Source organism: Ancylobacter sp., from assembly GCF_965229075.1.
In the GTDB taxonomy this organism is placed as follows: domain Bacteria; phylum Pseudomonadota; class Alphaproteobacteria; order Rhizobiales; family Xanthobacteraceae; genus Ancylobacter.
In genome coordinates, this window is record NZ_CBDDIO010000002.1 from 2,809,482 (window position 1) to 2,865,636 (window position 56,155).

Sequence of the window (56,155 nt, forward strand, 5' to 3'; positions counted from 1 at the left end):
CGGCGGCGGGTCGTTATTGGGGTAGCCGCGATAGAAGGCGCCGCGCCACTCGACCTCGGACTTCTTGCCGTCATCGGCGGGGGTGACGACGAGCCAGGAGGAATAATTGGTGACCGGCAGCACCGCCACGTCGACCTTGTCGATGCGGTACATGAGGGTCATCTTCTCCGGCTCGAGCTTGGCGACCTCTTCCTCGACGGTGGCGCCGTTCTTCAGGGTGAGGGTGCGCTTGGCGCCGGGGGCGTTGCCGCCCGTGCCCTCGGTCTTGGCGACCACCGGAATCCAGCCGCCATCCTGGAAGTTGGAGACCACGGCCCACACCTTCTCCGGCGGGGCGTTGATCTCGATCTTCTCGGAGATCTTCTGGCGGGTCGGGCCGTGCGCGGCGGCGGGCGGCAGGGTCGCGAGCAGAGAGGTGGCGGCCAGCGCCGCGGCAAAAAGGTGAAGCTTCATCGTTTCCATCCCGGAGCCAGAGCACGTTCCGCTCGGATTGCCGCGCAATCCGCTCGGTAAAACGTTCTCTATCAATAGTTTAGAGACTGATTCCCCGATCGGGTTGATTCAACCTGATCGGACCAGACCCTACGTGCATTCCGGACTTTTGCGTCCGTTGGCCACCAGTCTAGGGAGGGATTCGCCGTTCGTGAACTCTCTTGCGCGTGGAAAATTTCCCGGGTCGAATTCTTCGGATTTCTTAAGAGAATTCTTTGAGAATCTTAAGAAACGCCGCCCCGAACGCCTCCAGCTTGGCGGCGCCGACGCCCTTGACCCCGGCGAGCTCGCTGCGCGTGCGCGGGTGTTCCACCGCCATCTCCTCCAGCGTCTTGTCGGCGAAGACGACATAGGCCGGCACGTTGCGCTCGGCCGCGAGATCGCGGCGCAGCGCCTTGAGTTTGCCGAGCAGCGCCGCCTCGGCCGGGGCCAGCTCCGCCCCGCTGTCGGACCGGGCGAAGCGCTCGCGCGAGCGCTTGGCCGGGGCGCGCAGGGTGAAGGCGCGCGTGCCCTTCAGCACGGCGAGGCCGGTCTCGGTGAGGGTAAGCGCGCCGAAGCGGGTAGGGTCAGCGTGTAGCGCCCCGGTGGCCACCAGCTGGCGCAGCAGCGCCCGCCATTCCGTCGCCGGCTTGTCGCCGCCGGCGCCGAAATCGGCGAGCTTGTCATGGCCGCGCCCGCAGATCGCATCCGTGCGCTGGCCGGTGACGACGCTGGCGAGATAGGCGGCGCCGAAGCGCTCGCCGGTGGCACGCACGAGGCGCAGCACCAGCTGGGCCTCGGTGCTGGCGTCGATCACCTTGGGCGGATCGCGGCAGACATCGCAGGCGCCGCAGGCCTTGGCGCGCTCGCCGAAATAGCCCAGCAGCACGGCGCGCCGGCAGGTCACTGCCTCGCAGAAGCCGACCATGGCGTCGAGCCGGCGGGCTTCCACCATCTTGCGCTCGGGCGGGGAGGGTTCCTCGTCGAGGAAGCGGCGGCGGGTGGCGATGTCACCGGCGGAATAGAGCAGCAGCGCTTCGGAGGGTTGGCCGTCGCGGCCGGCGCGGCCGATCTCCTGATAATAGGATTCCAGCGTGCCCGGCGCGTCGGCATGCAGCACATAGCGCACATCCGACTTGTCGATGCCCATGCCGAATGCGACGGTGGCGACCATCACCACCCCGTCCTCGGCGAGGAAGATTTCCTGATTGGCGGCGCGCGCCTCCGCGCTCATGCCGGCATGGTAGGGCAAAGCGCGTATGCCGGTGGCGGCGAGCCGCTCGGCGGTCTCGTCCACCTTCTTGCGCGAAATGCGGTAGATGATGCCGGAAAGCCCCGGCCGGGCGCGCACATAGCTCTCGATCTGCCGCGCCGGGTCCTTCTTGTCCTCGACGCCGATGAAGATGTTCGGCCGGTCGAAGCCGGAGACGAAGACCCGCGCCTGCCCGCCGAACAGTCGCTCGACAATGTCGTCGCGCGTCGCCTTGTCGGCGGTGGCGGTCATCGCCACCAGCGGCAGCCCGGGGAAGATCTCGCGCAGCCGGCCGAGGCCGAGATACTCATTGCGGAAGGAATGGCCCCATTGCGAGATGCAGTGCGCCTCGTCCACCGCCACCAGCCCGAGCTTGAAGCGCGACAGCGCCGCCAGCATGCGCTCGGTGAGCAGGCGTTCGGGGGCGAGATAGAGCAGGCGCACTTCGCCCGCCGCCACACGGCGCCAGATCGCGACATTCTCCTCGCGGGATTTTCCCGAGTGGATGGCCTCGGCGGCGACGCCCTGTAGCTTGAGCGCATTCACCTGATCGTCCATCAGCGCGATCAGCGGCGAGACGACGATGGAGAGCCCGCCCTTCACCAGCGCCGGCAATTGGTAGCACAGGGATTTTCCCGCGCCGGTCGGCATCACCGCCAGCGTCGGCACGCCGGCGAGGATGGAATCGACCACCTCCTGCTGGCCGGGGCGGAAACGGTCGAAGCCGAACACCTCGGCGAGCCGCGCCCGCTTCGCCTCCTCGATATGAGGCGGCAGGATGCCGTGCGATGAGGTGACGGGGATATTCATTCCGTGCGTCGTCGTCCGTTTCGGATGCCCTTGGGCGTCATGGGTCTTGATGGCGACCGCGCGGGCGGAAATGGTGGCCGCGCGGCCCCGGGGGATTCGTCGGTCGCGGCGGCGGCCCGCTGAGACCGACAGCCACCCCTTCCGGGAGAATCAGTTGCCAGAGAATCACTCGCGATGAGCCTCGACCTTACTCTTGGTTTAACCCTGGCGGCGCTGCTGTTCGAGGTCGCCTTCGGCTATCCCTCGTTTTTGCTCTCCCGCATCGGCCATCCCGTGATGTGGATCGGCCGGCTGATCGGCGCTCTCGACCGCCATGTCAACCGCGACGCCGCCCCGCCGCGCGAGCGGCGCCTCGCCGGGGTGGGGGCGCTGGTGCTGATCGTGGCGGTGAGCGGCGGCGCCGGGCTGCTGGTGCAGGGGCTGGCGCTGCGTGTGCCGGTGGTCGGCCTGCTGCTGGCCGGGCTCGCCGGCTCCAGCCTGCTGGCGCAGCGCAGCCTCTACCAGTTCGTCGCGGCGGTGGCGGATGGGCTGGAAGTGAGCCTGGAAGAGGGACGGCGCGCGGTGTCGCACATTGTCGGCCGCGACCCGGACAAGCTCGACGAGGCCGGGGTGGCGCGGGCGGCGATCGAGAGCCTGGCGGAGAACTATTCCGACGGGGTGGTGGCGCCGGCCTTGTGGATGGCGGTGGGCGGGCTGCCGGGCGCGGCGATCTACAAGGGCGTGAACACCGCCGACAGCATGATCGGCCATCGCGACGCGCGGCACCTCCATTTCGGCTGGGCCTCGGCGCGGTTCGACGATTTGATCAACCTGCCGGCCGCGCGGCTGGCGGGGTTGCTGATCGTCGCCGGGGCGCTGTTCGTGCCGGGCGCCTCGCCCGTGCGGGCGTGGCGGGCGATGATGCGCGACGCCCGCCGCCACCGCTCGCCCAATGCCGGCTGGCCGGAGGCGGCGATGGCCGGTGCACTCGGCATCGCCATCGCCGGCCCGCGCCATTATGGCGGCAGGCTTTCCGTTGACGGGCTGATGGGCGAGGGTGGGCGTTATGACTGCACCGCCGCCGATATCCGCCGCGCGCTCGCCCTCTACCGCGCGGCGGATGCGGTGATGCTGGCGCTGGTGGCCGGGCTGGCGCTGGTCATGTGGGGGTGGTGAGGACGGGCTTTCCTTCCGCGCCCTCATCCGCGGGCGTGACCCGCGGACCCAGAGGGTGCCGGCGCTCCCGGTCACTGGGTGCCCGGTCAGGCCCGGGCATGAGGGACGTTGGCCGCGATCGCCAGCAGCCGGTCGAGATCGACATGGCGTTCCAGATGCGCGGCCAGGGCGTCGAGGGTGGCTTCGACGCCGGCCTCATAGTCGAGCCCGCTCGGCGGCGCGCCGAGGGTGCTGAGCCAGTGCGCGCGCTGGCGGTCATCCGTGAACAGGCCATGGGCGTAGGTGCCCATCACCCGCCCGTCCGGGGAGACCGCGCCTTCCGGCCCGGCGCCGTCGATCTGCGCGAAGGGGCGGGCGCGGCCGGGGCCCTCGGTCACGCCCATATGCATCTCATAGCCCGAGAAGGGTGCGCCGCCGGCTGACCCGGTGACGGCCACCAGCCGTTTTTCGCCTGACAGCACCGTCTCGACATCGAGCAGGCCCAGGCCGGGCAGCGTGCCGGGCGGGCCTTCGACGCCGTCGGGGTCCGCCAGCGAACGCCCCAGCATCTGGTAGCCGCCGCACAGGCCGAGCACCCGCCCGCCGCGCCTGATATGCGCGAGAAGGTCGATGTCCCAGCCCTCGCGGCGGAAATCGGTGAGGTCGGCAATGGTGGATTTCGAGCCCGGCAGCAGGATGAGCGCGGCATCGGCGGGCAGCGGCGTGCCGAGGCGCACGCGCACGACGTCGACGCCCGGTTCGGCCTCCAACGGGTCGAGGTCGTCGAAATTGGCGATGCGCGGCAGGATCGGCACGGCGATTTTCACCCGCGCGCCCGGCTTCGCCAGCGTCGGAGCGTCGAGCGCCAGCGCGTCCTCCGCCGGCAGGCGGCGGGCCTCGGGGAAGAAGGGGATAAGGCCAAGCGCTTCCCAGCCGGTGCGGGCGGCGATCGCCTCCATGCCGGCGGCGAAGAGAGTGGGGTCGCCGCGAAAGCGGTTGACGAGAAAGCCGCGGATCATCGCCGCGTCGTCCTCCGGCAGCACGGCGCGCGTGCCGACGAGGCTGGCGATGACGCCGCCGCGGTCGATGTCGCCGATCAGCACCACGGGCACATTCGCGGCACGGGCGAAGCCCATATTGGCGATGTCGTTGGTGCGCAGATTGATTTCGGAGGCCGAGCCGGCGCCTTCCACCAGCACGAGGTCGGCCTCGGCCCGCAGCCGCTCATAGCTGTCCAGCACGGCTGCCATGAGGGTGGGCTTGAGCTTTTGATAGTCCGCCGCCTTCGCCGTGCCCTGCGCCCGGCCCTGCACCACCACCTGCGCGCCGATCTCGCTCTGGGGTTTGAGCAGCACCGGGTTCATGTGGACGGAAGGGGCGACCCCGGCGGCGCGGGCCTGCAGCGCCTGCGCGCGGCCGATCTCGCCGCCATCGGGCGTGACGGCGGCGTTGTTCGACATGTTCTGCGGCTTGAACGGGCGCACGATGAGCCCGCACCGGGTGAAGGCGCGGGCGAGGCCGGCGACGATCAGCGACTTGCCGACATCCGAGCCGGTGCCCTGGAACATGAGGGCGAGGGGAGAACGGGGGGCGGTCATGCGCCCTCTCCCCGACGGGGAGAGGGATGGGGTGAGGGGGCTGCCGGGCGATAGGCCGGGAGGCCCCTCACCGACCCGCTGTGCGGGCGACCTCTCCCCGACGGGGAGAGGAAAGAAAGGCCCGCAACAGCAAGGCCCGCATAAGTCGTGGATCCCCGGGTCAAGCCCGAGGATGAGGGGGCGGCCGGCCTCAGCCGCGCCGTGCTTCGAGATAGTCGACGCGGCGTTCCAGATTGGCCTCGCGCACCATGCCGGGGATGAGGAACAGATCGATGATCTGCCCGATGCCGAGCAGGCCGACGGTGAGCAGCCACAGGGCGCCGGTCCAGTAGCGGCCGGTGTAGAAGCGCTGGATGCCGCACACGCCGATCAGGCCGAAGCACCAGAACAGATAGGCGATGGGGGTGGAACGCATCGAAGCGTTTCTCCATGAAAGAACCACGCCGCAACAGCCGGCGTCGTGTCTCACATAGGAATGACGCTGCGCAATTGCGAGATCGCCGCCACGGCCCGCGTGCCGATTTCGACCGGCCGCGCATCAGAACTCGATGCCCTTCTGCGCCTTCACCCCGGCTTTGAAATGGTGCTTCACGAGCCCCATCTCGGTGACGAGATCGGCCGCCTCGATCAGCTCCGGCTTGGCGTTGCGGCCGGTGACGACGATGTGCAGCCCCTCCCGCCGGGCGCTGAGCGCTGCCACCACCTCCGGCAGCGGGAGATAGTCATAGCGCAGGGCGATGTTCAGCTCGTCCAGAATGACCAGCCCGAAGGCGGGGTCGTCCATCATCTCGCGCGCCTTGTCCCAGGCGCGTCGGGCGGACGCGATGTCGCGGGCGAGGTCCTGCGTCTCCCAGGTGAAGCCCTCGCCCATGGAATGCCATTCCACCCGCGTGCCGAAGCTTTCCAGCGCCCGGCGCTCGCCGGAATCCCACGCGCCCTTGATGAACTGGACGACGCCGACCCTGGCCCCGTCCGGCTGGCCGAGCGTGCGCAGCGCGAGGCCGAAGGCGGCGGTCGACTTGCCCTTGCCGGGGCCGGTATGGACGAGCAGCAGGCCCTTTTCGACGGTCTTTTCCGCCACTTCGGCGTCCTGCACCGCCTTGCGCTTTTCCATCTTGGCGCGGTGGCGGGCGGCCTCCTCGGGGGAGATGTCGCTCATGGGGCGCTTCCTTTCACATAGAGCGGCAGGCCGGCGACGGTGAAGACCACGCGCTCCGCGCGGGCGGCGACCATCTGGTTGAGCCGTCCCTGCGCATCGCGGAACCGGCGGGCCAGCGCATTGTCCGGCACGATGGAGAGGCCGACCTCGTTGGAGACGGCCACAATCGGCCCGTCATGGGCGGCGAGCGCCGCGACCAGCGCGGCGGATTCCGTGGCAAGCTCAGCCTCCGCCAGCAGGCGGTTGGACAGCCACAGGGTGAGGCAATCCACCAGCACGGGCCGGCCGGGCGGCAGCGCGGCAAGCGTGGCGGCGAGGTCGTGCGGGGCGTCGAGCGTCTGCCAGCCCTCCGCGCGGCGGGCACGGTGCTCGCCGATGCGCTCTTTCATCTCGTCGTCCCAGGCCTGCGCGGTGGCGATGTAGCACCAGGGCGGGGGCAGGGCGGTGACGAGCGCCTCGGCGTACGCGCTCTTGCCCGAACGCGCGCCGCCGAGGACGAGGGTGAGCGCCCGGCTCACGCGGTCGCGAAGCGCGGGCGAAGCCAGCCGGCCAGGCTGCCCAGCAGCACCCAGAACACGAAGCTGGTGGCGATGCTGGCCACCACGAAGCTGTGGTGCAGCGCCTCCGGTATCGGGCTCTCATGGCTTTCCGGCTGCGGTGCGCCGATGGCGTGCGGCGCGAGGATCAGCGCCACGCCGAGCACGGCGAGAAGCGGCGTGCGGCCGAAGGCCAGCAGAGCAAGGCCGCCCGCCGTGGCGCCCGCGGTGGCGATCCACCACATCTGCCGCGCGGCGAGATCGGCCGCCGGCATGGCCGGCAGTTCCGGCGGCAGACCGAGGCCCGGGGCGAGGGTGAACGCCGCGAAGCCGCCGAGACCCCAGAGCAGGCCCTGGTGCCAGCCCGCGAGCCCCCCGCTCACCTCGCTGGCGGCCACCAGCAGCAGCGCAAAGCCGAAGCCGGTGAGCAGCGAGAAGACGAGGGTGAGGCCGTTGCGTTCCAGCCCGTCCGCCGGTTCCCATGCCTCACCGTCATGCGCATGGGCGGCGGTACCGGGCGCGTGTTCATGCGCCGGCGCCGCTGCAGCGGGGTCGGCCTCGCCCGCGCCCTCAAAGGTTTCAGCCTTGAGGATCAGCGGTACGGTGGTGAAGAGGTGGATGGCGGCGCCGACCAGCCCCGCGCCGATGCCGGCGAGGGCGGCGACGAACAGAATCGTCCTGAAAAGCGACATCAGAGAACCTCCCCCGGTCAGTGGCAGGGGAAGGCGTTGGCGTGACGCACGTCATGCGTCGCATTGTGCATGGCGTCGATGTGGGAGAAGCCCACGCCGCCCAGCACGAACACGCCCAGCAGGGCGGCGAAGGTGATGGCAAGGGCGCGCGAGGCGGGCGAATCCTGAGAGGCGGCGGTGGCGCCGTTGTGGTTCTGCATAGCGGTCTCCATGACCCTCCACCCGAGGGCCGTTACGGGTTGCGTCGCCGGCCGGTCTCCTGGCTCGCGGGTCACGGCCCCATCTCCGCCTTCCCGGCGTTGCCGCCAGTGGCCAATGGAGGAGGGCTCGCCGCTTACAGTTGCGGGGGCAGCCGCGGATTCGGCGTCCACCTTCGAGAAGGTTTTCGCCCCACCGCGTTCCCGTCTTGCGTCCCGTGCGTGTCACGGGAACCGACGACGGCCCGACTATAGCGCGCAATCCGCACGGGGCAATCACGGGGTGCGTGGCATTTGACTTTCCCCCGTCACGCTCCTTTAGTGGCCGCGACCGACGGTTTCCTCCCGCCAGGGAGGGACGAAGAGGGAATGCGGTGCGGGGCTCTCGGGCTCCAATTCCGCGGCTGCCCCCGCAACTGTAAGCGGCGAGCCTCAGCCGGAAGCCACTGGAGACCTCTCCGGGAAGGCGGCGACGAGGCGGCGACCCGCGAGCCAGGAGACCTGCCGGCGGTCCGGTCGTGCGTGCCGGCGGGGTGCCCGGCAGACAGGCAGAGACGCGCCACGGCGCGGCTTCGCGCGGGGATTCCTCCCCGCGACCGACGCATCCCGCGAATCCGTTGCCCGTGGAGATGCCGCATGACCACCGATTTCCGCACCGCCCTCGATCGTGTCCCCTGCACCATCGTCACTGGCTTTCTCGGCTCGGGGAAAACGACGCTGATCCGCCATGTGCTGGAGCATGCCCGCGGCAAGAGGCTGGCGGTGATCGTCAACGAGTTCGGCGATGTCGGCATCGACGGCGACATCCTCAAGGGCTGCGGCATCGACACCTGCCCGGAGGAGAACATCGTCGAACTCGCCAATGGCTGCATCTGCTGCACCGTGGCGGATGATTTCGTGCCGGCGCTCGACGCCATTCTCGCCCGGGAGCCGAAGGTCGACCACATCCTGATCGAGACCTCCGGCCTCGCGCTGCCGAAGCCTTTGGTGCAGGCCTTCCACTGGCCGGCGATCAAGAGCCGGGTGACGGTCGACGGCGTGGTGGCGGTGGTGGATGGCGAGGCGCTGGCCTCCGGCCGCGTGGCGCACGACCACGACGCGCTCGCCGCCCAGCGCGCCGCCGATGACAGCCTCGACCATGACGACCCGATCGAGGAAGTGTTCGACGACCAGATCGCCTGCGCCGATCTCGTCATCCTTACCAAGGCCGACCTGATCGATGTCGCCGGGCAGGCCAAGGCCCGCGCCGCGCTCGACGCCGAACTGCCCAAGGGCGTGCGGGTGGTGAGCGTGACCGAGGGGCGGATCGACCCGGCGATCCTTATGGGGCTTGGCGTCGGCACCGAGAACGACATCGAGAACCGCAAGACGCATCACGATGACGAACTCGACCACGACCATGACGATTTCGACAGCTTCGTCGTCGCGGTGCCCGAAATCGCCGATCCGGCGGAATTTGCGGCCCGGGTGGCGCGGGCGGCGGAGGAGGCGGACGTGCTGCGGGTGAAGGGCTTCCTGCCCGTCGCCGGCAAGAAGATGCGGCTGCTGGTGCAGGCGGTGGGCCCGCGCGTGGCGCATCATTTCGACCGCCCCTGGGGCGACGCCGAGCGCACCGGGCGCCTCGTCGCCATCGGGCTGAAGGGGCTCGACCGCGCCAAGGTGGAGGCGATCCTGGCCGGCGAGAGCGTGGCGGCGTGAACGCGTGGCTGGCATCCGGCGCAACGTCATCCTGAGGTGCCCGGACATCGTCCGGGCCTCGAAGGATGCTGGTTCGGGCACGCGGCGTTACCATCCTTCGAGGCTCGCTTCGCCCGCACCTCAGGATGACGGCGCACGAAAGGTGGAGTTCTGACGTCCCATGCACATTCTCGCCACCAGCTCGTCCAGCCTCGACGATCTCGTCGAGCCGGTCGATCTCGGCCAGACGCCGGGCGAACTGGTGGTGGTGTCCTTCGCCGACAGCGATCTCGGTGCGCTCGCCGCGGCCATGGCGCGGGCGCAGGAGCGGGGCGAGGATCTGCCGAGCCTGCGCCTCGCCAATCTGCGCGACCTCCGGCACCCGATGTCGGTCGATCTCTGGATCGACAGGGTGGCCATCCATGCCCGCATCGTGGTGGTGCGGCTGCTCGGCGGGCTCGACTGGTGGCGCTACGGCGTCGACCGGCTGGCCGCCGAGGCGCGGGCACGGGGCTTCGCGCTTGCGGTGCTGCCCGGCGAGGACCGCGACGACCCGCGCCTCGCCGACGCCTCCACGCTGAACGCGGCGGAGCTGGGCACGCTGCTCGGCTATTTCCGCGCCGGCGGGCCGGGAAATATGGCCGCGCTGCTGCGGGTGCTCGCTGCCCATGCGGGGCGGGCGGTGGCGTCCCCGCCGCCGGCGCCGGAGAACCTGCCGCTGGCGGGGTTTTATGCGTGGAGCGGGGTTTCCCCCTCACCCAACCCTCTCCCCGTCGGGGAGAGGGCTTCTCCAGCCTCGGCTCGACGCTCGTCTTCTCCCTCTCCCCGGCGGGGAGAGGGTCGGGATGAGGGGGCTTCTGCCGCCGCCATCCCGATCATCTTCTACCGCTCCATGGCGCTGGCGGGCGACACCGCGCCGGTGGACGCTCTTTGTGCGGCACTCAGCGCACGGGGGCTCGATCCGCGCCCGATCTATGTCGCCAGCCTGAAGGAGCCGGTCTCCATCGCCTTCCTGCGCGAGGCGTTGGCGGGGATGGAGCCCGCCGCGATCCTGACGCTCACCGCCTTCGCCGCCGCCGATCCCGGCGAGGCGACGGTGCTGGACGCGCCCGGCGTGCCGGTGCTGCAAGCGGTCATCGGCACCACCAGCCGCGCGGGCTGGACGGAAGGCGTGCGTGGGCTGACCAGCGCCGACCTCGCCATGCATGTGGTGCTGCCCGAACTCGACGGGCGGGTGCTGGCCGGGGCGCTCTCCTTCAAGGCGCCGCAGGAGATGCCGTCCGTGCCCGGCTTCGCCGCGCTGGCGAACGCGCCGGTGCCCGACCGGGTGGCGCAGGTGGCGGAGCGCGTCGCGGCGCTGGTGCGGCTGCGGCAGACCCCGCGCGGCGAGCGCCGCGTCGCCGTGCTGATGCCGGACTATGCCGGCGCCCCCGGCCGCACCGGCTGGGCGGTGGGGCTCGACGTGCCGGCGAGCGTGCTCGCGTTGCTCACGGATTTGCGGGACGCCGGCTACCGGGTAGAAAATGTGCCAGCGGACGAGAAGGCGCTGGTGGCGGCGGTGAGGGGGGCCTTTCCCTCTGCCTCAGGTCTCCCCCTCACCCAACCCTCTCCCCGCCGGGGAGAGGGCTTCGTGCGGGACGGCATTCTCTCCCTCGCCGCCTACCGCGCCCATCTCGCTACCCTGCCGCCCGAGGCGGTGGCGGCTGTCGAGGCGGCGTGGGGGGCGCCGGAGGACGACCCGGACCTGATCGACGGCGTCTTCCGCTTCCGCGCGGTCCGCTTCGGCAACGTCACCGTGGCGCTGGCGCCGGAGCGCGGCGATGCGGCGGAGCGGCGGGCGCAGTATCACGACCCGGCGCTGCCGCCACGTCACGGGCTGGTCGCCTTCGGCCTGTGGCTGCAGCAGACCGCCGACGCGCTCGTGCATATGGGCGCGCATGGCACGCTGGAATGGCTGCCGGGCAAGCATGTGGCGCTGACCCGCGCCTGTTTCCCCGAAATCGTGCTCGGCCCGCTCCCCGTCATCTATCCCTTCATCGTCTCCAATCCCGGCGAGGCGGCGCAGGCGAAGCGGCGCGTGGCGGCGGTGACGCTCGGCCATCTGCCGCCGCCGACCGTGGAAGCCGGCCTCGCGGACGACGCCGCTAGCCTGGAGCGGCTGGTGGATGAATATGCCGAGGCCGACGGGCTCGACCGCCGCCGGCGCGAACGCCTCGCCCGGCTCATCGTGGAAGAAGCGACGCGCACCGGCTTTGCCCGCGACGCCGGGCTGGAGGAAGGCGCCGACCCGGAGGAGGCTCTCAAGCAGATCGACGCCTTTCTCTGCGACATCAAGGAGATGCGGCTGAAGGACGGTTTCCATGTCTATGGCCGCGGCCCCTGCGGCGCGGCGGAGCGCGACGGGCTGCTGGCGGCGCTGGATGGGCGCCGCGTGCCCGCCGGGCCGGCCGGCGCGCCGGGGCGTGGGCGGACGGATGTGATGCCGACCGGGCGGAACCTGTTCACCAGCGATCCCCGTGCCTTGCCGACGCCGACCGCGATGGACCTCGGCCGGCTGGCGGCGGAGGAGATCGTGCGCGCCTATGCGCAGGCGCATGGCGACTGGCCGCGTTCCCTAGTGCTCGACCTCTGGGGCAGCGCGACGTTGCGCACCGGCGGCGAGGAGATCGCGCAAGGCCTGGCGCTGATCGGTGCCCGGCCGGTGTGGGACCCCGGTTCGGGCCGCGTCACCGGCATTGAGGTGCTGCCGCCGGCGGTGCTGGGGCGCCCGCGCGTCGATGTCACCTTCCGCATTTCCGGCCTGTTCCGTGACCTCTTCCCCGCGCAGATCGCGCTGCTCGACGCCGCGCTCAGGGCGGTGGCCGGGCGCGAGGAGAGCGAGGAGGAAAACCCGCTGCGTGCTGCGGGCGAGGGGGCGGTGCGCATCTTCGGCACCGCGCCGGGGGCCTATGGCGCCGGGCTGGAACGCCGCGCCGACGGAATGGAGCGGGAGGCGCTGGCCGACGCCTATCTCGCCAGCGCCTCGTATGCCTATGGCGGCGCGGAAGGAGCGGGGCGGGCGGTGGAGGGTTTCGCGGCGCGGGTGGCGGCGGCGGATATGCTGGTGCACGGCGCCGACGATCCCGGCCGTGACCTGCTGGAAGGCGACGCCGATCTCGCCTTTATCGGCGGCTTCGCGGCGGCGGCGGAAAAGCTCGGTCGCACGCCGGATCTCGTGGTGCTCGACACCTCCGACCCTGCCCGGCCGCAGGCCCGCCCTTTGGCGGCGGCGCTGGCGCGGATCGTGCGCGGGCGGGTTAACCCGCGCTATCTCGACGGGCTGAAGCGCCACGGCCCGCGCGGGGCTGCGGAGATGGCGGAGACGGTGGACCGGCTGATCGGCTTCGCCGAGGCGACACGCGCCGTGCCCGGCCACCTGATCGACGCGCTGCACGCCGCCTATGCCGGCGAGGCCGGCATGCGCGCCTTCCTGATGGAGGCCTCGCCCGAGGCAGCGCGCTTCATCGCCGCCCGGTTCGACGGCGCGCGCGACAAGGGCTTCTGGCACCCGCGCCGCAACGATGTGGGAATGGCTCTGGCGCAGCTTTCCGGGGAGGCGGCGGAATGAGCGCGCTCCCTGCACTGCGCCGGGGCGCCTGCCCGAGCCTGCCGGAGCCGATGCAAACCGGCGACGGGCTGCTGGCACGTTTGCAACCGCTCGCGCCGTTGACGCTGGACCAGCTCGCCGGACTGGCGCTTCTGGCGGCAGAGCGCGGCAATGGCATTCTTGAGGTGACGGCACGCGGCAAGCTGCAATTGCGCGGGCTGACGCCGGCCACCGCGCCGGGCCTCGCCGAAGCGGTGGCGGCGCTCGGCATCGACGTGCCGCAGGGCTTTCCGGTGGAAGTGAGCGCGCTGGCGGGGCGCGACCCCGAGGGGCGGTTCGATCCGCGCCCGCTGGCGCGGGCGATCTCTGAGCGCGCCGCGCCGCTGGTGCCGCATCTCGCGCCGAAGGCCTCCGTCGTGGTGGATGGCGGCGGGCGTTTCCGGCTCGGCGGGCTGAAGGCGGACATCGCGCTGAGCGCCGGGGAGGACGGGCTGTCGCTGGCGCTGGCGGGCCAGCCGTGCGGTGTGGTGCAACATGCGAGGGCGACGGAAGTCGTCGTCGCCCTGCTGCAACGCCTCGCCGCGCAGGGGCCGGCGGCGCGCATGGCGGGCCTCGTGGCGGCGGAAGGCATCGAGGCGCTGCGCGTCGCCTGTCGCCTCGCGCCGCCCGTTGGTACGCCGGAGGAGGGCGCTGACCCTGTGGGCCTGCACACGCTGGCCGATGGCAGCGTCGCGCTCGGAATCGGCCTCGCCTTCGGGCAGGTCCGGGCGGCGGTGCTGGCGAATCTGATCGACGCCGCGCACGGGGCGGGCGTGACCGAGGTCGAGCCCGCCGCCGGGCGGGCGCTGCTGCTGATCGGGCTCGCGCCCGAGGCGGCGGAAACCCTGCGCGCGCAGGCATCGGGGCTCGGTTTCCTCACCGATCCCGGCGACCCCCGCCGGCGCGTCTTCGCCTGCGCCGGCCGCCCGGCCTGCGCCTCCGCGCGGCTCGACACGCACGCGCTGGCGGCGACGCTGGTGCCGCTGCTGGGCGGGCGGACGCTGCACGTCTCGGGCTGCCCCAAGGGCTGCGCGCATCCCTCAAAGGCGGGACTGACCATTGTGGGGCTGGACGAGGGGGCGGGTCTCGTGGTCGAAGGCACGCCGCGCGATGCGCCCGCCCGCATCGTGCCTCCCGCGCAGTTGCGCGAGACGATTGAGAAGGATCTGGCCTGAGTGTCCACCCCGTTCGATTATGAGCGCGACGGCAATGCGATCTATGAGCGCTCCTTCGCCATCATCCGCGAGGAGGCCGAACTCGGCCGCTTCACGCCTGAGGAGGCGGATGTGGCGGTGCGGATGATCCATGCCTGCGGGCTGGTGGAAGCCGCCTTCGCCATCGATTTCGCCCCCGATCTGGTGCGGGCGGCGCGTGGCGCGCTCAGGGCCGGCGCGCCGATCCTGTGCGACGCGCAGATGGTGGCGCATGGCGTCACCCGCGCCCGCCTGCCGGCGCAGAACGAGGTGATCTGCACGCTGCGCGACCCTGAAGTGCCCGGTCTCGCCGAGCGGCTTGGCACCACGCGCTCGGCCGCCGCGCTGGAACTGTGGCGCGACCATATGGAAGGCGCTGTCATCGCCATCGGCAACGCCCCCACCGCGCTGTTCCGCCTGCTCGAAATGCTGGACGCCGGGGCGCCGAAACCGGCGGCGATTCTGGGCATTCCCGTCGGCTTTGTCGGCGCGGCCGAATCCAAGGACGCGCTGGCGCTGGGCGATCACGGCGTGCCTTGGCTGGTGGTGCGCGGGCGACTCGGGGGCAGCGCCATGGCGGCGGCGGCGGTGAACGCGCTGGCGAGGCCGGGCCTATGAGCGAGATCGCGCAGGGGCGGCTGATCGGCGTCGGCGTCGGGCCGGGCGACCCGGACCTCATCACGCTGAAGGCGGTGCGGGCACTCGGCGCGGCGGATGTGGTCGCCTATTTCGCCAAGCTCGGCAATGCCAGCCATGCCCGCGCCATCGCCCATCCGCATTTCCGCGCCGGGGCGGAGGAACTGCCGCTCGGCTACCCCGTGACCACGGAAATGCCGAAGGACGAGGCGCCCTATCGCACCGCGATCACGGGCTTCTACGAGGCGGCGGCGGAGGCGGTGGCGGCGCATCTGGCGGCCGGGCGCACCGTGGCGGTGCTCTCCGAGGGCGACCCGATGTTCTACGGCTCCTACATGCATCTGCATGTGCGGCTGGCGCATCGCTTCCCGACCGAAGTCATTGCCGGCGTTACCGGCATGTCCGGCTGCTGGTCGCAGGCCGGCACCCCCATCGCCCAGGGCGACGATGTGCTGAGCGTGCTGCCGGGCACGCTCTCCGAGGCGGAACTCGCCCGCCGGCTGGCCGGCACCGATGCGGCGGTCATCATGAAGGTGGGGCGCAATCTGCCGAAGATCCGGCGGGCGCTGGCGGCGGCCGGGCGGCTGGAGCGGGCGATGTATGTCGAGCGCGGCACCATGGCGGGCAGCCTGTGCGAACATCTGGCGGCGCGCGGCGATGCGCCCGCGCCCTATTTCGCCATCGTGCTGGTGCCGGGCTGGGAGGGGCGGACATGACCAAGGGCAAGCTGTTCGTCATCGGCCTCGGCCCCGGCGAGTCGCGCTTCCTCACCCCGGAAGCGAGCGCGGCGCTCGGCGCGGCCGAGGCGCTTTATGGCTACGAGCCCTATCTCGCCCGGGTGCCGATGCGCGCGGGGCAGACGCGCCACCCCTCCGACAATCGCGAGGAACTGGTGCGCGCCGGCGCGGCGCTGGCCCATGCCGCCGCCGGGGCGACAGTGGCGATGGTCTCGGGCGGCGATCCCGGCGTGTTCGCGATGGCGGCGGCGGTGATCGAGGCGATCGAGGCCGGACCGGCGGAGTGGCGGGCGCTCGATCTCGCCATCGTGCCCGGAATCACCGCCATGCTGGCGGTGGCGGCGAAATGCGGCGCGCCGCTGGGGCATGATTTCTGCGCCATCTCGCTCTCCGACAATCTCAAGCCCTGGGAGGTGATCGAGAAGCGGCTGCGCCTCGCCGCGCAGGCGGGCTTCGCCATGGCGTTCTACAACCCGGTCTCGAAGGCCCGCCCGCACCAGCTCGACACCGCTTTCGAGATTCTGCGCGCCGAATTGCCGGCGAGCGTGCCGGTGATTTTCGGCCGCGCGGTGGGGCGGCCGGATGAGCGTATGCGGGTGGTGCCGCTCGGCCATGCGCGCGGCCACATGGCCGACATGGCGACCTGCATCATCGTCGGTTCGCCGGAGACGCGGCTGGTGGAGCGCCCCGGCCTGCCGGCGCTGGTCTACACGCCGCGCCGCGCCGGGGAGGAGTGATGAGGGAGGCGCTCCAGCCACTCCAGCACGCCGTCCACGTTGTCGACCGTCTCGACCTCGGGCCGTGCCGGCCGGGCGACCATGATCACCTCGATGCCGAGCGCGCGGGCGGCTTTGATCTTGCCATAGGTCGCTTCCCCGCCGCTGTTCTTGGACAGGAGGGCGTCGATGCGGTGGGCGGTCAGCAGCGCGTACTCGTCCGCTTCCGCGAACGGGCCGCGCGCCTCGATATAGCGCGCCTGCGGCAGGGCGAGCGGCGGCAAGACGGGGTCGATGCTGCGCACGAGATAGGCATGCTGCGGGGCGGCCTCCAGCGCGCGCACCTCGTTGCGGCCGAGCGCCACCAGCACCCGGCGCGGGGCGGAGCCGAGCTTTTCGACTGCCTCGGGAATGTCCGCGGCCTCCCGCCAGACATCGCCCGGCTGGCGCTGCCATGCGGGCCGCAGCAAAGCCAGCAGCGGCACGCCGGCGCGGCGGGCGGCCTCAGCGGCATTGTGCGACATGGTGGCCGCGAAGGGGTGGGTGGCGTCGATCACCGCGTCGATGCGCTCGGTTTTCAGATGGGCTTCGAGGCCGTCCACCCCGCCGAAGCCGCCGGAGCGGGTGGGGGCCTCCACAGGCAGCGGGTTGCGCGTGCGCCCGGCCAGCGACAGGCTCACCGCGAATCCCCCGTGCGCGGCGAGCCGTGCTGCGAGATCGCGGGCCTCATTGGTGCCGCCGAGGATGAGCAGGCGCGGGGCGCCGGCCTCCCGGCCGTTTTCGGATGCGTTCATGCCCGACCGTGAAACCATCGCCCCGACCGCGTCAACCGCTGACGACCGCTGGCTCACCCTTGTCGGCATTGGCGAGGACGGGCTGGAGGGCCTTTCCCCCGCCGCGCGGGCGGCGGTGGAGGCGGCGGAAATCGTGTTCGGCGGCGCGCGGCATCTGGCGCTGGCGGGCGATGCGGTGCGGGGCGAGGCGCGGGCCTGGCCGAGCCCGTTCGCGCGCGGCATCGAGGCGGTGCTGGCGGCCCGGGGCAGGCGGGTTTGCGTGCTGGCCTCGGGCGACCCTTTCCTGCACGGTGTCGGCGCCACGCTGGCGCGGCAGGTGCCGGCGGAGGAGATGCGCGTGTTTCCCGCGCCCTCCGCCTACAGCCTCGCCAGTGCCCGGCTCGGCTGGCCGCTGGCGGAGGTGACCTGCCTCACCGTGCATGGTCGTTCGCTCGATCTGGTGCGGGCGCATCTTTACCCCGGCCGGCGTCTGCTGGTGCTGACCTCGGACGGCGCCGGGCCGGGCGAGATCGCGCACCTGCTGGCGGAAAGCGGCTTTGGCGACTCGTCGCTCACCGTGCTGGAAGCGCTGGGCGGCCCGCGCGAGCTTGTGCGCCACGCCCCGGCCGAAGGCTTCGCGCTTAGGGATATCGACCCGCTGAACGTGCTTGCCATCGAGGTGGCGGCCGGGGAGGGCGCGCGCATCATTGCCCGGGCGCCGGGCCTGCCGGACACGCTGTTCGCGCATGACGGGCAATTGACCAAGCGCGAGATCCGCGCGGTGACGCTGTCCGCCCTCGCGCCCCGCCGGGGGGAGCTTCTGTGGGACATCGGCGCCGGCGCCGGTTCGGTCGGCATCGAATGGATGCTGGCCGACCCCTCGCTCGCCGCCATCGGCATCGAGGAACATCCCGAGCGGGCGGCGCGGGCGCGGCGCAATGCGAGCGCGCTCGGCGTGCCGGGGCTGGAGATCGTCGAGGGGCGGGCGCCCGAGGCGCTTTCCGGCCTGCCGGCGCCGGACGCGATCTTCCTCGGCGGGGGGGCGGGCGATGAAGGCGTGATGGAGGCCGCGCTGGCCGCGCTCAAGCCCGGCGGGCGGCTGGTCGCCAATGCGGTGACGCTGGAGACCGAGGCGCTGCTCATCGCCCGCCATGCGGCGCTGGGTGGCGACCTTACACGCCTCTCCATCGCCCGGGCCGTGCCGGTGGGTGGGCTCACCGGCTGGCGGCCGGCCATGCCGGTGACGCAATGGAGCTGGGTGAAGCCGGGGGATGCGCCGTGATCGTCGCCGGTGTCGGCAGTCGGCGCGGCGTCACCTCGGAGGAGGTGTGCGCGGCGGTGCGCGGGGCGATGGAGCGCCACGGCGTGAAACTGTGCGACATCTCGCTGATGGCGACCCCGGCGGCCAAGGGCAGCGAGGCCGGCATCATCAAGGCGGCGCTCGATCTCGGCCTGTTGCTGGTCATGGTGCCGCAGCGCCAGCTGGAGGCGGCGGGCACGCGGGCGATGACCCATTCCGACCGCGTCGTGGCGCTGATGGGCGTGCCCTCGGTGGCGGAAGCCTCGGCGCTGGCCGTGGCCGGGCGGCGCTCCACGCTGATCGGCCCGCGCTTCGTGCTGGGGCCGGTGACCTGCGCCTTCGCGCGCGAGGCGGAGAAGGGAGAGGCACCGTGACCGTGCATTTCATCGGCGCCGGGCCCGGCGCGGCCGACCTGATGACGCTGCGCGGGCGTGACCTCATCGCCCGCTGTCCGGTGTGCCTCTATGCCGGTTCCATCGTGCCGCCGGAGGTGCTGGCCTGGTGCCCGGCGGGCGCGCGCATCGTCGATACCGCGCCGCTGTCGCTCGACGACATCGAGGCGGAGTTCGTCGCGGCGCAGGCGTTGGGGCAGGATGTGGCGCGGCTGCAGTCGGGCGACCTCTCGATCTATTCGGCGGTGGCCGAGCAGATCCGCCGGCTGGAAAAGCACGGCATCGCCTACACGCTCACCCCCGGCGTGCCCGCCTTCGCGGCGGCGAGCGCGGTGCTGGGGCGCGAATTCACCGTGCCCGGTCTGGCGCAGAGCCTCGTCATCACCCGCGTCTCCGGCCGCGCCTCGGCCATGCCGGCGGGCGAGACGCTGGCGGCCTTCGGCGCGACGGGGGCGACGCTTGCCATCCACCTCGCCATTCACGCGCTTGAACAGGTGGTCGAAGAGCTGGCGCCGCTCTACGGGTCGGATTGCCCCGTCGCCGTGGTGGTGGAGGCGAGCCGGCCGCGCGAGCGGGTGATCCGCGGCACGCTGGCCGACATTGCGGGAAAGCTTGCGGCGGAGCCGGTGGAGCGCACCGCGCTCATCCTGGTCGGCCGGGCGCTGGCGCCGGAGGGTTTCCGCGAGAGCGCGCTCTATGACGCCGCCTATCAGCGCCGCTTCCGGGGGCGGGAATGAGGGGGCGCCTGCCTTTCCCTCTCCCCGCTGGGGAGAGGTGGCCCGCGCAGCGGGACGGTGAGGGGGGACAGGGCCGCGCTCGACTGCCTCTCACCCCATCCCTCTCCCCGTCGGGGAGAGGGTGCAGCCATGTCGCTGCCGGAGCCGCCGCATGACCGCCCGCGCCTTCATCATCGCCGCGCCGCGCTCCGGCTCGGGCAAGACCACGGTGACGCTCGGCGTGGCGGCGGCGCTGCGCGCGCGGGGCGTGCGGGTGCGGGTGGCGAAGTCGGGACCTGATTATATCGACCCCGCCTTCCACGCCGCCGCCACCGGGCGGCCGGGGCTCAACCTCGACAGCTTCGCCATGCCGCCCGCCCTCATCGACGCGCTGGCGGCGGAGGTGGCGCAGGCGGCGGACACCGTCATCATCGAAGCCTCGATGGGGCTGTTCGACGGCATCGAGGGTGAGGCCGGACGCAGCGGCGCGGCGGCGGACCTTGCCGCCCGGCTCGGCCTGCCGGTCGTGCTGGTGCTCGACATCTCGGGCCAATCGCAATCGGCCGCGGCCGTGGTGCGCGGCTTTGCCGGCCATGACCCGCGCGTGCGCATCGCCGGGGTGATCCTCAACCAGGTGGCGAGCGAGCGGCACCGGGCGCAGGCCAGCGCCGCCATCGAAGCGCTTGGCCTCCCCGTTCTCGGCAGCCTGCCGCGCGACGGGGCGGTGCGCTTGCCGGAGCGCCATCTCGGCCTCGTGCAGGCGGAGGAACACCCCGCGCTCGCGGCGCAGCTGGCGGCGCTGGCGGAACGGGCGGAAGCGCACATCGACCTCGACGCGCTCACCGCGCTTGGGGCGCCGGTGAACCCGGCCGGCCCGGCGCCGGTGGCGCTGGCGCCGCCCGGCCAGCGCATCGCCCTGGCGCGCGATGTCGCCTTTTCCTTCGCCTATGAGCATCTGATGGCCGGATGGCGCCGGGCGGGGGCGGAAATTCTGCCCTTTTCCCCGCTCGCCGACGAGGCGCCGGCCGACCATGCCGATGCCTGCTGGCTGCCCGGCGGCTACCCCGAACTGCACGGGGAAAGGCTCGCGCAAGCCTTTCGCTTTCTCGATGGGGTGCGGGCCTTTGCCCGAACCCGGCCGGTGCACGGCGAATGCGGGGGCTTCATGGTGCTGGGCGAGGCGATCGAGGACGCGGAGGGCAGGAGCCACCCGATGCTCGGCCTGCTCGGCCACGCCACCAGCTTCGCCCGCCGGCGGCTCAATCTCGGCTATCGCCGCGCGGTGACGCTGGACGCCTCGGCGCTGGGGCCGGCAGGCACGCGGCTGCGCGGCCACGAGTTCCATTATGCCAGCGTCACACAAGCCGGCGACGATGCGCCGCTGGTCGCGCTGAGCGATGGACAGGGTAAGGAAATGGGTCCTTCAGGAAGCCGCCGGGGGCGCGTCTCGGGAACCTTCTTCCACGTCATCGCCACGGACGGCCAGTCAAGCGGAGCCGAGCCATGAACGCCTTTCGCCGTTTCCTCGTTTTTGTCGCCGGCCTGATGGGCGCGGCCGGGGTGGCTGCGGCGGCGGCAGGCGCGCATGTGAACGCCGCCCCGAATTTGACCACGGCCGCCACCTTCCTCATGCTGGGCGCCAGCGCGGTGGTGGGAGGCTGCGCCCTGGCCGCGCTGCGCGGTCCGGGCTGGTCCTTCGCCAGTGTCGGCGCCGGTATCATCGCGCTGGGCACGGTGCTGTTCAGCGGGGCGCTGGCGCTGCGCGCGCTGTGGGACATCGTTGTTTTTCCTATGGCCGCGCCGATCGGCGGTACTATGCTCATCCTCGGATGGCTGGTGCTCGGCCTGGCCGCGTTTCAAAGGGAACCCCGCGCCGGCTGAGTTGGCCAAAAGGTTGCATCCGGCAGGGGTGAGATAAGCGGCGCTTCCCGTCTCACGGGCGGTGACCGCAACGGGAGCACAAGCTGCACATGTCAGTCGAGGTCGAAGAGAAGATGCTGGACACGCCGGAGACACCCGCCCGCACCCTTTCCGCGCAGGGCGACGAGGTCGCCAAGTTCCGTGCCGCGGTGATCTCGAAGCTCACCTATGCGGTGGGCAAGAACCCCGCCGCCGCGAGCGACCGCGACTGGTTTCTCGCCACCGCCTTCGCCACCCGCGACCGCATCGTCGACCGCTGGATCACCTCCACCCGCCAGACCTATTCGGAAGGGCGCAAGCGGGTTTACTACCTCTCGCTCGAATTCCTCATCGGCCGGCTGCTGTTCGACGCGCTGACCAATATCGAGATGCTGGAGACGGCGCGCTCGGCGCTGGGCGATCTCGGCGTCGATCTCGACCGGCTGCGCCAGGTGGAGCCGGACGCGGCGCTGGGCAATGGCGGCCTCGGCCGCCTCGCCGCCTGTTTCATGGACAGCATGGCGACGCTTTCCATCGCCGCCTATGGCTATGGCATCCGCTACGAGAACGGCCTGTTCCGCCAGATGATCAAGAATGGCTGGCAGCAGGAATATCCCGAGGACTGGCTGTCCTTCGGCAACCCGTGGGAGTTCGAGCGGCCGGAGGTCTATTACGACATCGGCTTCGGCGGCTCGGTGGAGTCGGTGGCCATGAGCGGCGACCGCAAGAAGCAGGTCTGGCATCCCGCCGAGACGGTGGAGGCGGTCGCCTATGACACGCCCATCGTCGGCTGGCGCGGGCGGCATGTGAACACGCTGCGCCTGTGGTCGGCCCGCGCGGCCGATCCGATCCGGCTCGATGCCTTCAACCAGGGCGACCATGTCGGCGCACTGGTGAACCAGGTGAAGGCCGAGGCGATCTCCAAGGTGCTCTACCCCTCCGACGCCACGCCGGCGGGGCAGGAGCTGCGGCTGCGGCAGGAATATTTCTTCACCGCCGCCTCGTTGCACGACCTGATCCGCCGCCATGTCGACAGCTTCGGCGATGTGCGCTCGCTGCCCGACAAGGTGGCGATCCAGCTCAACGACACCCACCCCGCCATCGCGGTGGCGGAGCTGATGCGCGTGCTGATCGACGAGAACGACATCGAATTCGATGAAGCGTTCGACATCACGGTGCGGACCATCTCCTACACCAACCACACCCTGCTGCCGGAGGCGCTGGAAACCTGGCCGGTGCCGCTGATGGAGCGGGTGCTGCCGCGCCACATGCAGATCATCTACCTGCTCAACGCCAAGCATCTGGAGCGGGTGCGCACGCAATTCCCCGGTGACGACGCGCTGCTCGGCTCGGTGTCGCTGATCCAGGAAGACCATGGCCGGCGCGTGCGCATGGGCAACCTCGCCTTCCTCGGCTCGCACTCGATCAACGGCGTCGCGGCGCTGCACAGCGACCTGATGACGACGACGGTGTTCAAGGATTTCTACCGCCTCTTCCCGGAGCGGATGAACAACAAGACCAACGGCATCACCTTCCGCCGCTGGCTCTACCAGGCCAATCCGGGGCTGACCAACCTCCTGGTGAATGTGTGCGGGCCGGCGGTGCTGGACGACGCGTCGCAGCTGAAGAAGCTGGAAGCGCTCGCCGGCGATTCCTCGCTGCACGACCGGCTGATGGCGGTGCGGCGGCAGAACAAGGTGGCGCTGGCGCGGCTGATCCGCGACCGGCTGGACATCAAGGTCAACCCCGGCGCGCTGTTCGACGTGCAGATCAAGCGCATCCACGAATATAAGCGCCAGCTGCTCAACGTGCTGGAGACCATCGCGCTTTATGACGCAATGCGCGCCAATCCGGCGCGCAATTGGGCGCCGCGGGTCAAGATCTTCTCCGGCAAGGCGGCGGCGAGCTACCAGATGGCCAAGCTGGTCATCAAGCTCGCCAATGACGTGGCCAAGGTGGTCAATGACGACCCGACGGTGAAGGACCTGCTCAAGGTCGTGTTCCTGCCGAACTACAATGTCTCGCTCGCCGAGGTGGTGATTCCGGCGGCGGACCTTTCCGAGCAGATCTCCACCGCCGGCATGGAAGCCTCCGGCACCGGTAACATGAAGATGGCGCTCAACGGCGCGCTCACCATCGGCACGCTCGACGGCGCCAATGTCGAGATCAAGCAGCATGTCGGCGACGACAACATCTTCATCTTCGGCCTGACCGCCGAGGAGGTGGAGCAGCGCCGCGCCGCCGGCATCGACGAGGCGGGCTCGATCCGCAATTCGCAGCATCTCGGCGAGGTGCTGGACGCGGTCGGTTCCGGCGTGTTCTCCCCGGACGAGCCGGACCGCTTCAAGCCGCTGGTCGACGCGCTGCGCTACCACGACTACTTCCTGGTGACGACGGACTTCGACGCCTATTGGGACGCCCAGCGCAAGGTCGATGCGCGCTGGAACAACCGGGCGGCGTGGTGGACGTCGAGCGCCATCAACACCGCCAATATGGGCTGGTTCTCCTCCGACCGGACCATTTCCGAATACGCCAAGGACATCTGGAACGTGCCGGTGCGCCCGGTGCGCTGACGCGGCCGGCCGCCGCGTTCCGCCCGGCGGCCTTGCTCCGGCGGCCCGCCCGCGGGGGCCTGTTTGGCCAACCATTAACCTGATGCCGCGACGCGCGGCTGCGACCAGTGGACTTTGTGTTGGCGGTAGAGGAACCTTCACTGCGCGCGGGGCTTGTCCCCGGTGTTTCGGCTCAGGAAGGGTTGGCAGTGATGCAGGCATGGCAGGCACCCGCACGGGAGGTCGACGCTCTCGTCGCAGGCCGCCATCACGACCCTTTCTCCCTGCTGGGTCCGCACCAGTTCGAGGAGGGCCTCGTGCTGCGCGCCTTCGTGCCGGACGCGCAGACGCTGGAGGCGATTGAGCCCGACGGGTCGGTGTTCGCGACCTTCGAGTCCCGCCATCCCGCGGGGTTCTTCGAGGCGCTGGTGCCGGACCGTCCCGCCTGGGCGCGCTACCGACTGCGCGCCCGCAATGAGGGTGGCACCTGGGAGCTGGACGATCCTTATTCCTTCCCGCCCGTGCTCGGCCCGCTCGACGACCATCTACTGGTCGAGGGAACGCATCGCACGCTTTATGAGCGGCTCGGCGCCCATCCCGACGCACATGAGGGCGTTGAAGGCGTGCGCTTCGCCGTCTGGGCGCCGAACGCTGCCCGCGTCTCCGTGGTCGGCGACTTCAACCGCTGGGATGGCCGACGCCACCAGATGCGCAAGCGCGTCGACAGCGGCCTGTGGGAGATCTTCGCCCCCGGAGTGACCGAAGGGGCGATCTACAAATACGAGATCGTCGCCGCCGATGGGCGGCTGCTGCCACTGAAGGCCGACCCGTTCGGCTTCGCCGGCGAGTTCCGCCCGGCCACGGGCTCGGTGGTGGCGCGCACCGACAATTTCGACTGGACCGACGACGCCCATGTCGCCGCCCGCGCGGAAGGCGAGGCGCGCCGCCGGCCGATGAGCACCTATGAGGTGCATCTCGGCTCCTGGCGGCGCGGCGACGAAAACCGCTTCCTCACCTATGACGAACTCGCCGACCAGTTGATCCCCTATGCGCAATGGATGGGCTTCACCCATCTAGAATTGCTGCCGATTTCCGAACACCCGCTCGACGCCTCCTGGGGCTACCAGCCGATCGGCCTGTTCGCGCCGACGAGCCGCTTCGGCGACCCGGCCGGTTTCGCCCGTTTCGTCGACAAGGCGCATGCGGCCGGCCTGTCGGTGATCCTCGACTGGGTGCCCGCGCATTTCCCCACCGATATTCACGGGCTCGCGCATTTTGACGGCGGGCCGCTGTATGAGCACCCCAACCCGCAGCGGGGCTTCCACCCGGACTGGAATACGGCGATCTACGACTTCGGCCGCCGCGAGGTGGCCAATATGCTGATCGCCAACGCGCTGTACTGGCTCGACCGTTTCCATGTCGACGGGCTGCGCGTGGATGCGGTGGCGTCGATGCTCTACCTCGATTATTCGCGCAAGCACGGGGAATGGTCGCCCAACCCCGACGGCTCCAACGACAACAAGGACGCGGTGTCGTTCCTGCGTCGCGCCAACGAGATCATCTATGCCGAGCATCCCGGCACGGTGGTCATCGCCGAGGAATCCACCTCCTGGGCCGGGGTCTCGCAGCCCGTCTTCGCCGGCGGGCTCGGCTTCGGCTTCAAGTGGAACATGGGCTGGATGCACGACACGCTCGACTATATGTCGCTCGATCCGGTCTATCGCCCCTGGCACCACAACCGGGTGACCTTCGGCATTACCTATGCCTTCACCGAGAATTTCGTGCTGCCGCTCTCGCATGACGAGGTGGTGCATGGAAAGGGCACCATCCTCTCGCGCATGCCGGGCGACGACTGGCAGCAATTCGCCAATATGCGCGCCTGCTACGGCATGATGTGGGCCTATTCCGGCAAGAAGCTGCTGTTCATGGGCCAGGAATTCGCCCAGCGCCGGGAATGGAGCGAGGAGCGCTCGCTCGACTGGCATCTCGTCGGCATGGGGCCCTATCATCGCGGTATGCAGCTGCTGGTGCGCGACCTCAACCTGATCTACCGCGACACGCCCGCCTTGCATGTGCGCGACTGCGAGCCGGAGGGGTTCCGCTGGATCGTGGTCGATGACAGCGCGCAATCGGTGTTCGCCTGGGCGCGCTTTGGCGAGGGCGAGGACGCGCCTGTCGTGATGGTCGCGAACCTCACCCCCGTGCCGCGTCACGACTACCGCGTCGGCGTGCCGCGCGCGGGACGCTGGCGCGAAATCCTCAATACCGATGCCGATCTCTATGGCGGCTCCGGCATGGGCAATCTCGGCGGCGTCGATGCCACGGACGAGCCCGCGCATGGGCTGCCCGCCAGCGTGCGGCTGACGCTGCCGCCGCTCGCCACGCTGTATTTCAAATGGGAACCGGAAACGCGCGCCGCCGAACGCGACGAGCCGGAACAGAGTAACTGAGGGAGACCACGCGACATGGCACGGCCGACGCTACCCAACGCTCCACTGGCCCGCTCCGCGATGGCCTATGTCCTTGCCGGCGGCCGCGGCAGCCGCCTGATGGAATTGACCGACCGCCGCGCCAAGCCGGCGGTCTATTTCGGCGGCAAGTCGCGCATCATCGACTTCACTTTGTCCAACGCCATCAATTCCGGCATTCGCCGCATCGGCGTCGCCACCCAGTACCAGGCGCACAGCCTGATCCGGCACATGCAGCGCGGCTGGAACTTCCTGCGCCATGAGCGCAATGAGAGCTTCGACGTGCTGCCCGCCAGCCAGCGTGTCTCGGAAACCATGTGGTATCTGGGGACGGCGGACGCGGTCTATCAGAACCTCGACATCATCGAAGCCTACGACACCCGCCACATCATCATTCTGGCGGGCGACCACGTCTACAAGCAGGACTACGAGATCATGCTGCAGCAGCACGTCGACTCGGGGGCCGACGTGACCGTCGGCTGCCTCGAAGTGCCGCGGCAGGAGGCGAGCGCCTTCGGCGTCATGCATGTCGACGACCGGGACCGCATCATCTCCTTCCTGGAGAAGCCGAAGGACCCGCCCGCCATGCCCGGCCGGCCGGACAAGGCGCTGGCCTCGATGGGCATCTATGTCTTCGAGACCAAGTTTCTCATCGACCAGTTGCGCCGCGACGCTGCCGACCCGCTGTCGACGCATGATTTCGGCAAGGACATCATCCCCTATATCGTCAAGAACGGCACCGCCTCGGCGCACCATTTCTCGCGCTCCTGCGTGCGTTCCGACCAGGAGACGGCGCCCTATTGGCGCGATGTCGGCACGGTGGACGCCTATTGGGAAGCCAATATCGACCTCACCGGCGTGGTGCCGGAGCTCGACCTCTATGACCGCGACTGGCCGATCTGGACCTATGCCGAGATCACCCCGCCGGCCAAGTTCGTGCATGACGACGAGGGCCGGCGCGGACAGGCGATTTCCTCGCTGGTGTCGGGCGGCTGCATCATTTCCGGCTCGTCGCTGCGCCGGGCGCTGCTGTTCACCGGGGTGCGGATCAACTCCTATGGCTCGATCGAGAACGGGGTGATCCTGCCCTATGTCGAGATCGGCCGCTCCGCCCGGCTGAAGAATGTGGTGATCGATTCGCATGTGCGCATTCCCGAGGGCCTCGTCGTCGGCGAGGACCCGGAACTGGACGCCAAGCGTTTCCGGCGCACGGAAAAGGGCATCTGCCTCATCACCCAGCAGATGATCGACAAGCTGTCGGTCTAAGTTGTTCGCGTCGGTCGGGTTGGGAAATCCGATCGACAGGAACCTGCTCTACACTCAACCCGCGCCGGCGGTTCAGGCCGCCGGCGGCTTCGGTTTTAACGGCACAGGGCGCGGGTCTGACGTGTCATCCCTCAAGGTTCTCTCCGTCGTCTCGGAAGTCTTTCCGCTGATCAAGACCGGCGGCCTCGCCGATGTGGCCGGCGCGCTGCCGGCGGCGCTGGCACGGCACGATGTCGAGGTGCGCACGCTCGTTCCCGGCTATCCCGCCGTGATGGCGAAATTGACCGAGGCGGCGCCGGCGCACCGTTTCGACGATCTGTTCGGCGGGCCGGCGACGCTGCTGGCGGCCAAGGGCGGCGGGCTCGACCTGTTCGTCATCGAGGCGCCGCATCTCTATGACCGCCCGGGCGGGCCCTATGCCGGTCCGGACGGGGCGGACTGGGGCGACAATGCGCGGCGCTTCGCGGCGCTCGGCGCGGTGGCCTCCGGCGTCGGGCTCGGCCTGATCGCCGGCTTCGTGCCCGATATCGTCCATGCGCATGACTGGCAGGCCGGGCTCGCGCCGGCCTATCTCCACTATGCCGGCACAAGGCGGCCGGGCACGGTGATGACCATCCACAACATCGCCTTTCAGGGGCAGTTTCCCGCCCATGATTTTCCCATGCTCGGCCTGCCGCCGCACGCTTTCGGGCTCGGCGGCGTCGAGTATTACGGCATGGTCGGCTATCTCAAGGCCGGGCTGCAGCTGGCGGACCGCATCACCACCGTCTCCCCCGGCTATGCCGGCGAAATCCTGCTGCCCGAGGCCGGCATGGGGCTCGACGGGCTGCTCAATGCCCGCGCCTCCGTTCTGTCCGGCATTCTCAACGGGCTGGACGATGCCGGCTGGAACCCGGCCACCGACGCGCTGATCGCCAAGCCCTTCGACGCCAAGACGCTGAAGGCGCGGGCGGCGAACAAGGTGGCGCTGAAGGAGGCGTTCGGGCTGGAGGCCGACCCGGAGGCGCTGCTGTTCGGCGTGGTGAGCCGCCTGTCCTGGCAGAAGGGGCTCGACCTGCTGGCCGACAGCCTCGACACGCTGCTCGGCCTCGGTGCGCAAATGGTGCTGCTCGGCGCGGGCGACGCCGACCTCGCCGGCCGCTTCGCCGCTGCCGCCCATGCCCATCCCGGCCGCGTCGGCGTGCAGCTCGGCTATGACGAGGGCGTGGCGCACCGCATCCAGGCCGGGGCGGATGTGCTGATCGTGCCCTCGCGCTTCGAGCCCTGCGGCCTCACCCAGCTTTCCGCCCTGCGCTATGGCGCGCTGCCGCTGGTGGCGCGCGTCGGCGGCCTTGCCGACACGGTGATCGATGTGAACGAGATGGCGCGCAGCGCCGGCGTCGGCACCGGGGTGCAGTTCTCGCCCGTCACCGCCCCGGCGCTGCAGATCGCGCTCAAGCGGGTGGCGGCGCTGTGGCAGGACAAGGCGCTATGGCAGAAGCTGCAGCGCAATGCGATGACGACCGACGTGTCCTGGCAGCGGGCGGCCGGCCAGTACAACACGCTGTTCCGCACGCTGGCGGCGGAGCGGGCGGGGTGAGCGACCTCACCCTCGCCCCCGGAAGCCCCGAGCCGCTCGGCGTCACCCTGGACGCGCGCGGCGTCAATGTCGCGGTGTTCTCCGCCCATGCGACGCGCATCGAGTTCTGCCTGTTCGACGCGGTGGGCGAGGGCGAAACCGCCCGCATCGCCCTGCCGGAGCGCACCGGTGACGTGTTTCACGGCCACATTGCCGGGGTGAGCGCGGGGGCCCGCTACGGCCTGCGCGCGGCGGGGCTGTGGGCGCCGAAAGAGGGCCACCGCTTCAACCCGGCCAAGCTGCTGGTCGACCCCTATGCGCGCCGGCTCGACCGGCCGTTCCGGTTGGACGCGGCGCTGTTCGACAACCGTGCCAGCGGCGCGCTGCATGATGAGACCGACAGCGCCTTCGCGCTGCCGAAAGCCATCGTGATGGGGGCGGAAGCCGATCCCGTCGCGTCGCGCGCGCCGTTCCGCTGGGACCGGCAGGTGCTCTATGAGCTGCATGTGCGCGGCTTCACCATGCGGCACGAGGCGATCCCGCCCGGCTTGCGCGGCACCTTCGCCGGGCTGGCCGAACCGGCGGCGCTGGACCATCTGGTGCGGCTCGGCGTCACCACGGTGGAGCTGATGCCCGCCATGGCCTGGATCGACGAGCGGCATCTGCCGCCGCTGGGGCTGAGCAATTACTGGGGCTACAACCCCGTCGTGTTCGGCGCGCCCGACCCGCGCCTCGCGCCCGGCGGTTTCGAGGAGATCGCCCGCACCATCGCCGCGCTGCACGCGGCCGGTATCGCCGTCGTGCTGGATGTGGTGCTGAACCATTCCGGCGAGAGCGACGCCTTCGGGCCGACGCTGAGCCTGCGCGGGCTCGACAACGCGACCTATTACCGCCACGCCGCCGATGACCCCTCCCGCCTGATCAACGATGCCGGCACCGGCAACACGCTGGCGCTGGAGCGGGCGCCGGTGCTGCGCCTCGCCATGGATGCGCTGCGGCGCTGGGCCGCCTGCGGGCTCGACGGTTTCCGCTTCGACCTCGCCGCCACGCTCGGGCGCCGGCCCGACGGCTTCGACATGGAGGCGCCGTTTCTGGCGGCGATGCAGCAGGACCCGGCGCTGCGCGACCTCGCGCTGATCGCCGAACCCTGGGATATCGGGCCGGGCGGCTATCAGGTCGGGCGCTTTCCGCCGGGCTGGGGCGAATGGAACGACCATTTCCGCGACACGGCGCGGCATTTCTGGCGCGGCGATGCCGGGGGGGGGGTGGGCGAACTGGCGACGCGGCTCGCCGGCTCCGCCGACATCTTCGCCGGGCGCCACCGCCCGCTCTCGCGCGGCATCAATTTCGTCACCGCCCATGACGGTTTCACCCTGGCCGATCTCGTCGCCTATGCGGGCAAGCACAACGACGCCAATGGTGAGCACAACCGCGACGGCACCGACAATAATGTGAGCTGGAACCACGGCGTCGAGGGCGGCACCGAGGATCCCGCCATTAACGCTGCCCGGCGTGGCGATGCGCGGGCGCTGCTGGCGACGCTATTGGTGGCTCGCGGCACGCCGATGCTGACCATGGGCGACGAATGCGGGCGCTCGCAGGCCGGCAACAACAATGCCTATGCGCAGGACAATGAGCTGACCTGGCTCGACTGGGCAGCGGCGGATGCGGAACTCGCCGCCTTCACCGCCCGGCTGGTGAAGCTGCGCCTCGCCCATCGCGCGCTGCGTGGCGACGCGCCGCTGACCGGGCGCCCACCCGATGGCAGCGGCCTCGCCGATGTCGACTGGCGCGCGCCGGCCGGCGGCACGGTGCGCTGGGACGATGGCGCCACCCGCGCGCTGGTGGCGGTGTTCTATGCCCCCGCCACATCCGACGAGGCGGCGGACAGGGTGGCGGTGGCGCTCAACGCTTCTGACAGGGCGGAGCCGCTGGTTCTGCCCGAGCCGCGCGACGGCTTCGTCTGGCGGGTCGCCGCCGATACGGCCCGGCCGGAGGCCGGGGAGGGCGAGCCCATGGAGGTCGCCGCCCGCGCGGTGCTGATCGCCGTCGAGGAGGCAACCCCCGCCCCGCCGCGCCGCGCCGTCGCGCCGGAGCGGCTGGAAAAGCTCTCTGCGGCTGCCGGCATCGATGGCCAGTGGTTCACCGCCGACGGCAAGGCGCAGAAGGTCAGCGACGACACCAAGCGCGCGCTGCTGGCCGCGCTGGACCTGCCCGCCGGCACCCCCGGCGAGGTCAGCGACAGCCTCGCCCGGCTGTCCGCCCAGCATTTCGACCGCGCCATTCCCTTCGCCGTCCTTCTGCGCGAGGGCACGGCGCCGCTGCTGACGCTGGCGGGCGAGGCCGCACAGGCGCCGCGCCGGCTGGACCTTTCCGTAACGCTGGAGGACGGGCAGGAGATCGCCTTTCCCGTCCGCCCCGAGGACGGCGAGAGCCGCAGCGTGGAGCGGCCGGACGGCCGGCTGACGACGCTGCGCGCCGTGGCGCTTCCCGCCCTGCCGCCGGGCCGGCATGTGCTGCGCCTCGGCGCGGATGCGTGCCGCATCACCGTCGCGCCGCCGGCGAGCCATCTGCCGCGCGCGCTTGAGGCCGGGGGACGGCTGTTCGGCATTGGTACGCATCTCTACACGCTGCGGCGCGCCGGCGCGGATCAGGGCATTGGCGATTTCACCGCGCTGGCTGAACTCGGCGAGCGGGCGGCACAGGCGGGGGCGCGCACGCTGGGGCTGAACCCGCTGCACGCGCTGTTCCCCGACGACCGGGAACGCACCAGCCCCTATTCGCCGTCCGACCGGCGCTTTCTCGACCCGATCTATATCGATGTCGCCGCGCTCGGCGCGGAGATGGCGCCATTCGCCGCGCTCACCGCCGCACCGTCGGTAGACTATGCCGGCGTGTGGGCGGCCAAGGAGGCGGCGCTGCGGGCCGCCTTCGCGGGCTTCGAGCGCGCGCCGGATACGGATTTCGAGCGCTTCATCGCGGAAGGCGGCGAGACGCTGCGCCGCTTCGCCCTGTTCCAGGCGATTACCGGCGCCCATCCCCGCCGCCCCTGGCGCGACTGGCCGGACGGCCTGAGCGAAGCCGGCGGCGCGGCGGTGGAGGCGTTCGGCCGCGCCCATGCGGGCGAGGTCCGCTTCGCGCTGTGGCAGCAATGGGTGGCCGACCGGCAGCTTGCCGCTGCGGCGGAGAGGGCGCGCGCGGCGGGGCTCTCGCTTGGCCTCTACCGCGACCTCGCCGTCGGCACGACGCTGGACGGCGCCGAAGCCTGGGCCGAGGCCGATCTGCTGATGCAAGGCGTCACCATCGGCGCGCCACCGGACCCCCTGGGGCCGGAGGGGCAGAACTGGAACCTGCCGCCCTTCGACCCACTGGCGCTGCAGCGCGACGGCTATTTGCGCTATGCCGGGCTGGTGCAGGCCAATATGCGTCATGCCGGCGCGCTGCGGATCGACCATGTGATGGGGCTGCGGCGGCTGTTCCTCATTCCCGAAGGGGCGAGCGGGGCGGACGGCGCCTATCTCGCCATGCCGTTCGAGGCGCTGGCGGCGCAGGTGGCGCTGAAAAGCGCGCGGGCGCAGTGCCTCGTCATCGGCGAGGATCTCGGCACCGTGCCCTTCGGCATGCGCGACCAGCTTTCCGCCGAGCGCATGCTGTCCTACCGCGTGCTGTGGTTCGAGCAGAAGGCGGGCGTGTTTACGCCGCCGGAGGACTATCCGGCGCTGGCGGCGGCCTGCGTCTCCACTCACGACCTGCCGACGCTGGCCGGCTGGTGGGAGGGGATCGACCTGAAGGAGAGGGAAGCGCTCGGCCTGATCGACGCGGCGGGTTACGCGGCGGGGCTGGTGGAGCGGGCGAGCGAGCGCGAACGACTGTGTACGGCGCTGCTGGCGGAGGGGCTGATCGCCGCGCTGCCGGCGGAGGGGGCGCCGCTCGACGATTCGCTGCTGGCGGCGATCCACGCTTTCGTCTCGCGCACCAAGGCGGCGCTGGCGCTGGCTCAGCTCGACGATCTCGCCGGCGAAACGGTGGCGGTGAACCTGCCGGGCACGGACAAGGAGCGGCCGAACTGGCGGCGGCGGCTGGCGCAGACGGTGGAGGCGGTGCTGGACAGCCCGCGCGCCAAGGCCGCGCTCGCCGCCATGTCGGGCGAGCGCGGCGGCGAGGCGTGAGCCTTACGGGTTCGCGGGCGCCGGGGCAGACGGAGCCGGCTCGGCCGGAGTGGCGGGCGCGGGTTCCGGCGACTCGGCCGGCGGGGTCGAGGGCTGCACGGCCGGATCATTCGGCGGCGGCAGGGTGGCTTCCGGCGCGGGCGGCGGCGGGGTGATGGGATCGGCAGCCGGGGGAACCGAGGGCTGTGCGGCAGGCGGGGTCGGGTTTTCCGTGGGCTGGGTTGTCATCCGCCCGGAATATTGGACGGCGGCATAGGCGGCGATCACCAGGACGATCGCAGCCACGATCAGCATCATGTTTCGGCTCATTTACGCTTCTCCGGCTTGGTGGCCCGGCGGGGTATCGGAGAGCCCGACAACGTCGCCCAGTCCACGAGGCATGGCTTCACGGGATGCCCGCAGGCGGGGCCGTTGCAGGTAAATCCGCGCGCGTGCCGCTGGCCCGGGCGCAACAAAGCGGCGCAACCTGCGGATTTACCATTGTCGGAACGCCATTATTCGACGAAAGTTCCTGCTCCATTCCGCCGCAGGGCGGACGCCGACAACCGAGCCGCGCTAACGCGGCCGCCCCGTCCGCGCGCGGACGGGCAGAGGGAGGAGACGACCATGCCGCACGCCGATTTCGACGTAGTCACGCTCTCGCCTTCGACCGTCCGGGTGATGCACCGCGTCGCCCACCACATTTACGAATTCGCGCTGGAAGAAGATGCCAGCGGCCGGCGGCGGATGCGCGGCGGGCCGCAGGTGACCTGTGGCCGGGGCGACGTGCCGGCGCTGGAACTGCTGAGCGCCGCCGAACAGGTGGCCGCCGCCACGGCGCGCCATACCGGCATGATCGACTGAAGCCGCCCGGAACCTTCGCGCGCAACTGACGTGCGGCGGTTTTCTCAACTCCGGTGAAAGAACCCTCCGCCGCGCCCGGCGATAAGCCGGGCACGGCGGGCTGGCATCGTGCGGCTAATCATGTATATGGACGGATACATGTATATCGCCGGATATAAGAAAGACCCCGCCATGTCGTCACGCCTGCCATCCCGTCGCCATGTCCTGCGAAGCCTCGCCATGGGGGGCGTCGCTGCCGCCGTCGCCGCCCTTCTCGGCACAGCGCTCCCCGTGCCCGTGCGGGCCGAGGCGCCCGTCACCGTCTTCGCCGCCGCCAGCCTGACCAATGCGTTCCAGGATATCGGCAAGCTCTACAAGGCGAAGACCGGCACGGAGATCGCCTTCTCCTTCGCCGCCTCCTCGGCGCTGGCCAAGCAGCTGGAGGCCGGCGCGCCGGCGGGCATCTTCGCCTCCGCCGACACGAAGTGGATGGACTATTCCGAGGGCAAGGACCTGACGCTGAAGGCCACCCGCGTCACCCCGATCGGCAACAGCCTCGTGCTCATCATGCCGGCGGATGCGGCGAAGCCGGTGACGCTCGACGCCTCGTTCGACTGGATGGCATTTCTCGGCGCCGATGGCCGCATCGCCACCGGCCTTACCGACAGCGTGCCGATCGGCATCTATGCCAAGACCGCGCTGACCACTCTCGGCGCCTGGGACAAGGTGAAGGACCGCGTCGTCGGCGCCGAGAGCGTGCGCGCGGCGCTGGCGCTGGTGGAGCGCGGCGAGGCGGCCGCCGGCATCGTTTATTCCACCGACGCGGCAGTGGCGAAGAATGTGAAGGTGGTCGCCACCTTCCCGGCCGGCAGCCATCCGCCGGTGGAATACCCGTTCGAGATCGTCAAGGGCCAGGACAACCCGGCGACGCGGGCCTTCTTCGACTTCCTGACCGGGCCGGAGGCGAAGGTGGTGTACGCCAGGTACGGCTTCGTGGTGAAGTGAGGCGTCGTGCGCCCGGTGGCGGGCCGGGTGCGTGCTGAATCAATGCGTCATCCCGGAACGGCCGTCAGGCCGTCTCCGGGATCGCGGGAAGCGATGTGACCATGCGATCCCGGCTCTCCGGCTTCGCCTGCGGCCGGGATGACGACGTCGGATGAACATGCTCACCCCCGAGGAATGGACCGCCGTCGCGCTCAGCCTGCGGGTGGCGTTCTGGGCGACCTTCTGGAGCCTGCCGCTCGCGGTGCTCACCGCCTTCGTGCTGGCGCGGGCGCGCTTTCCCGGCAAGAGCCTGCTCGACGGGCTGGTCTATCTCCCGCTCGTGCTGCCGAAGGTGGTGGTAGGCTATCTGCTGCTCGTCAGCCTCGGCGCGCGCGGCTTTCTCGGCCAGTATCTCGACGCCTGGTTCGGCATCCGGCTGATCTTCACCACGGCGGGGGCGACGGTGGCGGCGGCGGTGGTGAGCTTTCCGCTCACCGTCAACGCCATCCGCCTGGCGCTGGAGGCGGTGGACCGGGGACTGGAGACAGCGGCGCGCACGCTCGGCGCGTCACGGCTCGACGTGTTCTTCTCGGTGACGCTGCCGCTGATGCTGCCGGGTATCCTTTCCGGCGCGCTGCTCGCCATTGCCTCGGCGCTGGGCGAGTTCGGCGCCACCATCACCTTCGTCTCCAATGTCGAGGGACAGACCCGCACAATCCCGCTCGCCATTTACAGCGCCACCCATATGCCCGATGGCGACGCCATGGCGCTGCGGCTCACGCTGGTCTCGGTGGTGCTGGCGCTCGGCTCGCTGCTGCTGGCGAGCCTTGTCGACCGGCGCATCCGCGTCATGATCGGGCGGGGATAGGCATGATCGAGGTTGATCTGCGCCTCGCCCGGCCGGGCGGTTTCGCGCTCGATTGCGGCTTCGCCGTGCCGGCGGAGGGCGTCACCGCGCTGTTCGGCCGCTCCGGTGCCGGCAAGACCACCATCATTCAGGCGGTGGCCGGCGTGGTGCGGCCCGATGCCGGGCGCATCGTGGTCGGGGGCGAGGTGTTCTTCGACGCCGCGCGCGGCATCGACGTGCCGATAGAGGCGCGACGCGTCGGCTATGTCTTCCAGGATTCGCGGCTGTTCCCGCATCTCAAGGTCGAGGGCAATCTGCGCTATGGTGAGCGCCGCAGCCGGGCGGCGGAGCGCCCGATCCGCTTCGAGGCGGTGGTGGAATTGCTCGGCATCGGCCATCTCCTAGCGCGCCGGCCGCACACGCTCTCCGGCGGCGAGCGCCAGCGCGTCGCCATCGGCCGGGCGCTGCTGGCGCAGCCGCGCCTTCTCTTGATGGACGAGCCGCTGGCGGCGCTGGATGAGGCGCGCAAGGCGGAAATTCTGCCCTATCTGGAGCGGCTGCGCGACACGATGCGCCTGCCCATCCTCTATGTCAGCCATTCGCTCGACGAGGTGCTGCGCCTCGCCGACACGCTGGTGGCGCTGCGCGAGGGGCGGCAGGTGGCGGCGGGGCCGGTGGCGCAGGTGCTCTCACGGCCGGAAATGCTGCCGGTGGTCGGGCGCTTCGACCTCGGCACGCTGCTGGAATGCGTCGTCAGCCGGCACGATGCCGATCTCGCCCTGTCCAGCCTCGTCTTTGCCGGCGGGGAATTGCGCGTGCCGCAGGTGGACCGCGCGGTGGGGGAGAAGGTGCGGGCGCGGGTGCGGGCGCGCGATGTCGCCATTGCGCTGACCAAGCCCGAAGGCGTGTCGGTGTCCAACCTGTTGCCGGCGGTGGTGGAGCAGGTCGTGGCGCAGGAAGGGCCTTATGCCGATGTCGGCCTCATCGTCGGTGGCGTCCGCCTCGCCTCCATGGTGACGCGCGAAAGCGCGGCGCGGCTGGCGCTGCGGCCGGGGCTCGATGTGTGGGCGATGGTGAAATCGGTGGCGGTGGACAGCCGAAACCCGGACTTCCTCAGTCCCGGCGGGCTTACGGCGCCTGAATGATCGGCGCCACGCCGGGTCCGACCGCCTGCTCGTCGCGCACAAAGCCGATGACCGCGAGGATCAGCAGGCCGATGGTCAGCACGATCAGCACCAGGCGCAGCCGGGCCGAGCGGGCGCGGAACACGCCGAAGCCGCTGAGGACGACGAGAATCAGAATGACGATGAGCAGCGTCTGCATGGTGTCCCCCAAGGCGAATCGCCCGACGGTGGACAACGAGCGGGGCGCTCGCGGGTTCCCCGCTACCCGTGCTTGCCCGTCTCTTCGTCCTGCGGCGCCAGCGCGGCGCGCAGTTCGTCCACCGCGTTCCGGCTGGCGGCGGCGCTGGCGCGCTCCACCTCGCGATAGAGCGCGATCAGCCTTTCGCCAAAAGCGGTGAGATCAGTACCATGGCCGCGCCGGCCGGGATGGGTTTCGACCACCGGCTGGCGGAAATTGCGGCCGATCTCGTCCACCAGCAGCCAGGCGCGGCGATAGCTCATGCCGAGCCGGCGGGCGGCGGAGAGAATGGAGCGTTCACGGCGGATCGCCTCCAGCAGTTCGATCATGCCGGGGCCGAGATGGCGCCCATCGCCGAAATAGACGCGGATGAACAGCCCGTCGCGCGGAGGGGGCTTGGCCCCTCCCGCGCCGTCATCGTCGGCGGTGCTGTCCGTGTCGGCAGTCCTTGTCTTCGTTCCGGCCATGCGCGCCCCTTGCCCCGCGCAATGTTAGGGGAAGAGGCGCGCGGCTGGAACCCGCTCAGGCGGTGCGCAGCTTCGGACGGCGGCGGGCGAAGACGAGGTCAAGCGCCACCATTACCACCAGCGAGGCGCCGACCAGCGGGAAGATGACCCCGACCACGGCCATGATGGCGATCAGCCCCCACATCACTCCGGCGCTGGTGGGCGCGGGCGGCACGCCGAGCGAGCCGGCCGGCCGGCGCTTCCACCACATCACTCCGGCCGAGACCGCCATCAGAATAATGGCGAGGCAGATGGCCAGCAGGAACAGCTGGTTCGCCAGACCGAATTCCTGGCCCATGTGGAAGTTGATGCCCCATTCCATCGCCTTCGCCGCCGGGCCGTAATCGGCATAGGAGAAGTCGATCAGCGGCTTGCCGGTGTACTGGTCGAGATGCACGACGCGCTGCTTGGACAGGTCGTCGGGATAGACCGTAGCGGAGTAGACACCGGTGGGACCGCCCGGCAGGCTCAGCGTGTAGCCTGGCGAGACGCCCAGACCGTTCACGATCGCCGCCGCCTTGTCGATGCCGATGGGCGCGCCGGGGGCCGGGGTCGATTCCGGCATCTTCGCCTGTTCCAGCGACCAGGTGGTGGGGCCGTTGGCGTGGGCGAGATGTTCGTCGGACATCGGCACGTTGACGTAGAGGCCGGAGGGATATCCGTAATTGGAGCTGTTGGCCCATTCATTCACCTTGGCGCCCCACAGCACCGACCACGGCATGCCGGACAGCGACATGAAGCCGATGGCAAGGCCGGCGAAGGCGCCGGTGACGGCGTGAACATCGCGCCAGAAGATGCGCTTGCCCGGCGTGCCGCGCACGCTCACCACGCCGCCGGCCTGTTTGCGCGGCCACCAGAGATAGAAGCCGGTGGCGACCAGCAGGATCGACCAGCCGCCGACGATCTCGATGATGCCGTTGGCGATGGGGCCGAACTCGGCCAGGCTGTGCAGCCGCCGCATCAGCCACATGATGGTGCCGCGATCCGGCAACTCGCCGAGCACGCGCGAATCATAGGGGTCGACATAGACCGAGCGGCGGGCGCCCTCGGCGGTCTTGATCACCACTTCCGCCGAGGCGGTGGGGTCGACCGGCGAGATGATCTTCAGCGCCGTGCCGGGGCGGGCCTTCAGCGCGGCGTCGATCCAGGCGCTGGGCGCCTCCACCGGCGTGGAGCGGGCCTCGACGACTTTCAGCTGGTGGTGCCAGACATTGTCGATCTCCTCGCGGAAGAGATAGAGCCCGCCGGTCACCGCCAGCAGGATCATGAAGGGCAGCACCAGCAGGCCGGCATAGAAGTGCCAGCGCCACACGGCGCGGTAGAGATTGGCCGAGCGTTCCTCGGCGCCGAGCGTGCGGTCGGCAGACAGAGTCGTGGTGTTCATCGGAAAGGTTCCGGAAAAGGGGCGCGCCACGGCACGCGCCGAGCCCCGGCCCTCACAAGCGAGGGCCGGTCTCAAGGCGCGCGGCGGGCGATCCGCTGATGAGGATCAGTTGGCGGGGGTGCCGTGCTGGTGGCTGTGGCCGTCCTGACCGGCGGCTTCCGAACCCTTCGGCCCGGCCATACCCTCGATCTTGAACGAGACATTCACCGTGCCGGCCTTGGCGAAGGTGAGCGTGCCCTTGAAGCTCTCGCCTTCCTTCAGCGGCTGCTTCAGGTCCATCAGCATGAGATGGAAGCCGCCGGGCGCCAGCTTGGCCTCGCCGCCGGCCGGGATTTCCAGCCCGTCGGGCAGCATGCGCATGGTCATGACGCCGTCCTTGACGGCCATTTCGTGGATTTCGACGCGCCCGGCCACCTCGGCGGTGGCGGAGACGAGGCGGTCGGCCTCCTTGCCCTCATTCTCGATGGTGAGGTAGCCGCCGCCGACCTTGGCGCCGGCCGGGGTCATGCGCGCCCAGGGGTGCTCGATTTCGAGACTGCCGATCTTGTACTCATGGGCGAAGGCGGGCTGCATGACGAGCAGGCCGAAGGCGGCGGCGAGGAGGGCGAAGCCGACGCGGTCCTCGGTGCGGCGAAGGGCGCGACGCAGAATGGTGGTGATCATGTGAGGTCTCCCGGGCTGCCGGCGGGCGCGTTCCGCGCACACGGCCGGCGCATTGACTGACGGTGAAGGCGTGTTCCGGCGTCAGGCGGCGGGAGGGGCCCTTGTATGGCGGGGCGAGCGCTCGGGAGCGAAAGCGAGGCGGGCGGTGCGCGGCGCCAGCGTGCGCGCCTGCGCAGGGCTGGCCGGGAGCACGGGCGTCGTCGCTACGGGCGGCGGCAGGGCGCTGGCGGGCGCGCTCTGGCAGCCGGTGAGGCAGCAATCAGGGGTGTGGCGCCCGGATTCGCCCGGCGCGTCGGGTGCGCCATGGCTATTGAGGCACAGCGTCTGGCCGAAGGCGTCGACGGTGAGGAAGCCGGCCGCGTGAGCGCCGCTCGCCATGCCGCCGAGAAGCGCCTGCAGCACCAGCACATAGGCGACGGCAAGCACCAGCGCCAGCCGGCGCAACGGTGCGTCGGCGGGGCGGATGGGCTTGGCGGTGGTGTCGGCTGCGGACACGGCGTGCTCCCTTACCCGCGTCATAACACAGGCGGGGAGGGGCCGGAACAGCGGCACGCCGCCGCTCCCCAACCCCCGCGTCGGGGGATCAGTCGGCGGCGGCGCCCGGGCCGGCCAGTGCGCCGGGCGGACTCTTGCCGAGGATGATCATGCCGAGCACCTCGTCCTTGGTCACGTCCGAGGTGCGGGCGGTGCCGACCAGCTTGCCGTTCTTCATCACGCTCACCCGGTCTGCGAGGTCGAACACGTCGTGGATGTCGTGGCTGATGAGGAAGATGGCGATGCCCTCGGCCTTGAGCTGCTTGATCAGCTCGGCCACCTGCGCCGTTTCCTGCGGGCCGAGCGCGGCGGTGGGCTCGTCCATGATCAGGATCTTGGCGTTGAAGTGGATGGCGCGGGCGATCGCCACGGACTGGCGCTGGCCGCCGGAGAGGCCGCGCACCGGCTCCTTGAACTTGCGGAAGTTCGGGTTGAGCCGGCCCATCACCTCGCGCGTCGCTGCCTCCATGGCCACGTCGTCGAGCGTGCCCCAGGGGGTCATCAGTTCGCGGCCGAGGAAGAGATTGGCGGCGGCGTCGACATTATCGGCGAGGGCGAGGGTCTGGTAGATGGTCTCGATGCCGTAGCGCTTGGCATCGCGCGGATTGCCGATATCGGCCTTCTCGCCATTGATGCGGATTTCGCCGGCATCCGGGCGATAGGCGCCGGCGAGGATCTTGATCAGCGTCGACTTGCCGGCGCCGTTATGGCCGAGCAGGCCGACGACCTCGCCGGGATAGAGATCGACCGAGACCCCGTCGACGGCACGGATGCCGCCGAAGGAGATGCAGATGTCGCGCATGTCGACGGCAGGGGTGCCGGTCATGCGGGAGGCGCCAGGATTGGCGACGGGCGACGTGACAGCGTTCATGGTCGCGCTCCTCACTTGATCCGCTTGCGATAGACCGTGTCGATCCACACGGCGACGACCAGCACGATGCCGACCACGATGTTCTGATAGGGCGTGTCGACGCGCATCAGCACCATGCCCGACTGCAGGCTCTGCATGGCCAGCGCGCCGACCATGGCGCCGACGATGGTGCCGGAGCCGCCGGCGAGCGAGGTGCCGCCGATGACCGCCGCCGCGATGACGTACAGCTCGTCCAGCGTGCCCTGCGCATTGGTCGCCGAGTTGAGGCGGGCGGTGGAGATGGCGGCGCCGATGGCGGCGAGCGCGCCCATCAGCGCGAACACGGCCAGCGTCACGCGCTTGGTGTTGATGCCGGCAAGTTCCGCCGCCTCCGGATTGCCGCCAATGGCGAAGACATAGCGGCCGAAGCGGGTGCGGGTGGTCACAAAGGTCATGACGATGCCGACCGCGACCGCCACCAGCACGGGAATGGCGTAGCCGAAGCTGATCGACAGGCCCTCCGGCGGCACGGTGAGGCCGGCGGCCTCGGCATAGCGGCGGGCGAGCGCCGGGGGCAGCGTGTAGGCGTTGACCACCAGCGTCGCCGCGATCACGGCGAGGCAGCCGGAAATGACGAGCGTGAACTCGGCCCAGACCGGCTTCAGCGGGAAGTGGAAGCGCTGGCGCTGGCGGCGCGCCTGCACTGCGGCGAAGGCGATGGCGAGGCAGGCGATGACGGCGATCACCCAGCTCCACATCTCACCGACCGAGCCATTGGCACCGCCACCGAGCAGCTTGAAATTGTCGTCGACCAGCGGGATCGTCTTGCCCTCGGCCACCGCCCAGGCGGCGCCGCGCCACACGAGCAGGCCTCCCAGCGTGACGATGAATGCCGGCACGCCGAGATAGGCGATGACGAAGCCGTGCAGCGCGCCGATGGCGGCGCCGATGCCGATGCCGGCGGCGAGGGTGAGGACGATCACCGCGGGGTGGTTGAAGCCGAAGGTCGGCAGCAGGTAATTGACCTGGAACACCGCCATGATCATGCCGGTGACGCCGAGGATGGAGCCCACCGACAGGTCGATGTGGCGCATCACGATCACCAGCACCATGCCGGTCGACATGACGGCGATGGAGGAACTTTGGACCGAGAGGTTCCAGAGATTGCGGGCGGTGAGGAACGTGCCGCCGGCGAGGAAATCGAACACCACCCAGATGACGGCGAGGGCGCCGAGCATGCCGAGGAAGCGGACATCGATTTCCAGCGCGCCGATGAAGCTGGTGGGCGCGGCAGCGGGGGTGGAGCCGGTGGCCCGTGGGGCGGGGGCCGGCGTCGTGGTGGTGGTGTCTGTCATGAGCGTTCTCTCCCCGCCGCGCGCTGGGTGCGGTGACGCCTGCGCAGCGGCGGGGTGAGCCCCCGCCGCGCGGATCGTTACCGGACCGGCGGTTGCCGGATCAGTTGCAGGCCTTCACCGTGCCGGGCTTCACGCCCTGGCAGACCGTCGCCTTCGGCACCCAGCCGGCTTCGATGATCACGTCGAGATTGTCCTTGGTGATCGGCACGGGCTTGAGGAAGGTGGAGTTCATCGCCACGCCCTTCGGGCCGCCGGTGAAGGTGGTGGTGCCCTTCACCGCCTTGGGATCGGTGCCCTTGGCGAGGTCGATGGCGATTTCGGCGGCGCGCTTGCCGAGTTCGCGCGAATCCTTCCACACCGACACCGTCTGGGTGCCGAGCGCGATGCGGTTCAGCGCGGCGAAATCGGCGTCCTGGCCGGACACCGGCACCGAGCCGGCGAGGCCCTGGGCGGCGAGCGCGGCGATGGCGCCGCCGGCAGTGCCGTCATTGGAGGCGACGACGGCGTCGACCTTGTTGTTGTTGGCGGTCAGCATCTGCTCGGTGTTGCGCTGGGCATTGGCCGGGAGCCAGCTGTCCGTGTACGCCTCGCCGACATTCTTGATGTCGCCCTTGTCAATGGAGGGCTTCAACACTTCCATCTGGCCGGAGAACAGGAAGTCGGCATTGGGATCGGAGGCCGAGCCCTTGATAAAGATGTAATTGCCCTTCGGCTTCACCTTCATCACCTCGGCGGCCTGCAGGCGGCCGACTTCCTTGTTGTCGAAGGTGATGTAATAGGCATAGGGATTCTCGATCAGCCGGTCATAGCCGACCACCGGGATGCCCTCGTTCTGCGCCTTGGTAATGGCGGGTGCGATGGCGTCGGAATCCTGCGCCAGGATGATGAGGGCGGTGGCGCCCTGGGCGATCAGCGCCTCGACATCGGAGAGCTGTTTGGCGGCGGAGGACTGCGCGTCGGCCGAGATGTACTTGGCGCCGGCGGCGTCGAGCGCCTTCTTGATCGCGGTCTCGTCGGTCTTCCAGCGCTCTTCCTGGAAGTTCGACCAGCTCACGCCGACCACCGGCTGCTGCGCATGGGCGGCGCCCATCGCCAGGACCGTGGTGAGGGCCACGGCGGAAATCGTCAGTTTCAGATTCATCTATTCCTCCCAAAGGGGTGCGACAGGCCGGGTGCCGGTGGCTGGGCGTGCCGCCCCGAAGGGCGACGCCTGCCGCGGTCGTTATCCTGACGTTCGAACCTCATTCAGATCCGATCGCCGTCAAGTGGTTGGCCAGCGAGGACGCCGGCGGTACGGTTTCACCTCGCTTACCGAGGTGCTGATGGTCAAGGTAACAAATCGTGATGCCGGGCGCTTGTCGATCTTTGGTCTAAAGCGGCGGTCCACAGCCTGAGTTGCGTACCTCAGATTTTGAGGGCAACATGAGGCCATGTCCAGAGGTGTTTCGCGCATAACCCTGCAAGATGTCGCCCGGGAGGCCGGCGTTTCGCTGGCCACCGCCGACCGCGTGCTCAATGGCCGCGCGGGGGTGCGTGGCATCACGGCGGAGCGGGTGAAGCAGGCGGTGGCCCGCCTCGGCTACCGCCCGAACCTCGCCGCCGCCCGGCTGGCGCGGGGAGAAACCTATCGGTTCTGCTTCGTTCTGCCGGCCGGCGCCAATGTGTTCATGCGCATGCTGGCCGAGCATGTGGCGAACACGGCGAGCTGGCTGGCCGCCAACAACGCCTATATCGACACGCTGCGCGTCGACGTGTTCGCGCCGGAAACGCTGGCGACGGCGCTTGAGGGGTTGATTGGCCATTATGACGGGGTGGCGGTGGTCGCCCTCGACCATCCGCGCGTGCGGGCGGCGATCGATGACCTCGCGGCTTCCGGCATCGCCGTGGTGACGCTGGTGTCGGACGTGCCGTCCTCGCACCGCCTGCATTATGTTGGCATCGACAACATCGCCGCCGGGCGCACTGCCGCCACCCTGCTCGGCCGCTTCGCCCGCGGGCGGCGCGGCTCCATCGGCCTCATCGTCGGCACGCCGGCCCTGCGCGACCATGCCGAGCGGCAGTTCGGCTTCACCCAGGTGATGGCCGGCGAATACACGGCGCTGAAGGTTCTGCCGGTGCGCGAGAGCCTCGACGAGGACGAGCGCAATGAGACCATCGTCTCGCAGATGCTGCGCGAGGTGCCGGACCTCGTCGGCGTCTACAATGTCGGCGCCGGTAATCGCGGCATCGCCGCGGCGGTCTCCGCCGCCAACCGCGCTGGCGACCTCATCTTCATTGGCCACGACCTCACCGACGACACGCGGCGCTTCCTGCTGCGCGGGGTGATGGACGCGGTGATCAACCAGGATGCCGGGCACCAGTCGCGCTCGGCCGCCCGGGTGCTTCTGGCCCATTGCGCCGGCGAGCCGCTGCTGAACGAGCAGGAGCGCATCCGCATCGACATCTTCGTGCGGGACAACCTGCCGTGACCTTCCTTCTCCGTTGTGCCGAAAGGGTGTGAGGCATGTATCTCGGCCTCGATATTGGAACCTCCGCCATCAAGGCGGTGCTCGTCGATGACGGGCAGAACGTCCTCGCGACGGCGGAGACGCCGCTGGCGATCTCCCGTCCGCAGCCGGGCTTCAGCGAACAGAGCCCGGAGGACTGGTGGCAGGCGACGCTCGCCAGCATCGACAAGCTGAAGGCGGAACAGCCGGCGGCGCTCGCCGCCGTGCGTGGCATCGGTCTCTCCGGCCAGATGCACGGCGCGGTACTGCTCGACGCGTTCGGCAAGGTGCTGCGCCCCGCCATTCTCTGGAATGACGGGCGCTCCTCCGCCGAATGCCGCGAGCTTGAAGAACGCTTCCCGGCGCTGCACCAGGTCGCCGGCAATCTCGCTTTCCCCGGCTTCACCGCGCCCAAGCTATTGTGGGTGCGCAAGCATGAGCCGGACCTGTTCGCCCGCACGGCCAAGGTGCTGCTGCCCAAGGCCTATGTCGGCTACCGCCTGACCGGCGAGATGGTGGAGGAGATGTCGGACGCCTCAGGCACGCTGTGGCTCGATGTCGGCCGGCGCGACTGGTCGGACGAGGCACTCGCCGCCACTTTCCTCTCGCGCGAGCACATGCCGCGCCTCGTCGAGGGCAGCGCGGCGGCCGGGCGGATCAAGCCGGAACTGGCGGCGCGCTGGGGCATGGACACGCCGCCGGTGCTCGCGGGCGGGGCGGGCGACAATGCCGCCGGCGCCATCGGGCTCGGCGCCATCGGCGCCAATGACGCCTTCGTCTCGCTCGGCACCTCGGGCGTTTTGTGGGCGACGACGGATCGCTACGCGCCCAATCCGCAGTCGAGCGTCCACGCCTTCTGCCACGCCATTCCCGCCACCTGGCACCAGATGGGCGTCATCCTTTCCGCCGCCTCGGCGCTGGGCTGGTGGGCGGAACTGGCGAAGGAGGCGCCGGGCGATCTGCTGGCGCCGCTGGGCGACACGCCCAAGGCGCCCTCGCGCGCCACCTTCCTGCCTTATCTCTCCGGCGAGCGCACCCCGCACAACGACACCGCGATCCGCGCCGCCTTCATCGGCATGGACCACGATACCGGGCGCGCGGCGCTGACCCAGGCGGTGCTGGAGGGCGTGTCCTTCGCCTTCAAGGACTGCCTCGACGCGCTGACTGCCGCCGGCACGCGCCTGACCCAGGCCGATGTCATCGGCGGCGGCTCGCGCTCGCGCTTCTGGATCGCGGTGCTGGCGAGCGTGCTCGGCATTCCGCTCAACCGGATCGAGGATGGCGAGCGCGGCGGGGCCTTCGGCGCCGCGCGCCTCGCCCGCATGGCGGCGACCGGCGAGAGCCCGGCGGAGATCTGCCTGCCGCCGCGCCGCCTTGAGACCATCGAACCCGATCCCGTTCTTCAACAGGCCTATGCGGAACGCCACGCGCTCTACAAGGCGCTGTACCCCGCGCTCAAGGGAGTGACCTCATGACCGCCCGCTTCTTCCCTTCCATCGACAAGCTGACATATGCGGGCCCCGAGAGCCGGGACCCGCTCGCCTTCCACTGGTACGACAAGGACCGGGTGGTGCTGGGCAAGCGGATGGAGGACCATCTGCGCTTCGCCGTCGCCTATTGGCACAGCTTCACCTGGCCGGGCGGCGACCCCTTCGGCGGTGAGACCTTCCTGCGCCCGTGGATGCACGGCACGGATGAGCTGGCACTGGCCCGCGCCAAGGCGGATGTGGCGTTCGAGCTGTTCGACATTCTCGACGTACCGTTCTTCGCCTTCCATGACCGCGACATTGCCCCCGAAGGCAAGACGCTGGCGGAATCCAACGCCAACGTCCGCGCCATCGCCGACATCTTCGCCAAGAAGATGGAAACCTCGAAGACCAAGCTGCTCTGGGGCACGGCCAACCTGTTCTCCAACCGGCGCTTCATGTCGGGCGCGGCGACCAATCCGGACCCGGACGTGTTCGCCTATTCCGCCGCGCAGGTGAAGAACGTGCTGGAAGTCACCCATGAGCTGGGCGGCGAGAACTATGTGCTGTGGGGCGGCCGCGAGGGCTATGAGACGCTGCTCAACACCGATCTCAAGCGCGAACTCGACCAGATGGGCCGCTTCCTCAACCTGGTGGTCGAGCACAAGCACAAGATCGGCTTCAAGGGCACGATCCTTATCGAGCCGAAGCCGCAGGAGCCGACCAAGCACCAGTACGACTTCGATGTCTCCACCGTGTACGGCCTGCTCTGCCGCGCCGGGCTTGAGAAGGAAGTGAAGGTCAATATCGAGGCCAACCACGCCACGCTCGCTGGCCACAGCTTCGAGCACGAGATCGCCATGGCGGCGGCGCTCGGCATTTTCGGCTCCATTGACATGAACAAGGGGGACGCCCAGTCCGGCTGGGACACCGACCAGTTCCCGACCAATGTCGAGGACACGGCGCTCGCCATGTACGAAATCCTGCGCGCGGGCGGCTACACCACCGGCGGCACCAATTTCGATGCCAAGGTGCGGCGCCAGTCGATCGAGCCGGAAGACCTCGTCATCGCCCATGCGGCCGCCATGGATGTGTGCGCGCGCGCCCTGCTGATCGCCGCCGACATGATCGAGGACGGCGCACTGCAGAAGGCGGTCAATGAGCGCTATGCCGGCTGGGAGGCGCCCGCCAACAAGGCGATGCTCGCCGCCGACAGCTCGCTGGAAGCGATCGCCGCCCGCGTCGCGGCGGAAGGGCTCGACCCGCAGCCGCGCTCCGGCCGGCAGGAGCGGCTGGAAGCGCTGGTGGGCAGCTACCTGCGCTGAGCGCTGACGCTCTGCCACACGATCTGCGCCGGCACGGCTGGCGCAGATTTCATCAAACAGTGATTGACTTTAGGTCATAATCCTCTTTCGATCCCGTCCCAGGGAGCGACCCGTGACTCGGCGGCGCGCGAGCGCGTGCGCCCGGTTCTCAGAGGGGAAATGACGAGATGCGTCTTCATCATGTGGGAGCAGGCCTGATTGGGGCAGCGCTGGCGCTGGCCCTCGCGCTTCCCCTCGGCCCGGCCGCCGCGCAGATGCGGCCTGCCGCCGGAATGGGCAACCAGATCGTCGACGTGCCGGAAAAGCCGGGCTATGTGCCCGCGCCGGGCGAGGAACAGCTGGACCCGGCGTTCCGCCGCCAGCCGGTGTATTTCCGCACCAATGAGCCGCCGGGGACGATCATCGTCCACACTAATGAGCGCTTCCTCTATCTCGTGCTCGGCGACAACCGGGCGCTGCGCTACGGCATTGGCGTCGGCCGCGACGGTTTCCAGTGGGCCGGGTTGCAGAAGGTGAGCCGCAAGGCGGAATGGCCGGACTGGACGCCGCCGCCGGAGATGATCCAGCGCCAGCCCTATCTGCCACGCTTCATGGCCGGTGGGCCGGGCAACCCGATGGGCGCCGCCGCGCTCTATCTCGGCTCCACCGTCTACCGTATCCACGGCACCAACATGCCGAACACCATCGGCATGGCGATTTCGTCCGGCTGCTTCCGGCTGGTCAATGCCGATGTGCAGGACCTGTATAACCGCGTCCCGGTGGGGACGAAGGTGGTCATCCGGCAGGCGCCCGAGCTGTGAGCGCGTCAGCGCTCGCCGCCCGGCTTTCGATCGACATTGGGGGAAAGATGAACAGGATCGCAACCGCGCTGGCCGCCGCCGGCGTTCTGCTTTCGGCCGGCTTCGCGCAGGCGGGCACGCTGGCGGATGTAAAGGCGCGCGGCACGCTGAAATGCGGCGTCAGTCAGGGCCTCGCCGGCTTCTCCGCCAAGGACGACAAGGGCCAGTGGTCGGGCTTCGATGTCGATTTCTGCAAGGCGGTGGCGGCGGCGATCTTCGATGACGCCAGCAAGGTGGAATATGTGCCGCTTTCGGCCGAGGCGCGCTTCCCCGCTCTGCAGAAGGGCGAGGTCGATCTGCTCTCGCGCAACTCCACCTGGACCATGCAGCGCGAGGCCGATCTCGGCCTGCTGTTCGCCGCCGTGTCCTATTATGACGGCCAGGGCTTCATGGTGCCGGCGGCCAAGAATGTGATGGGCGCGCTGGAACTCGGCGGCTCCAAGGTCTGCACCCAGGCCGGCACGACCAGCGCCCTCAACGCGCAGGACTATTTCAAGCAGAACAAGATGGAGCTGGAACTGATCCAGCTTCCGACCGTCGACGAGGTGGTGAAGGCCTATGCCGACGGCAAATGCGACGTGCTGACCACCGACGTGTCGCAGCTCTATGCGCTGCGGCTCAAGCTGCCGAAGCCCGCCGACTATGTCGTGCTGCCCGACGTCATCTCCAAGGAGCCGCTCGGCCCGGTGGTGCGCCAGGGCGACGACAATTGGCTGAACATCGTCAAGTGGAGCTTCTACGCGCTGGTGAACGCGGAGGAACTCGGCATCAGCACCGCGACGCTCGACCAGGCGGCGCAGTCCACTAAGCCCGACGTGCAGCGTTTCGTCGGCTCGGACGGTGCCTATGGCGAGAAGCTGGGCCTGACCAAGGACTGGGCCATGCGCATCGTCAAGAGCGTCGGCAATTACGGCGAAGTGTTCGAGCGCAATGTCGGCGCGCAGTCGCCGCTCGGCATTCCGCGCGGCATCAACCAGCTGTGGAGCACCGGCGGCATCCAGTACGCGCCGCCGATCCGCTGACCGCCTGACGGCCGAAATGAGAGCCGGCGACCCGGATAGGGCGCCGGCTTTTTCAGTTGGGACGTAAGGAAAAGGGATTACGCCCCGCGCCACTGTGCCGGGCGCTTGGCGAGGAACGAGTCCACCCCTTCGCGGAAATCCGCGCTGCCATAGATTTCCCGCACGAGGTCGGCGTCGGCCGCACCGGGATCGTGGGCGAGGCGATCCAGCATCTGCTTGGTGACGCGCAGGGTGAGCGGCGCGTGGGCCGCGAGGCGCACACACAGCGCGTCCACCGCAGCGTCCAGCGCTTCGGGGGCGTGGATCGCGACATAGCCCGGCGGCATTTCCTCCGCCGTCGGTGTTTCCGCCGCCAGCAGCATGCGGCGGACCATGCCGAGCCCGAGCGTGGCGACCAGCCGCCGTAGATTTGCCGCCGACAGGCAATTGCCGAGCGTGCGGGCAATGGGCACGCCGAAGCGGGTGCCCGGCGTCGCCAGGCGGAAATCGCAGGCATTGGCAATGGCCATGCCGCCGCCGACCGCCCAGCCTTCCACCACCGCGACGGTGGGCACGGGAAGCTGTTCCACCAGCCGCATATAGTGCTCGACCTTCGCCTCATAGGCGAGGCCATCCTCGCCGGAGAAGCCGCGGAACTGCTCGATATCGGTGCCGGCGACGAAGGCTTTGCCGCCGGCGCCGCGCATCACCGCGACGCGGATGGCGGGATCGGCCGCGATGGCGGCGAGGGCCTGCGCCATCTCCTCATACATGCGCCAGCTCATCGCATTGCGAGCAGCGGGGCGGTCGAAGACGAGGTGAGCGACCGCGCCTTCGCAGGAGAAGCGGACGCGGCCCTCAGTGGGGGAGGGGCTTGCGGTGTCGGGGGCGCTCATGGGGCGAAGGCTCCGCGAGTGGTGAGGCTTTCCACCGCCGCTTCGTCGAGGCCAATCTCGCGCAGCACCTCGTCCGTGTGCTGGCCGAGAAGCGGAGGGTGAAGGCGCACCTGCTGCGGCGTGCCGGTGAGCTTCACCGCGAAGCCGATATTCGACACCTTGCCCTCGTGCGGGTGGTCGATCTCCATCCGCATCTGCCGGTGGCGGCCATGCTCGCTCTCGAAGGCCTGGGGGTAGGTGTACATGGTGCCGGCGGGGATGCCGACGGCGAGCAGGGTTTCCACCCACTCGTCGGACGAGCGAGTGACGAAGGTCTTTTCCAGCTCGGCGATGAGGGCCTCGCGATTGTCCAGCCGGTCGGGGATGGTGGCGAAGCGCGGATCGGCGGCCAGATCCGGCCGCTCTAGCGTCTCGCACAACTGTAGCCACAGCTTCTGACTGGTGGCGCCCATGACGAAATAGCCGTCCTGCGATTTCACCGCCTGATAGGGCGCGGTCATGCGGTTGGCGGTGCCGAGCGGGATCGGCTCGGTGCCGCGTCCCCAATATTCCGAAATGTCCCAGACGGAGAAGGCGAGCGCCGCCTCGAACAGCGAGGCGTCGATATACTGGCCCTCGCCGGTGTTCTTGGCGCCGATATAGGCGCCGAGCACGGCATAAGTGGCGAACAGGCCGCAGCCGATGTCGGCCACCGGCACGCCGGCCTTCACGGGCGGGCCGCCGGGATGGCCGGTGACGCTCATCACGCCCGACATGGCCTGCGCCATCAGATCGAAGCCGGGGCGGCCGGCCCAGGGGCCGGTCTGGCCGAAGCCGGAAATGGAGGCATAGACGAGGCGGGGATTATAGGCCCGCACCGTCTCATAATCGCATTTCAGCTTCTTCATCACGCCGGGCCGGTAGTTCTCGACCAGAATGTCGGCGGTCTTCACCAGCTCATAGAAGGCCTCGCGCCCGGCCTCGCTCTTGAGGTTGAGGGCGACGGAGCGCTTGTTGCGGTTCATGTTGAGGAAGCCCATGGAATCCGGGCCCTTCATCTTGAACCCCATGGCGCCTCGCGTCTGGTCGCCGGTGCCGGGCGGCTCGATCTTGATGACATCGGCGCCGAGATCGCCCAGCAGCATGCAGCTATAGGGGCCGGCCATCACCTGGCTGACATCGAGCACCCGCACGCCGGCGAGCGGCAGCGGCCGCGGCGCTTTCGCGGCCTCGGAGGCCGGCGCGGCGTCCGGCGGCGCCTGATCGAGAACATCGCTCATGGGTCTCTCTCCGCTCACTGATGATTTAAAATCAATAATTACAGATTGGTCGTTCACGTCCGCCATGTGGAGCGCGTGGCTCAGGCCTCCTGGGAGGCCGGCACGGACCCGCCGCGCGGGGAAGCGTCTCCGGCGCCCGCGCGCGTCCGCTCGATGAAGGCGCGGGCAATACCGGCGGTGGTGCCCATGACGTGGCGCTCCATCAGCGCGCCGAGGCGCGGGGCGTCGCGCGCCTCCAGGGCCTCGATCATCGCCTTGTGTTCCTCCACCGCCGCCGCCCAGTGATAGCGGCTCTTGCGCACCACGAAGCGGCAGGCATGGATGCGGGTAAGGATCTGCTGGTAATAGGCGGAGAGGGTGGCATTGCCGGCGATGGCGAAAAAGGCTTCGTGGATCAGACGGTTGTGCCGCAGATACTCCGCCTCCTCGTCCCTCTCGAAATGCCCCATCATGGCGTCGTGCAGGGTGCGCACGCGGGCGATGTCGTAATCGGTGGCGCGGGCGCAGGCGAGCAGGCCGGCCAGTCGCTCCAGCGAGGCCATGATCGGGAAAAGCTCCTCGATCTGCTCCTCGGTGATACGGGCGACGATGGCGCCGCGATGCGGCAGGATTTGCAGCACCCCTTCCGCCGCCAGCACCTTCAGCGCTTCGCGGATGGGGGTGCGCGAGACGCCGAAGCGCTCGCATAGCTGTTCCTCCGGCACCTTTTCCCCCGGCCGCAATTCACCCTGCAGGATCATCTCGCGCAGCGGAGCGACGAGCGATTCGTGCAGGGAATGACGGATGATCGGTGCGGAGGGCATAGGCGTTTCCGGCGCGGTGAGCGTTCAGCCTAGCGCGACGAATGAATTGCATCAATAATTATCGTTGGGGCGCACCCCCGGCGACGCGGTCACAGCCCCGCCGCGCGTTGGAGCGGCCGTTCGTCGGGATCGGGCAGGGTGCGCCGGTCGAACGCCGCCTGCGCCTGCGCGATCTCGACGAGGTTCGCTTCCACCCACTGGCCGAGCGCGATCACCGGGCCACGCAGCGAATGGCCCAGCGGGGTCAGCTCATAATCGACGCGCGGCGGAATGGTGGGGTAGACCGTGCGCGACACCAGCCCGTCGCGCTCCAGCCCGCGCAAGGTGAGGGTGAGCATGCGCTGGGAGATGCCGTTGACCATGCGCTTCATCTCGTTGAAGCGGCGCGGCCCGCCGGCCAGCAGCATGACGATGAGCACGCTCCATTTGTCGCCGACGCGCGCGAGCACGCGGCTGACCGCGAGGCAGCCCTCGGTGTGGAAAGGTGGATGTTCCTCAGTCACTTCCGTGTGCCTCAGGGTGAGTCATGTGCGTTCTTGCGGAGTTTAGCGCAGGTATCTAGTTGGGTCAGTTACAAATCGTAACCAGCCAATCACGGTGGCATCATGTCCAAGACCCTCCTTCACCTCAATTCCTCCATTCTCGGCGACCATTCGGTGAGCCGGCAGGTCAGCGCCGCCATCGTGGCGCGGCTCACCGCGGCCGATCCGTCGCTCGCCGTGGTGTATCGCGATCTCGCCGCTGACCCGCTGCCGCACGCGACGCCGGCCTCCATGCCGGCCGATCATCCGCTGTCCGGCGGCAAGGGCGATGCGGCGAGCCAGCAGGCGCTCGACGACTTCCTCGCCGCCGACATCGTGGTGATGGGCGCGCCGATGTACAATTTCTCGGTCCCCACCCAGCTGCGCGCCTGGATCGACCGCATCCTCGTGCCGGGCAAGACCTTCGCCTATGGCGCGGGCGGTGCGGTGGAGGGGCTCGCCAAGGGCAAGCGGGTGATCGTGGCGCTGGCGCGCGGCGGCAGCTATGCCGATCCGTCCTTCGCCGCCGTGGCCGAGCACGCCGAGACTTATCTGCGCTGGGTATTCGGCTTCATCGGGGTCGAGCCGGAATTCATCATCGCCGAGGGCATCGCCGCCGGCCGGCGCGAGGCGGCGCTCGAAGCCGCGCTGAAGGATGCGGCGGCGCTGAAGGCGGCGTGAGGCTCAAAAGCCTTGAGGCGTCATCCCCGGCGCTGCCGCCGGGGATGACGGGCAGGGCGCTACTCCGCCGCCTGCGAATCCGTGCCTTCCAGCGATTCATGCACCATCGCCGCCTTGTGGCGCAGGTGCAGCTTGAGGATGGCGCCGAGGCGGACGCCGTCGCGGGCCTTCAGCGCGGCCATCATCTCCTCATGGTCGTCCACCGCCTCACGCCAACGCTCGCTGGACTTCTGGGCGACGAAGCGCACCGCGTGGATGCGCACCATCAGCGTCTGGTAGAGCTGGGCCAGCGCATGGTTGCCGGCGATGTCGAAAAAGGCCTCGTGGATGCGCCGGTTGAGCCGGAGATAGGCCGCCGGGTCGCCGGCGCGGTAATGCACCAGCATCTCGTCATGCATCGCCTGCACGCGGGCGATGTCGGCATCGGTGGCGCGGGCACAGGCGGCCTCGCCGGCCAGCGCCTCCATCGCGCCCATGATGGGGAAAAGCTCGTCCACCTCCTCGGGCGAGACGCGGGCGACGCTGGCGCCGCGATTGGGGGAGAGGATGACCAGCCCCTCATTGGCCAGCACCTTCAGCGCCTCGCGCAGCGGGGTGCGGGAGACGCCGAAGCGCTGGCACAGCGCCTGTTCGGAGATCTTGTCGCCGGCCTTCAGATCGCCGCGCATGAGCATGTCGCGCAGCTGCGCGGCCAGCTCGTCATGCAGGCTGCGCCGCGGAATGATCGCCGTGTCCGACATCGCCATATGGCGAATCTCCAAATGGCCGCGCACCCGGCGCGGCACCTGCGCAAATCTACCCCTAAATCGCTCCGGCCGGCGAATTTCGCAAGGTCAACGAAGGTCGCGCGGCCGGAGCGTGAGGGTCACGCGGCGGCGCTGAGCGTGCCGCGGGCGCAGTCGGTGAGGTAATCCATCGCCGCCTGCACACCACCCTTCTTATGCGGCACGCCGGCGACCGACAGGCCCATCTCGACGCCGGACAGCGCGCCGAGAATGGTGAGGTCGTTGGTGTCGCCGAGATGGCCGATGCGGAAGACGCGGCCGGACAGCTTGGTGAGGCCGGTGCCGAGCGACATGTCGAAATGGTTCAGCGTCTTCTCGCGGAAAGCATCGGCGTCGTGGCCCTCGGGCATCAGCACGGCGGTCAGCGAGGACGAGTAGTATTTCGGGTCGCGGCAGAGCACTTCCAACCCCCAGGCGCGCACGGCGCGGCGGGTGGCCTCGGCATGGCGGTCGTGGCGGGCGAAGACGTTGTCCAGCCCTTCCTCATGCAGCATGTCGATGGCCTCGGCGAGGCCGTAGAGCAGGTTGGTGCCGGGCGTGTAGGGGAAATAGCCCTTCTCATTGTGGGGGAGCATTTCCTCCCACGACCAGAACAGCTTGGGCATGGTCGACTTCTTCGCCACCGCCAGCGCCTTGGGCGAAAGGGCGTTGAAGGAGAGGCCGGGCGGCAGCATCAGGCCCTTCTGCGAGCCGGAGACGGTGACATCGACGCCCCATTCGTCGTGGCGGAAGTCGATGGAGGCGAGGGAGGAGATGGTGTCGACCAGAAGCAGCGCCGGATGACCGGCGGCGTCGATGGCCTTGCGCACTTCGGGGATGAGCGAGATGCAGCCGGTCGAGGTCTCGTTATGGACCACGCAGACCGCCTTGATGTCGTGGTTCTTGTCCTCGCGCAGCCGCGCTTCGATGGCGTCGGCATCGGCGCCGATGCGCCAGTCGGAGGCGATGAATTCCGGGTGGAGGCCGAGCTTGATCGCCATGTTCTTCCACAGCGTGGCGAAATGGCCGGTCTCGAACATCAGCACCTTGTCGCCGGGCGAGAGCACATTGGCGAGCGCGGCTTCCCACGCGCCGGTGCCGGAGGCGGGGTAGATGATGACCGGGTTGGCGGTCTTGAAGACGCTCTTCATGCCTTCCAGGACGCGCTTGCCGAGCTTCTGGAACTCGGGTCCGCGATGGTCGATGGTCGGCATGTCCATCGCGCGCAGGATGCGATCAGGCACCGGCGTGGGGCCCGGAATCTGCAGGAAATGACGACCC

The 56,155-nt window shown here is 69.7% G+C and carries 51 protein-coding genes and 2 riboswitches (2 of these 53 only partly in view); of the genes, 27 read left to right on the forward strand and 24 right to left on the reverse strand.

From position 1 onward, the window contains the following. Nucleotides 1-453 carry the 5' portion of an SRPBCC family protein gene (locus ACO07Z_RS19205; RefSeq protein ID WP_421700175.1) on the reverse strand. It extends 93 nt beyond the left edge of the window, so the window shows 453 of its 546 coding nt (coding positions 1-453); it begins with the start codon at nt 451-453; the stop codon falls past the left edge of the window. Nucleotides 454-694: 241 nt separating this feature from the next. After that, on the reverse strand, nt 695-2,533 hold the full coding sequence (gene recQ / locus ACO07Z_RS19210; protein ID WP_421700176.1) for a DNA helicase RecQ: 1,839 nt from the start codon (nt 2,531-2,533) through the stop codon (nt 695-697). A gap of 174 nt (nt 2,534-2,707) precedes the next feature. On the opposite strand from recQ, the gene cbiB reads away from it, so the two are divergent. Then, on the forward strand, nt 2,708-3,688 hold the full coding sequence (gene cbiB, locus ACO07Z_RS19215) for an adenosylcobinamide-phosphate synthase CbiB (protein ID WP_421700177.1): 981 nt from the start codon (nt 2,708-2,710) through the stop codon (nt 3,686-3,688). Nucleotides 3,689-3,774: 86 nt separating this feature from the next. Here cbiB and ACO07Z_RS19220 read toward each other — a convergent pair whose 3' ends face one another. From ACO07Z_RS19220 to ACO07Z_RS19245, 6 genes are all read right to left on the reverse strand, one after another. Beyond that, nucleotides 3,775-5,265, reverse strand: coding sequence for a cobyric acid synthase (locus ACO07Z_RS19220; RefSeq protein WP_421700178.1), 1,491 nt, complete (start codon nt 5,263-5,265; stop codon nt 3,775-3,777). A 190-nt stretch (nt 5,266-5,455) separates the two neighbouring features. Next, nucleotides 5,456-5,680, reverse strand: a complete 225-nt coding sequence (locus ACO07Z_RS19225) for an NINE protein (protein ID WP_244375471.1) — start codon at nt 5,678-5,680, stop codon at nt 5,456-5,458. A 123-nt stretch (nt 5,681-5,803) separates the two neighbouring features. After that, on the reverse strand, nt 5,804-6,424 hold the full coding sequence (gene cobO / locus ACO07Z_RS19230; RefSeq protein ID WP_421700179.1) for a cob(I)yrinic acid a,c-diamide adenosyltransferase: 621 nt from the start codon (nt 6,422-6,424) through the stop codon (nt 5,804-5,806). After that, nucleotides 6,421-6,942 carry a bifunctional adenosylcobinamide kinase/adenosylcobinamide-phosphate guanylyltransferase gene (cobU, locus tag ACO07Z_RS19235; RefSeq protein ID WP_421700180.1) on the reverse strand — a complete coding sequence of 174 codons (522 nt, stop codon included), beginning with the start codon at nt 6,940-6,942 and terminating at the stop codon, nt 6,421-6,423. Before cobU ends, cobO begins: the two co-directional genes overlap by 4 nt. Further along, nucleotides 6,939-7,652, reverse strand: a complete 714-nt coding sequence (locus tag ACO07Z_RS19240) for a CbtA family protein (protein ID WP_421700181.1) — start codon at nt 7,650-7,652, stop codon at nt 6,939-6,941. The genes cobU and ACO07Z_RS19240 overlap by 4 nt, the downstream gene beginning before the upstream one ends. Nucleotides 7,653-7,669: 17 nt before the next feature. Then, a complete protein-coding gene (locus ACO07Z_RS19245; RefSeq protein WP_421700182.1) occupies nt 7,670-7,852 on the reverse strand; it encodes a CbtB domain-containing protein in 183 nt (60 codons plus the stop codon). Between the two features lie 32 nt (nt 7,853-7,884). After that, nucleotides 7,885-8,103: riboswitch (cobalamin riboswitch) on the reverse strand. Nucleotides 8,104-8,167: 64 nt separating this feature from the next. Further along, nucleotides 8,168-8,372, forward strand: a riboswitch (cobalamin riboswitch). A 113-nt stretch (nt 8,373-8,485) separates the two neighbouring features. On the opposite strand from ACO07Z_RS19245, the gene cobW reads away from it, so the two are divergent. From cobW to ACO07Z_RS19275, 6 genes are all read left to right on the forward strand, one after another. Further along, complete coding sequence (gene cobW / locus ACO07Z_RS19250; RefSeq protein ID WP_421700183.1) at nt 8,486-9,547, forward strand: cobalamin biosynthesis protein CobW; 1,062 nt, start codon at nt 8,486-8,488, stop codon at nt 9,545-9,547. 160 nt (nt 9,548-9,707) lie between these two features. After that, complete coding sequence (cobN, locus tag ACO07Z_RS19255) at nt 9,708-13,133, forward strand: cobaltochelatase subunit CobN (RefSeq protein WP_421700184.1); 3,426 nt, start codon at nt 9,708-9,710, stop codon at nt 13,131-13,133. Then, nucleotides 13,130-14,326 carry a precorrin-3B synthase gene (cobG, locus tag ACO07Z_RS19260; protein ID WP_421700185.1) on the forward strand — a complete coding sequence of 399 codons (1,197 nt, stop codon included), beginning with the start codon at nt 13,130-13,132 and terminating at the stop codon, nt 14,324-14,326. The genes cobN and cobG overlap by 4 nt, the downstream gene beginning before the upstream one ends. After that, the gene (locus ACO07Z_RS19265) at nt 14,327-14,962 is read left to right on the forward strand and encodes a precorrin-8X methylmutase (protein WP_421700186.1); all 636 of its coding nucleotides are present in this window, start codon (nt 14,327-14,329) and stop codon (nt 14,960-14,962) included. It begins immediately after the preceding gene. Continuing rightward, nucleotides 14,959-15,696 carry a precorrin-2 C(20)-methyltransferase gene (locus tag ACO07Z_RS19270; protein ID WP_421700187.1) on the forward strand — a complete coding sequence of 246 codons (738 nt, stop codon included), beginning with the start codon at nt 14,959-14,961 and terminating at the stop codon, nt 15,694-15,696. The genes ACO07Z_RS19265 and ACO07Z_RS19270 overlap by 4 nt, the downstream gene beginning before the upstream one ends. After that, a complete protein-coding gene (locus ACO07Z_RS19275) occupies nt 15,693-16,454 on the forward strand; it encodes a precorrin-3B C(17)-methyltransferase (RefSeq protein WP_421700188.1) in 762 nt (253 codons plus the stop codon). The genes ACO07Z_RS19270 and ACO07Z_RS19275 overlap by 4 nt, the downstream gene beginning before the upstream one ends. Here ACO07Z_RS19275 and ACO07Z_RS19280 read toward each other — a convergent pair. Continuing rightward, nucleotides 16,424-17,227, reverse strand: coding sequence for a cobalt-precorrin-6A reductase (locus ACO07Z_RS19280; protein WP_421700189.1), 804 nt, complete (start codon nt 17,225-17,227; stop codon nt 16,424-16,426). The two genes, ACO07Z_RS19275 and ACO07Z_RS19280, sit on opposite strands and share 31 nt — an antisense overlap. On the opposite strand from ACO07Z_RS19280, the gene cbiE reads away from it, so the two are divergent. The 10 genes from cbiE to glgX all read left to right on the forward strand — a co-directional run bounded on the left by cbiE (nt 17,226) and on the right by glgX (nt 33,526). After that, the gene (gene cbiE, locus ACO07Z_RS19285; RefSeq protein WP_421700190.1) at nt 17,226-18,488 is read left to right on the forward strand and encodes a precorrin-6y C5,15-methyltransferase (decarboxylating) subunit CbiE; all 1,263 of its coding nucleotides are present in this window, start codon (nt 17,226-17,228) and stop codon (nt 18,486-18,488) included. The genes ACO07Z_RS19280 and cbiE overlap by 2 nt on opposite strands. Further along, nucleotides 18,485-18,880, forward strand: coding sequence for a cobalamin biosynthesis protein (locus ACO07Z_RS19290; RefSeq protein ID WP_421700191.1), 396 nt, complete (start codon nt 18,485-18,487; stop codon nt 18,878-18,880). Before cbiE ends, ACO07Z_RS19290 begins: the two co-directional genes overlap by 4 nt. Next, nucleotides 18,877-19,635: a precorrin-4 C(11)-methyltransferase gene (cobM, locus tag ACO07Z_RS19295; RefSeq protein WP_421700192.1), complete on the forward strand. Its 759-nt coding sequence runs from the start codon at nt 18,877-18,879 to the stop codon at nt 19,633-19,635. The genes ACO07Z_RS19290 and cobM overlap by 4 nt, the downstream gene beginning before the upstream one ends. Before the next feature lie 151 nt (nt 19,636-19,786). Beyond that, nucleotides 19,787-21,121 (forward strand): cobyrinate a,c-diamide synthase, encoded by a 1,335-nt coding sequence (locus ACO07Z_RS19300; RefSeq protein ID WP_421700193.1) that lies wholly within the window; start codon nt 19,787-19,789, stop codon nt 21,119-21,121. Beyond that, nucleotides 21,118-21,495: a DUF423 domain-containing protein gene (locus ACO07Z_RS19305; protein WP_421700194.1), complete on the forward strand. Its 378-nt coding sequence runs from the start codon at nt 21,118-21,120 to the stop codon at nt 21,493-21,495. The genes ACO07Z_RS19300 and ACO07Z_RS19305 overlap by 4 nt, the downstream gene beginning before the upstream one ends. Before the next feature lie 89 nt (nt 21,496-21,584). Then, the gene (locus ACO07Z_RS19310) at nt 21,585-24,086 is read left to right on the forward strand and encodes a glycogen/starch/alpha-glucan phosphorylase (RefSeq protein ID WP_421700195.1); all 2,502 of its coding nucleotides are present in this window, start codon (nt 21,585-21,587) and stop codon (nt 24,084-24,086) included. A gap of 191 nt (nt 24,087-24,277) precedes the next feature. Next, complete coding sequence (glgB, locus tag ACO07Z_RS19315) at nt 24,278-26,515, forward strand: 1,4-alpha-glucan branching protein GlgB (RefSeq protein WP_421700196.1); 2,238 nt, start codon at nt 24,278-24,280, stop codon at nt 26,513-26,515. 15 nt (nt 26,516-26,530) lie between these two features. After that, entirely contained in the window at nt 26,531-27,799 is a 1,269-nt protein-coding gene (glgC, locus tag ACO07Z_RS19320) for a glucose-1-phosphate adenylyltransferase (RefSeq protein ID WP_421700197.1), read from the forward strand. 121 nt (nt 27,800-27,920) lie between these two features. Beyond that, complete coding sequence (glgA, locus tag ACO07Z_RS19325) at nt 27,921-29,378, forward strand: glycogen synthase GlgA (RefSeq protein WP_421700198.1); 1,458 nt, start codon at nt 27,921-27,923, stop codon at nt 29,376-29,378. Beyond that, nucleotides 29,375-33,526, forward strand: a complete 4,152-nt coding sequence (glgX, locus tag ACO07Z_RS19330) for a glycogen debranching protein GlgX (RefSeq protein ID WP_421700199.1) — start codon at nt 29,375-29,377, stop codon at nt 33,524-33,526. The genes glgA and glgX overlap by 4 nt, the downstream gene beginning before the upstream one ends. Nucleotides 33,527-33,529: 3 nt before the next feature. Here the strand turns inward: glgX and ACO07Z_RS19335 are convergent, their stop codons facing one another. Continuing rightward, nucleotides 33,530-33,835 (reverse strand): hypothetical protein, encoded by a 306-nt coding sequence (locus tag ACO07Z_RS19335; RefSeq protein WP_421700200.1) that lies wholly within the window; start codon nt 33,833-33,835, stop codon nt 33,530-33,532. Nucleotides 33,836-34,132: 297 nt separating this feature from the next. Here ACO07Z_RS19335 and ACO07Z_RS19340 point away from each other — a divergent pair, with 297 nt between their 5' ends. The 4 genes from ACO07Z_RS19340 (at nt 34,133) to modC (ending at nt 37,324) form a co-directional block, all read left to right on the forward strand. Beyond that, a complete protein-coding gene (locus ACO07Z_RS19340) occupies nt 34,133-34,369 on the forward strand; it encodes a hypothetical protein (protein ID WP_307019782.1) in 237 nt (78 codons plus the stop codon). A 171-nt stretch (nt 34,370-34,540) separates the two neighbouring features. Beyond that, complete coding sequence (modA, locus tag ACO07Z_RS19345) at nt 34,541-35,353, forward strand: molybdate ABC transporter substrate-binding protein (RefSeq protein ID WP_421700201.1); 813 nt, start codon at nt 34,541-34,543, stop codon at nt 35,351-35,353. 157 nt (nt 35,354-35,510) lie between these two features. Next, nucleotides 35,511-36,200, forward strand: a complete 690-nt coding sequence (gene modB / locus ACO07Z_RS19350) for a molybdate ABC transporter permease subunit (protein WP_421700845.1) — start codon at nt 35,511-35,513, stop codon at nt 36,198-36,200. 2 nt (nt 36,201-36,202) lie between these two features. Then, a complete protein-coding gene (modC, locus tag ACO07Z_RS19355; protein ID WP_421700202.1) occupies nt 36,203-37,324 on the forward strand; it encodes a molybdenum ABC transporter ATP-binding protein in 1,122 nt (373 codons plus the stop codon). Here modC and ACO07Z_RS19360 read toward each other — a convergent pair. The 8 genes from ACO07Z_RS19360 to xylF form a co-directional block, all read right to left on the reverse strand. Continuing rightward, entirely contained in the window at nt 37,308-37,502 is a 195-nt protein-coding gene (locus ACO07Z_RS19360; protein ID WP_421700203.1) for a hypothetical protein, read from the reverse strand. The two genes, modC and ACO07Z_RS19360, sit on opposite strands and share 17 nt — an antisense overlap. A gap of 62 nt (nt 37,503-37,564) precedes the next feature. Beyond that, complete coding sequence (locus ACO07Z_RS19365) at nt 37,565-38,008, reverse strand: winged helix-turn-helix domain-containing protein (RefSeq protein WP_421700204.1); 444 nt, start codon at nt 38,006-38,008, stop codon at nt 37,565-37,567. Between the two features lie 55 nt (nt 38,009-38,063). Beyond that, nucleotides 38,064-39,431 (reverse strand): PepSY-associated TM helix domain-containing protein, encoded by a 1,368-nt coding sequence (locus tag ACO07Z_RS19370; RefSeq protein ID WP_421700205.1) that lies wholly within the window; start codon nt 39,429-39,431, stop codon nt 38,064-38,066. 105 nt (nt 39,432-39,536) lie between these two features. Beyond that, nucleotides 39,537-40,094: a copper chaperone PCu(A)C gene (locus ACO07Z_RS19375; protein ID WP_421700206.1), complete on the reverse strand. Its 558-nt coding sequence runs from the start codon at nt 40,092-40,094 to the stop codon at nt 39,537-39,539. Between the two features lie 81 nt (nt 40,095-40,175). Then, nucleotides 40,176-40,589: a hypothetical protein gene (locus ACO07Z_RS19380; RefSeq protein WP_421700207.1), complete on the reverse strand. Its 414-nt coding sequence runs from the start codon at nt 40,587-40,589 to the stop codon at nt 40,176-40,178. 88 nt (nt 40,590-40,677) lie between these two features. Next, the gene (locus ACO07Z_RS19385) at nt 40,678-41,499 is read right to left on the reverse strand and encodes an ATP-binding cassette domain-containing protein (RefSeq protein WP_370874115.1); all 822 of its coding nucleotides are present in this window, start codon (nt 41,497-41,499) and stop codon (nt 40,678-40,680) included. An 11-nt stretch (nt 41,500-41,510) separates the two neighbouring features. After that, nucleotides 41,511-42,833, reverse strand: a complete 1,323-nt coding sequence (locus ACO07Z_RS19390; RefSeq protein ID WP_421700208.1) for a sugar ABC transporter permease — start codon at nt 42,831-42,833, stop codon at nt 41,511-41,513. A 100-nt stretch (nt 42,834-42,933) separates the two neighbouring features. After that, nucleotides 42,934-43,923, reverse strand: a complete 990-nt coding sequence (xylF, locus tag ACO07Z_RS19395; RefSeq protein WP_421700846.1) for a D-xylose ABC transporter substrate-binding protein — start codon at nt 43,921-43,923, stop codon at nt 42,934-42,936. Nucleotides 43,924-44,263: 340 nt separating this feature from the next. Between xylF and ACO07Z_RS19400 the strand changes: the two genes are divergently transcribed. From ACO07Z_RS19400 to ACO07Z_RS19420, 5 genes are all read left to right on the forward strand, one after another. Continuing rightward, the gene (locus ACO07Z_RS19400; RefSeq protein WP_421700209.1) at nt 44,264-45,301 is read left to right on the forward strand and encodes a LacI family DNA-binding transcriptional regulator; all 1,038 of its coding nucleotides are present in this window, start codon (nt 44,264-44,266) and stop codon (nt 45,299-45,301) included. 35 nt (nt 45,302-45,336) lie between these two features. After that, on the forward strand, nt 45,337-46,794 hold the full coding sequence (xylB, locus tag ACO07Z_RS19405; protein WP_421700210.1) for a xylulokinase: 1,458 nt from the start codon (nt 45,337-45,339) through the stop codon (nt 46,792-46,794). Then, nucleotides 46,791-48,110 (forward strand): xylose isomerase, encoded by a 1,320-nt coding sequence (xylA, locus tag ACO07Z_RS19410; RefSeq protein WP_421700211.1) that lies wholly within the window; start codon nt 46,791-46,793, stop codon nt 48,108-48,110. Before xylB ends, xylA begins: the two co-directional genes overlap by 4 nt. Before the next feature lie 167 nt (nt 48,111-48,277). Further along, nucleotides 48,278-48,910, forward strand: a complete 633-nt coding sequence (locus ACO07Z_RS19415) for a L,D-transpeptidase (protein WP_421700212.1) — start codon at nt 48,278-48,280, stop codon at nt 48,908-48,910. 47 nt (nt 48,911-48,957) lie between these two features. Then, a complete protein-coding gene (locus tag ACO07Z_RS19420) occupies nt 48,958-49,971 on the forward strand; it encodes an amino acid ABC transporter substrate-binding protein (protein WP_421700213.1) in 1,014 nt (337 codons plus the stop codon). A 77-nt stretch (nt 49,972-50,048) separates the two neighbouring features. Here ACO07Z_RS19420 and ACO07Z_RS19425 read toward each other — a convergent pair whose 3' ends face one another. The 4 genes from ACO07Z_RS19425 to ACO07Z_RS19440 form a co-directional block, all read right to left on the reverse strand. Beyond that, nucleotides 50,049-50,846 carry an enoyl-CoA hydratase gene (locus tag ACO07Z_RS19425; RefSeq protein WP_421700214.1) on the reverse strand — a complete coding sequence of 266 codons (798 nt, stop codon included), beginning with the start codon at nt 50,844-50,846 and terminating at the stop codon, nt 50,049-50,051. Continuing rightward, a complete protein-coding gene (locus ACO07Z_RS19430; RefSeq protein WP_421700215.1) occupies nt 50,843-52,105 on the reverse strand; it encodes a CaiB/BaiF CoA transferase family protein in 1,263 nt (420 codons plus the stop codon). Before ACO07Z_RS19430 ends, ACO07Z_RS19425 begins: the two co-directional genes overlap by 4 nt. A gap of 80 nt (nt 52,106-52,185) precedes the next feature. Further along, nucleotides 52,186-52,908 carry a GntR family transcriptional regulator gene (locus ACO07Z_RS19435; RefSeq protein WP_421700216.1) on the reverse strand — a complete coding sequence of 241 codons (723 nt, stop codon included), beginning with the start codon at nt 52,906-52,908 and terminating at the stop codon, nt 52,186-52,188. An 89-nt stretch (nt 52,909-52,997) separates the two neighbouring features. After that, nucleotides 52,998-53,411 carry a winged helix-turn-helix transcriptional regulator gene (locus tag ACO07Z_RS19440; RefSeq protein ID WP_421700217.1) on the reverse strand — a complete coding sequence of 138 codons (414 nt, stop codon included), beginning with the start codon at nt 53,409-53,411 and terminating at the stop codon, nt 52,998-53,000. Nucleotides 53,412-53,513: 102 nt separating this feature from the next. Here ACO07Z_RS19440 and ACO07Z_RS19445 point away from each other — a divergent pair, with 102 nt between their 5' ends. Beyond that, the gene (locus ACO07Z_RS19445; protein ID WP_421700218.1) at nt 53,514-54,110 is read left to right on the forward strand and encodes an FMN-dependent NADH-azoreductase; all 597 of its coding nucleotides are present in this window, start codon (nt 53,514-53,516) and stop codon (nt 54,108-54,110) included. A gap of 59 nt (nt 54,111-54,169) precedes the next feature. On the opposite strand, the gene ACO07Z_RS19450 is transcribed toward ACO07Z_RS19445, so the two are convergent. Together ACO07Z_RS19450 and ACO07Z_RS19455 are read right to left on the reverse strand one after the other, a co-directional pair. Next, nucleotides 54,170-54,856, reverse strand: coding sequence for a GntR family transcriptional regulator (locus ACO07Z_RS19450; RefSeq protein ID WP_421700220.1), 687 nt, complete (start codon nt 54,854-54,856; stop codon nt 54,170-54,172). Nucleotides 54,857-54,975: 119 nt separating this feature from the next. Next, a protein-coding gene (locus ACO07Z_RS19455) for a pyridoxal-phosphate-dependent aminotransferase family protein (RefSeq protein ID WP_421700221.1) crosses the window boundary here: on the reverse strand, nt 54,976-56,155 show its 3' portion. It continues 26 nt past the right edge of the window; 1,180 of the gene's 1,206 nt are visible here — the last part of the coding sequence; its start codon lies beyond the right edge, outside the window — the gene reads right to left on this strand; it ends in the stop codon at nt 54,976-54,978.

Excerpts from the sequence above, each read along its gene's own strand:
- recQ (WP_421700176.1), bottom strand. The coding sequence starts at position 2,533 with ATGAATATCCCCGTCACCTCATCGCACGGCATCCTGCCGCCTCATATC.
- modB (WP_421700845.1), top strand. The coding sequence starts at position 35,511 with ATGCTCACCCCCGAGGAATGGACCGCCGTCGCGCTCAGCCTGCGGGTG.
- ACO07Z_RS19335 (WP_421700200.1), bottom strand. The coding sequence starts at position 33,835 with ATGAGCCGAAACATGATGCTGATCGTGGCTGCGATCGTCCTGGTGATC.
- cobN (WP_421700184.1), top strand. The coding sequence starts at position 9,708 with ATGCACATTCTCGCCACCAGCTCGTCCAGCCTCGACGATCTCGTCGAG.
- ACO07Z_RS19450 (WP_421700220.1), bottom strand. The coding sequence starts at position 54,856 with ATGGCGATGTCGGACACGGCGATCATTCCGCGGCGCAGCCTGCATGAC.
- ACO07Z_RS19365 (WP_421700204.1), bottom strand. The coding sequence starts at position 38,008 with ATGGCCGGAACGAAGACAAGGACTGCCGACACGGACAGCACCGCCGAC.
- ACO07Z_RS19400 (WP_421700209.1), top strand. The coding sequence starts at position 44,264 with ATGTCCAGAGGTGTTTCGCGCATAACCCTGCAAGATGTCGCCCGGGAG.
- ACO07Z_RS19280 (WP_421700189.1), bottom strand. The coding sequence starts at position 17,227 with ATGAACGCATCCGAAAACGGCCGGGAGGCCGGCGCCCCGCGCCTGCTC.
- ACO07Z_RS19370 (WP_421700205.1), bottom strand. The coding sequence starts at position 39,431 with ATGAACACCACGACTCTGTCTGCCGACCGCACGCTCGGCGCCGAGGAA.
- ACO07Z_RS19305 (WP_421700194.1), top strand. The coding sequence starts at position 21,118 with ATGAACGCCTTTCGCCGTTTCCTCGTTTTTGTCGCCGGCCTGATGGGC.
- cobW (WP_421700183.1), top strand. The coding sequence starts at position 8,486 with ATGACCACCGATTTCCGCACCGCCCTCGATCGTGTCCCCTGCACCATC.
- ACO07Z_RS19445 (WP_421700218.1), top strand. The coding sequence starts at position 53,514 with ATGTCCAAGACCCTCCTTCACCTCAATTCCTCCATTCTCGGCGACCAT.
- modA (WP_421700201.1), top strand. The coding sequence starts at position 34,541 with ATGTCGTCACGCCTGCCATCCCGTCGCCATGTCCTGCGAAGCCTCGCC.
- glgB (WP_421700196.1), top strand. The coding sequence starts at position 24,278 with ATGCAGGCATGGCAGGCACCCGCACGGGAGGTCGACGCTCTCGTCGCA.
- xylA (WP_421700211.1), top strand. The coding sequence starts at position 46,791 with ATGACCGCCCGCTTCTTCCCTTCCATCGACAAGCTGACATATGCGGGC.
- ACO07Z_RS19225 (WP_244375471.1), bottom strand. The coding sequence starts at position 5,680 with ATGCGTTCCACCCCCATCGCCTATCTGTTCTGGTGCTTCGGCCTGATC.
- ACO07Z_RS19245 (WP_421700182.1), bottom strand. The coding sequence starts at position 7,852 with ATGCAGAACCACAACGGCGCCACCGCCGCCTCTCAGGATTCGCCCGCC.
- cbiE (WP_421700190.1), top strand. The coding sequence starts at position 17,226 with ATGCCCGACCGTGAAACCATCGCCCCGACCGCGTCAACCGCTGACGAC.
- ACO07Z_RS19300 (WP_421700193.1), top strand. The coding sequence starts at position 19,787 with ATGACCGCCCGCGCCTTCATCATCGCCGCGCCGCGCTCCGGCTCGGGC.
- ACO07Z_RS19310 (WP_421700195.1), top strand. The coding sequence starts at position 21,585 with ATGTCAGTCGAGGTCGAAGAGAAGATGCTGGACACGCCGGAGACACCC.
- xylB (WP_421700210.1), top strand. The coding sequence starts at position 45,337 with ATGTATCTCGGCCTCGATATTGGAACCTCCGCCATCAAGGCGGTGCTC.
- cobO (WP_421700179.1), bottom strand. The coding sequence starts at position 6,424 with ATGAGCGACATCTCCCCCGAGGAGGCCGCCCGCCACCGCGCCAAGATG.
- cobG (WP_421700185.1), top strand. The coding sequence starts at position 13,130 with ATGAGCGCGCTCCCTGCACTGCGCCGGGGCGCCTGCCCGAGCCTGCCG.
- cbiB (WP_421700177.1), top strand. The coding sequence starts at position 2,708 with ATGAGCCTCGACCTTACTCTTGGTTTAACCCTGGCGGCGCTGCTGTTC.
- ACO07Z_RS19390 (WP_421700208.1), bottom strand. The coding sequence starts at position 42,833 with ATGACAGACACCACCACCACGACGCCGGCCCCCGCCCCACGGGCCACC.
- ACO07Z_RS19340 (WP_307019782.1), top strand. The coding sequence starts at position 34,133 with ATGCCGCACGCCGATTTCGACGTAGTCACGCTCTCGCCTTCGACCGTC.
- ACO07Z_RS19360 (WP_421700203.1), bottom strand. The coding sequence starts at position 37,502 with ATGCAGACGCTGCTCATCGTCATTCTGATTCTCGTCGTCCTCAGCGGC.
- ACO07Z_RS19415 (WP_421700212.1), top strand. The coding sequence starts at position 48,278 with ATGCGTCTTCATCATGTGGGAGCAGGCCTGATTGGGGCAGCGCTGGCG.
- ACO07Z_RS19425 (WP_421700214.1), bottom strand. The coding sequence starts at position 50,846 with ATGAGCGCCCCCGACACCGCAAGCCCCTCCCCCACTGAGGGCCGCGTC.
- modC (WP_421700202.1), top strand. The coding sequence starts at position 36,203 with ATGATCGAGGTTGATCTGCGCCTCGCCCGGCCGGGCGGTTTCGCGCTC.
- glgC (WP_421700197.1), top strand. The coding sequence starts at position 26,531 with ATGGCACGGCCGACGCTACCCAACGCTCCACTGGCCCGCTCCGCGATG.
- ACO07Z_RS19420 (WP_421700213.1), top strand. The coding sequence starts at position 48,958 with ATGAACAGGATCGCAACCGCGCTGGCCGCCGCCGGCGTTCTGCTTTCG.
- ACO07Z_RS19375 (WP_421700206.1), bottom strand. The coding sequence starts at position 40,094 with ATGATCACCACCATTCTGCGTCGCGCCCTTCGCCGCACCGAGGACCGC.
- ACO07Z_RS19385 (WP_370874115.1), bottom strand. The coding sequence starts at position 41,499 with ATGAACGCTGTCACGTCGCCCGTCGCCAATCCTGGCGCCTCCCGCATG.
- ACO07Z_RS19435 (WP_421700216.1), bottom strand. The coding sequence starts at position 52,908 with ATGCCCTCCGCACCGATCATCCGTCATTCCCTGCACGAATCGCTCGTC.
- ACO07Z_RS19240 (WP_421700181.1), bottom strand. The coding sequence starts at position 7,652 with ATGTCGCTTTTCAGGACGATTCTGTTCGTCGCCGCCCTCGCCGGCATC.
- ACO07Z_RS19220 (WP_421700178.1), bottom strand. The coding sequence starts at position 5,265 with ATGACCGCCCCCCGTTCTCCCCTCGCCCTCATGTTCCAGGGCACCGGC.
- ACO07Z_RS19275 (WP_421700188.1), top strand. The coding sequence starts at position 15,693 with ATGACCAAGGGCAAGCTGTTCGTCATCGGCCTCGGCCCCGGCGAGTCG.
- ACO07Z_RS19430 (WP_421700215.1), bottom strand. The coding sequence starts at position 52,105 with ATGAGCGATGTTCTCGATCAGGCGCCGCCGGACGCCGCGCCGGCCTCC.
- ACO07Z_RS19270 (WP_421700187.1), top strand. The coding sequence starts at position 14,959 with ATGAGCGAGATCGCGCAGGGGCGGCTGATCGGCGTCGGCGTCGGGCCG.
- xylF (WP_421700846.1), bottom strand. The coding sequence starts at position 43,923 with ATGGGCGCCGCCCATGCGCAGCAGCCGGTGGTCGGCGTGAGCTGGTCG.